The following is a 57,671-nucleotide window of genomic DNA, read 5'->3' on the forward strand; positions in this document are numbered from 1 at the left end:
CCGACTCCGAATGCTCCTCATCACCGGAGGCCTCGACGCCTCACCCCACACTCAACTCTGAAGAGCCCTATTACGTGCCCTACTACGCCCCCTCGCCGCTGGCCGCAGTGCGTGCGATCCGGGAGGCGGGCGGCGTCTCGATCGTCGCGCACCCGGGCTCGGTGACCCGAGATGATGATCTGCCGCTCGCGCTGCTCGACGCGATGATCGAGGCGGGGCTGGACGGCATCGAGGTCGACCACCGCGAGCACAGCGACGCGGAGACGGCGCGGCTGCGCGACTTCGCTCGACGACATGACCTGCTGATCACCGGCGGCAGCGACTTCCACGGCACCGGCAAACCCAACCTGCTGGGCGAGAACCTCACCGCCGCAGAGGTGCTCGAGTCGATCGCGGCGCGGGCCACCAGCGGCACCCGCATCATCAGGCCCTGAGCCTCCGAGCGTTGCGTGCGAACTTGCCCTGCGCGTGCCCGAGCGCCCCGAGTGAGCATGCGCTGCGCGTGACCAGGCGCTGAGCATGACGGTGGCCCATGATCTGCGTGATCATGGGCCACCGTGACTGCGGCGATGCCGGTGCGGGCTCAGCATCCCGGGGGAGCTGAGATCCTGCGGGTGTCAGCCCTCCTGCGGAGCAGCCCCGGAGCTGCTGCCACCGGAGCGGTTTCCGCCGGACCGGCCGCGGCCGCCACGGGACCGGCGACGGCGCTGACGGTCATCGCCCGAGCCCTCGCCCCTGCCCTCGCGGCTCGTGCTCTCGCCGGATGTGCTCTCGCCGCGCTGGTTCGCGCTGGTCGACTCTCCGGCCGACGTCGTGGTCGTCGACTTATCGACGACCTCGCCGTCGACGCGACGGGTGCGCGACCGACTGCGACGAGGACGCTCGGCAGCGGACTCGCTGCCGACGCCAGCGCTCGAGGGGCCCGAAGCGGGGGAACTGTCCTGGCTCTCGACACTCGCCGGGGCCTCGCCGTCCTGACGGGTGTTGTCGCTGCGCGCTCCGCGGGAGCGGTCGCGTCCACGCCCGCCATCACGGTTGCTCTCGCGACCGCTGTCGCGGCTGCTTTCGCGATCACTGTCGCGCCCACGGCCGCTCTCACGCCCACGGCCGCTTTCACGGCTGCGGCCGCTTTCACGGCCGCCCTCGCGGCTGCGGCCACGGTCGCGGTCTCGATCGCGACCCTCCCGCGTGCCGCGACCCGAATGATCGGTCCCGCCCAGATCCTCGAGCGTCTCCGCCTCAAGGCCCTCGCGGGTACGCGCGCCCTTGGGCAGCGTGCCCTTCACCCCTGCCGGGATGTCGAGATCAGCGAACAGGTGATCGGAGGTGGAGTAGGTCTCCACAGCCTCGGTGGACTCCAGGCCCAGCTGGCGGGCGATGAGAGCCCAGCGTGCCAGGTCCTCCCAGTCCACGAAGGTGATCGCGGTGCCCTTCTTGCCTGCACGTCCGGTCCGGCCGGTGCGGTGGAGGTAGGTCTTGTCGTCGTCCGGGCAGTTCCAGTTCACGACATGGGTGACGTCGGTGACGTCGATGCCGCGAGCGGCGACGTCGGTCGCGACCAGCACGTCGATCTTGCCGTTGCGGAAGGCGCGCAGCGCCTGCTCGCGGGCGCCCTGACCGAGGTCGCCATGCAGGGGCGCGGCGGCGAAGCCGCGATCGGCGAGATCGCCGGCCACCCGATCCGCCTGACGCTTGGTGCGCATGAAGATGATCGACAGCCCGCGGCCATTGGCCTGCAGGATGCGGGCCATCACCTCGATCTTGTCGAGCTGGTGGGCGCGGTAGACGACCTGCTTGATGTCTGCCTTGGTGCGGGCACCATCATTGGGATCCTGCGCCCGGATATGCGTGGGCTGCTTCATGAACCGGCGAGCCAGCGCCATGATCGGACCGGGCATGGTGGCGGAGAACAGCATCGTCTGCCGATCGCCGGGCACTGCCTGCAGCAGCTTCTCGATGTCCTCGAGGAAGCCCAGGTCGAGCATCTCGTCGGCCTCGTCCAGCACCGCGGTGCGCACCTGAGACAGGTCCAGGTACTTCTGACGCATCAGGTCGATCAGACGGCCGGGGGTGCCCACGACGACCTCGACGCCCTTCTCGAGCGCTTCGATCTGCGGCTCATAGGCGCGGCCGCCGTAGACCGTGAGAATCCGGATCGGGCGCTTCGCCGAGGCGGTCTGGAGATCCTGGGCGACCTGCACCGCGAGCTCACGGGTGGGCAGCACCACGAGCGCCTGCGGCTTGCCGATGACGCGGTTCTGGGGATTGGGCTCGCCCGGGGCCACAGAGTTCTGCAGCAGCGGGATGCCGAAGCCGAGCGTCTTGCCGGTACCGGTCTTGGCCTGGCCGATGATGTCGCGGCCGCGCAAGGCGACCGGGAGGGTCATCGACTGGATCGGGAACGGGGTCGTGATGCCCTTCGCGGCCAGTGCATCGACGATGTCCGTGCGAACATCGAAATCGGCGAAGGTCTGCTCCGGCTCCGCCGGGACAGGGGTGCCGGAGCTCAGCTCGACGGCAGGGGAGGCCGACACGGCCTCATCGGTGTGCGGGATGGTTTCAGGCACCGTTCAACTCTCTGATCATGGATATGCATCGCCATCGTAGCCCCCAAGCACGAATCGGCCCCGGGTTCAGGGTTAATCCCACTCGCTCAGCTCTGCTTGTTTGGCTGTGCTCCTGCCGTTCGTTCCTCACAGCACGTCGCTCAGCCCTGCTGGATCGGCTGTGCTCCTGCCGTTCGTTCCTCACAGCACGTCGCTCAGCCCTGGCCCCCGTCGCTGGGGTCGGGCAGCGGGCTCACCGGATCGGTCGGCGTGACGCGGTCCTCGTCGGGCAGTCCCTCGCCCGGCTCGACCTCCTGCTCGGGCGGGATCGTGCCCTCGGGGGTCTCGGCGCCCTCGGGGACTTCGAGCTCTGGAACCTCGTCGGGCATCTGGGAGCGCTGGATGGAGACCGACACCAGGCCGAGCCCACCCATCACGATGTCGTCATAGGCGACCAGGTGCCGGGTGTTCTTGTCGAAGTAGAGCATCCGGGCGGTGAGGTCCAGCGGATCGTCGCCCTGCAGCACGGGAGCGACTCCGCCGGAGGCGAGCGCACCGCCGGTCGAGCCGACGGTCAGCCAGTCGGTGCCGGACTGCTCACGGTCCAGTTCGACCTTCGAGGTGTGCATGTGTCCGGAGAGCACCAGCGGGGCCCGGCCCAGCAGTCCTTCGGGGTTGGTCGGGTCATGGAAGAGCGCGATGTCGACCGGCTCCTCAGGATGCGCTTCGTCATACGCCGTGACGGTGTCCCCGAGCTGGAAGGCGCTCGCGCTCACCGCTTCGTCGCCCTCTTTCCAGCCTCCCGCATCGGAATCATCGTCGGCCGCGAAGCGAGGGTCGCCGATGCCTGCGATGCGCAGGCCCGCCACCTCGACCACCTCGTTGTCGACCACGGTGGCGTTGGGCTGGGACGCGATCGTGGCCGCGGCGGCGGCGCCGTCGTGGTTGCCGCTGATGTAGACGTACGGAACATCGAGGGTGCCGATCGAGTGGAGGAGCTCGTTCTCCACCGGGGTCCCCCAGGACACGATGTCCCCGGTGTCGATCACGACATCGATCGCGAATTGCGTGTGCAGCTGTTCGATCACGTCGTAGGCCTGCGGGTTGTCGTGGATGTCCGAGACATGCAGGACGGTGATCAGGTCCTCTTGATCCAGCCCCACCGGCAGCGAATCTGCGGCGATGTACAGCGCGGAGACCTGGCCCACGAATTCGGCGAGCGTGTCGCGGTAGCTCTGGTAGTCGATGACCTTGCCCTGGCCGAGATCCGCGATATAGGCGGCCTGGGACAGGAGCCCCTCGAACTTCGGCTGGCTGAGGGACTCGGGGGAGAAGGTCACCGACGTTGCCGCCACGGACGCACCCACCACCGCGACTGCGCTGCCGCCGGCGACCAGGGCACGGCGGACCCGGCGGAAGGTCAGCCCCACAGCGAGCCCCGCCCCGGCGGCGGCGAACAGTGCGTTCAGCGCGGCGTTCTTCGCCGCGGCGGCCGTGATCGCTTCGGGGGCGGACTGCTGGAGCTCGGCGAAGCCGGAGTCCGCGTAGAACAGGGCCTCCGCCTTCTGGACGTCGACGCCCTTGACACGGGCCTCGATGCGCACCGGGGCGGTGTGGGTGTCGAAGGCGACCTCGCCCACCGGAGGCAGCAGGATCACCGTCTGCGAGGTGAGCGAGGGGCGCAGGTGGACGCTCGCAGTCAGCGGACCCACCTCGACCGTGGTGGCAGGGACCAGGAGCAGGCCGACGATCCCGCCGAGCACCGCCACCACTGCCGTCGTGGTGATGTGCAGGAGGCGGGCGCGGCGGCGCCGAAGTCGACGCCGACGGGTCGGCGACTCGGCCGCATCCGGCTGCTCGTCGGCGGGGAGGGCAGGGCCGTCCTCGCCGAGCGACGGCGGGAGGCGGGCCGGGTCCTCGTCGGAGGTCACGGGGACTCCGGGGCTATCGGGTCTCAGCCGAGGAAGCCGACGCGGCGGGGCTCCTCGGTGGAGACCTCGGCGTAGGAGACCTTGGACCCGGGGATCAGCACGGTGCGGCCCTTGTCGTCGACCAGGGTGACGGGGCTGCCGTCGGCGATGGCGGTGCTGAGCCGCTCGAGCAGGGCATCAGCCTTCTCCTCGGATTCGATCACGATCTCGCGCGGGGAGTGCTGGATGCCGATACGGATCTCCATGACCTGACCTTCCCTCCGCCACCAGGGCGGGGACGTTCGTTGCTGTGCCTCTCGAAGTCTACGCGTCAGGGGAGGGGACGCGATCCTTGTCCGCCCCCAGCACAACCTCGCCGGTCCGAGGGTTCTCGAGCGCTGCGAACCCCGTCAGCCCGTGCGCCACGGTGGTGGTCATCGTGTGGAGGATCGTCTCGCGCTCCGCGTCGTCCTCGGCGCTGTGGAGCAGCTGGGCGGTGGTCTGGGTGACGGCGATGAGTCCGCGGCCGAGGATTCGTGACTCCTCGACGCTGACCTGGCGGAAAGTCGTCAGCACGCCGGCCAGGGCGATCGCGAGCCGATCCAGGACGGCGGACACCCGCTCCTGCACCGCTTCGGAGATCACTTCATGACCGGTGAACAGCCGCAGAGCGTTGTTCAGTGCAACGAGCCGGTAGAAGCGCTGCAGGCCGCTGCGAACCCGGGCGGTGGTGTCGCCCTCGAACTCACCCAATGCCCGCACCTCCTCGAGCATCGACTCGGCGATGATGTCGAGAACCTCGATATAGAGAGACTCCTTGGAGTCGAAGTGCTGGTAGAGCACGGGTTTGGTGACCCCCGCTGCGGCAGCGATGTCATCCATCGAAGCGGCCTGGTAGCCCTTCTCGGTGAACACACGGGTCGCGAGCTCGAGCAGCTGGCTGCGTCGCTGCGCACGGGGCATCCTTGCCGTGGGGGACGTGGACATGGCACCGGCCTCCGTCTCGGACCCGCAGCGGCGGACGCATGCCGCGGGACAAATGTCTGATTCGTTGTGATCCCGGACACTCTACCGTCGTCCCGGCTCCGCGACGGCACGGACGATTGTCGGTCCCGTGAGGTCCAATGGAACGATGCGAACGATGGGCACGATCACCGGCGCGGGGATCCGACTGCTCGGACCCGATCTCGAGGCACTGCCTGCCGTGCATCCCGCGAGCGCTCTGGACCCCGCCCAGCGCCGGGCGCTGGAGAGCTTCCTCCGTGGGTCCGATGTGCTCGTCCACGGCGGCCCGGGCAGCGGACGCACGGCGCTCGCGCTGAGCGCTGCCGTGAACTCCGGGGACGGGACGCTGCTGCTGGCGCCGCGCCGCATCGCAGCCGGCCGGTTGCGGGACGCCCTGGCGGTGCACGGCAGCGGGCAGATCAGGGCGATGACTCCGCCAGCCCTCGGCCACGCGATCACTCGCGCTGATGCCCTGGGGCGGGGCCTGGGGGCGCCGACTCTGGTGACCGGCTCCGAGCAGGACGCGCTGCTGGCCGAGCTGATCGCGCAGCGCGAGAGCTGGCATCTCGACGTCGACTCCGCGGCCCGCACCCTGTCCGGATTCCGCACCGAGCTGCGCGACCTGATCACTCGAGCCACCGAGCTCGGGCTGACCCCGTCTGAGCTCGACTCCCTGGGCCGCGACCGCGGGCGACCCGCCTGGCAGGACGCCGCCGCCCTGCTCCGCGACTATCTCGGGGTGCTTGATCTCGAAGCCTCTGCCGCCCTCGACGCCGGCCCCCGCCTGGACTCCGGCGCCCTGGTGCGCCGTGCGGTGCGACTGCTCGCCGATCCGCAGACCGTCCTGCCCTTCCGTGCCGTGGTGGTGGACGATGCCCAGGACCTCACCGCCGCCGGGATAGACCTGGTCGCGGCGCTGGGGGCGGCGGGTGCGAAGGTGATGGTGTGCAGCAGCCCCGATGCTGCGGTCGACACCTTCCGAGGCGCTCTGCCCGATGCCGCGGACCGGCTGCGAGAGCTCCTGCCGCGACCGCTCACCGAGGTGCTCCTGGACGGCATGCATGCCCAGGCGGAGGGCGTGACCGCTGTGGTCGATGCGCTGCGGGGAAGGCTTCCGCTGGCCGGCGCGCCAGCAGACTCCCGGCGACCCCGCAGCACCCGGCGCGGGGGACTGGTGGCGCTGCGGGCACAGGACCCGCTCGACGAGGCACGACTGATCGGCTCCGCCCTCCGAGACCTCCACCATCGCGAGGACGTCCCCTACGACGAGATGGCGGTGGTGTGCCGTTCCGGCGCCGCCGTGGCCGACGTCGCAGATCTGCTCTCCCGCACCGGGCTGCCGGTGCGGGCACCGCGCCGGCCCCAGCCGCTGCGGGAAGTTCCCGCGGTCGCGGACCTGATGAGCATCCTGGAGATCGGCCTCGCCCCCGCGGATGCCCCGCTCGCGCCGAGGATCGCCGACGAACTCCTGCGCGGCCCCTTCGGTGATGCGGACACCCTGCGCCTGCGCCGCATCCGTCGGCTGCTGCTGAGCGCGCATCGAGCTGCGGAGCCGGACAGCACCGCCACCAGCGAGCAGCTGCTCGCGCTGGCCCTGATCGACCCCGAGCTCCCCGGACTCCCCGCGCCCGATGCCAAGGGCCGCGCCGCCGCTCCCGTGCACCGGGTGCGGGACATGATCCGCGCGGTGCGCGAGCATCGGGAGGCCGACGCCCAGCAGGTGCTCTGGCATGCCTGGAACGCTTCGGGCCTCGCCAGCGGGTGGCGGCGCGCCGCTCTGGGCGATGCGGGCGACGTGGATGGAGCGCGCTCGCGCATGGCATCCTCCCGGCTGGATGCCCTGCTGGAGCTGTTCGCCGCCGCGGAACGGCTCACCGACCGTCGACCCGGGGCCGGGGCACTTGATCTGGTCGAACAGATCCGCGGCCAGGCCGTGGTCGAGGACACCCTCGCGCCGGCGGCGACCGCCCGGGGTCGTATCGCTGTGCTCACTCCCGCCCAGCTCGCGGGGGAGCATCGGGACACCGTGGTGCTCGCCCGCCTGCAGGAAGGCGCCTGGCCCGACCTGCGCCTGCGCTCGACGCTGTTCGGCGCCGCCGAGCTGTCGCTGTGGTCCGGGACGCGGCACGGCCGGGAGCTCCCGCTCGAGCTCGAGGCGCTGCGGGCGCTGCAACGCGAACAGGTGGTGGCCGACGAGCTGCGCCTGGCCGTCAGCGCCCTGGCCAGGGCCCGGCGACGGGTGCTGGTCACTGCAGTGGAGGATGAGCAGAACGAGCCCTCCGCGCTCTTCGATGCTCTCGAGGCGCTGGTCGAAGCCCCGTGGATCGACGTGGAGACGCTGCGCCGGGATCCCGGCCCGGCCCCCGATGCGCGGCGTCTGGTGGCGGCTCTGCGGCGCCGGATGCAGGACGAGGATCCCGAGCAGGTCCGCGATACGGCCCTCGCGCTGACGGCCCTCGGGCGGGCCGGGGCCCCTGGCGCCGATCCCGACCGCTGGTACCACCAGGAGCCCAGCTCCACGGAGCCGCTGCACGAGGCTGGCACCGCGATCGGGCTCTCCCCTTCCGCGCTGGAACGCGCCGTGGACTGCCCGCAGTCCTGGCTGATGGAACGCGCCGGCGGCACCCGCTCGGGCGGGCCCGCCCAGCTCATCGGCACCGCCCTCCACTACCTCGCCCAGGTCCACCCCCGTGGTCCCGAGGGACCGGCCGCGGATCTGCTGGGCGAGCTGCACACCCTGCTGCGCTCCGTGCCCGGCACCGAGACCTGGTCCGGCCGGCGCCGGGTGCGCCGCGCCGAGGACGCCGCCCAGCTCCTCGCCGAGCATCTGCGCAGCGCCGGTGAGCCGCTCGCCGTCGAAGCCGCCTTCGAGGTGGAGCTCGGCAGGGTCCAGCTGCGCGGCAGCATCGATCGGATCGAGGGCGATGCGACCGGGCTGCGGGTCGTGGACCTCAAGTCCGGGCGCGCCGCGAAGAGCGCCGCCAAGGCGGAGGAGGATCTCCAGCTGGCCGCCTATCAGGCCGCGGTGCGCGAGGGCGCGCTGAACGACACGCTCGGCGAGGACGCGCCCGAACGGCTGAACGGCGCCCAGCTGGTCTACGTCGGCACAGGGGGGAAGAAGGCTGCGGTGCGCACCCAGATCGCCCTGCCCCGCGCCGAGGATCCCGCCTGGTTCGACGACCTCGTCCAGCAGGTCTCGCGCGACGTCTCCGGGGACCAGGTCACCGCCCGCGTGAACGCCCACTGCACCCACTGCGCGGTGCGCAGCAGCTGCCCGCTGCAGCCCGAAGGAGACCAGCTGTGACCTCACCGCACGCGCCCGACAGCGCACGCACCACCGACGCTTCCCCGAAGGTTCTCCACTCCGCAGCCTCCCTTGCAGCGCTGCTCGAGCAGCCCCCGCCCACCGCTGAGCAGACCTCGGTGATCGAGGCGCCGCTGGCCCCGATGTTGGTGGTCGCCGGTGCCGGCTCGGGCAAGACCGAGACCATGGCCTCGCGGGTGGTGTGGCTGATCGCCAACGGGATCGTCGAACCCCGCCAGGTGCTGGGCCTGACCTTCACCCGCAAGGCCGCCCACGAGCTGGCGGAGCGGATCGGTGCCCGCCTCGGCACCCTCGCCACCGCCCTGCGCGCCGAGGGCCTGGCGCTGCCGCGCGGCCTCGAGCGCGGGGGTGATGACCTGGTAGGCCAGCGTCCCGTGGTCCACACCTACAACGGCTTCGCGCTGGACCTGGTGCGCGAGCATGCGCTCGCCGTCGGCATCGATCCCGAGCTGACCATGATGTCCACCTCCGCCTCCTGGCAGCTCGCCCACGAGATCATCGAGGGCTGGGACGACTCCCTGGACCTCGAGGCGTCCCCGGCGACCCTCACCGCGGCGCTGCTCTCGCTGACCTCGTCGCTGGCCGATCATCTGGTCACCCCGGTCCAGCTCGCCACCCACCTGCGCGAGATCCACACCCACCTCTCCCAGATCCCGCTGCAGGTCGAGGGACGCCGCCGCACCACCCCGAAGGAGGTCGCCAAGGTGCTCGGGGCGCTCGAGTCCCGGCTCGCACTGATCCCGCTGCTCGAACGCTTCGCCGAGATCCGCGCCGAGGCCTCCGCCCTCGACTTCGCCGATCAGGTCTCCCTCGCCGCTCGGGTGGCCCGGGAGGTGCCGGCCGCGAGCTCTCTGGCCCGACGCATGCACAAGGTGGTGCTGCTGGACGAGTTCCAGGACACCTCGGTGGCGCAGCTGCAGATGCTCACCGATCTCTTCGGCCCCGGTCATGCCGCCTGCGCCGTCGGCGACCCGCAGCAGGCGATCTACGGCTGGCGCGGTGCCTCCGCCGCCTCGCTCGCCGGCTTCGCCGAAGCTTTCGCGACCCCTGAGCAGAGTGTTCTGCAGCGCACTCTGTCCACCTCCTGGCGCAACGACCAGGCGGTGCTCGCGGCCGCGAACCGGCTCGCGGCGCCGCTGCGACATGCCGACGCCGGGCTCACCATCCCCGAGCTGCAGCCTCGACCCGGGGCGGGGGAGGGCGCCTGCGAGATCATCGAGGCGGCTGACGAGCGCGCGGAGGCGCGGGCCATCGGCCGCTGGGTCCTGGAGCGCCGTGCGGAAGGCGCCGAGGAGGACGGACCGGCGTCGGCCGCCGTGCTGGTGCGCGCCCGCCGCCAGATCCCCGCCCTCGTCGAAGGGCTCGAGGAGCAGGGACTGGTCGTCGAGGTGGTGGGCCTCGGTGGTCTGCTGCACCGCCCCGAGGTCGCTGATGTGCGCGCTGTGCTGGAATGCGCCTACGACCCCGGCCGGGGAGATGCGCTGATGCGCCTGCTGACCGGGCCCCGTTTCCGGCTCGGAGCCCGGGACCTCGCGGTGCTGGGTCGCTGGCGGGACCGGATGGGCTCTCGCCTGCGCCGCACCGGGGAGACCCCGGGCGGTGAGGATGAGGCGGAATCCGTCTCGCTCATCGACGCGGTCGATGACCTCCCGCCCGCCGACTGGACCGACCCCTCCGGCCGTTCCCTCACCACCACCGGCCGGGGCCGGCTGCTCCAGGTCCAGCAGCTCCTGCGCGAGCTGCGACGCCTGCTCCCGCTGCCGCTTCCCGACCTGGTCACCGCCGCGACCCGGCTGCTGGACGTCGACCTCACGCTGCTGGAGTCCGACCCCGGCTCCCGGGCGCTCGCCGATCTCGAAGCGTTCCGTGACCACGCTGCCGCGTTCGATCGCACCGCTCGCCGCGGCGGGCTCGGCGCCTATCTCGACCTGCTCGAGATCAGCGAGGATGAGGAGGCAGGGCTCGCCGTCACCGCCGCCCCGGAGACCGCGCACGATCCGGCCGCGGTCACGATCGTCACCATGCACTCCGCCAAGGGGCTGGAATGGGACCTGGTCGCGGTCGCCGGGCTCACCGAGGGCACCGTCCCCTCCTACGACCTGCGCCGGGCGAAGACCGACGAGACGGGCCGCACCCGGGTGCCCGGCGATGGCTGGCTCGGCAAGCTCGCCTCCGCGTCGGTGCCCACCGCCCTGCGCGGCGACGCCGACACCCTCCCGGAGCTGGCCTGGGCTGAAGCAGACACGCAGGTCGATGCCGAGGGGCTGATCGAGGACTACCGCTTCGCGCAGGGCGAGGAATCACTGCGTGAGGACCGGAGGCTGATGTATGTCGCGGTGACCAGGGCCCGCCGTCGCCTGCTGCTGACCTCCGCCGCCTGGCGCAGCGGCCTCGCCTCCGCCCGGCCCCGCTCGCGCTATCTCACCGAGGTCGGGGATCTGGTGCCCGAGCAGTTCCGCACCGTCCACGAGGTCCCCGAGCAGAACCCGCTGGAGAGCGAACGCCCGCAGGCGCAGTGGCCACCAGCACCCGGGGAGCAGGAGCGTGCCCGGGCGCGCGCCGCCGCACTGCTCTCCGCTGCCGCAGAGTCAGACGACGCTCCGGCGGACCCACAGCTCGCCGAGCTGGTGCGCCGCGCCGTCGCGGACCTCGCCCAGCAGGCCGCCCCGCCGCTGGTCCACTCCCCACCCCGACTCTCAGCCTCCCAGGTGGTCCACCAGGCTCGGGACCCCAAGGCTGCGGCGATCGATCTGCTGCGACCACTGCCGCGCCAGCCCTCCCCGGCGGCCGCCCGCGGCACCGCCTTCCACGCCTGGCTGGAGTCCCGCTACGACAGTGCGACCCTGCTGGATCTCGAGGACCTGCTGGACCTGGAGGATGCGGAAGACCAGGAGGACGGTCCGGGTGCCGACGACCGCAGCCTGCGCGACGCCTTCACGGCGTCGGAGTGGGCCGACCGCTCACCGCTCGCGGTCGAGCATCCCGTCCATACCCGGATCGGGGAGATCGCGGTGCGAGGCATCATCGACGCCGTCTTCGCCGACCCGGAAGGGTCCGACGGCAGCCAGGGCGTGATGATCGTGGACTGGAAGACCGGCCGGGTCCCGCGCCCCGCCCTGCTCCGCGAGCGTGCCCTCCAGCTCTCGCTCTACCGCCTGGCCTGGCACGAGCAGACGGGACTGCCGCTCGCCAGGATCCGCACTGCCTTCCACTTCGTGGCCGACGGCGTCACCCACGAGGTGAGCCGCCACCCCTCCCGCGAGAAGATCGCGCAGATGCTCGCGGGGGAGTGACGCAGGGGATGCACCACGCAGATGCTCGCGGGCGAGCAGCCGGAGGCAAGGGCCGCCATCTCGTGGTCTCCATGCGCTACTGGGGTGCTGAAGTCACTCCGTGAGCTCTCACCTGGTGAGTGCGTCCGCCCTGTGAACGTGTCTCGCGGGCTGGATCGACTCGGCCCGTCGGCTCAGGACGAGCCGTCCTCCCGGGAGTTCATCTGCTCGTAGGCACGTTCAGCCTCATCTCGAGCGATCTGCGCGAGGTCGGCGTCGAGATCGGCGATCATCCCGCGGGCGTCGGCGACGATCTCCGGGTCCTTGATCTCCAGACCGTGCGCGAGCCATTCGGCGACGGCGAATTCGCCGAGCGCCTGAGCGCGCTCGATCAGCCGCGGATGGGTCGAGGTGGGAAGCTCTTCGCGATATGCGCTGTAGAGCTCATCGAACCGCTCCGGGTCCAGCGACGAGATCAGCCAGGCCAGATCCGAGGCGGGGTCGGCGACCTTCGAGGAGGACCAGTCGCGCAGCGCGCTGACACGGTGGCCGGACATGAACAGGCTCTCCTCCGAGAGGTCCCCGTGCACGAACTGCGGGGTGAAGTCCCACAGCTCGGCGTCATCGAGCAGCGCATCCCAGCGCTGGGCGACAGCGGCCGGAAGATGCCCACCGGCCTTGGCGGTGGCGATCCGTGCGCGATGCTCGGCGAGCAGCACCTCGGGGGTGAAGGACTCGACCCCAGCTGCTTCCGCGGCGTAGCGGGGAACGGTATGGATCCGGGCCAGCACCTGCCCCAGCGAGCGGGTGAGATCCGAGCTCTCGTGCAGGGCATCGAGCATCAGCGGCCGGCCAGCCGGGGCCTCGGAGACCACACAGCGCCCACCCTCGGAGAGCTTGACGAATCCGAGGACCGGCGGAATCACGCCGCGCAGCGGGGTGCCGACGAGAGCATCGGCCACCTTGAGATCGCGCTCGAGCCGGATTCCCGAGGCCGTCGACGCGGGGGACTGGATCATCACCCGTCGGCCGTCCTCGCCCACGATGCCGGCGACGTCGAGATTCTCGACCGGGGTGGCGATCGGCATGGTCCTCACCGGGATCAGCCCGGGGACCGCCGCCGCGGAGAGGGCAGCCAGGGAATAGGAGTTGCGATGCACGCGTCCACCGTACCCGGCTGAGGCGTCCGCTCCACGTAGGCTCGGAGCATGGCGAAAATCCGTGGCCCGCACCTGAACACCCCGCTTACCCTCCTCGGCTCCGACCGTGATGCGCTGCTGCGCAGCGATCCGGAGATCCTCTCCCCGGGGGAGGACGCGCGCTACCTGGTCAGCAGAGCCGGGGCGGTCGCCCTGCACGAGGACGAGGACGGCACCCTCCATGCACTGCTGGAGACCGCAGACCCGCGCGGCGGAACCCGGCAGCCGCTGGTGCTGTTGGGCCGACGTGACGGATACCGCGTGCTCGGAGTCGAAGTTCCTGAGCCCAGCGCCGAACTCGACGCCCCCGGCCGTGATCTGCGTGACCTCCGGCGCGTCGCCGACCGGCTCCACGAGCATGACGCCGACCTCGCCGCAGCGGCAGTCGCGATGGGCTTCTGGCACCGGTCCATGCGTCACTGCCCGCTGTGCGGAGCGACGCTGGTGGCGGAGATGGGCGGCTGGGTGCTGCGCTGCAGCGAGGACGGCACCGAGCAGTTCCCGCGTACCGACGCCGCCGTGATCATGGCCGTGCGCGACGGCCAGGACCGGCTGCTGCTGGCCCGCAACGCGCACTTCCCCAGCGGCTTCTATTCCGTGCTGGCGGGCTTCGTCGAGCCCGGTGAGAGCCTCGAGAATGCGGTGGCGCGCGAGGTGGACGAGGAGGTCGGGATCGATGTGGAAGAGGTCGAGTATGTGGGCAGCCAGCCCTGGCCCTTCCCGCGCTCGCTGATGCTCGGCTACCGTGCCTGGGCCCCCGGCTCCACCGAGCTCACCCTGCAGGACGAGGAGATCGCCGAGGCCCGCTGGTTCACCCGCGACGAGCTCGCCGCGGCGCTCGAGGCCGAGGAGATCGCCCTGCCGGGCGCAGCATCCATGGGCCGTGCCCTCATCGACGACTGGTACGGACGCTCCGCCGAGCGGTGAGGCGGCGTCGGCGGCGAGCGGGCGCGGGCGGGGCCGCTCGCCGGGTCGGAACGCGTCCGGTGGCGCGCCCCCGGGGTGGTGTGAGGCACCCGCCGTCCACAGCGGTCCGCGGACCGTCACCCGGTCCTGGCAGGATGAACGGTGATGACCGACCATTCCGCACCCGCCACCGCCGACTCCTCCGCACCCGCCGATGCCGAGGCACTGCTCGCCGCCCTCGATCCCGAGCAGCGGGAGGTGGCGAGCAGCTTCGGCAGTCCGATCTGTGTGCTCGCCGGCGCCGGCACCGGCAAGACCCGCGCGATCACCCACCGGATCGCCTATGGGGTCGCCACCGGCCAGCTGAACCCTCGCCATGTGCTCGCGGTGACCTTCACTGCCAAGGCCGCCGCCGAGATGCGCTCGCGACTGCGCGACCTCGGCGTCCCCGCGGTGCAGGCCCGCACCTTCCACGCCGCCGCGCTGCGACAGCTGCGCCACTTCTGGCCCCGCGTGGTGGGCGGGCCGATGCCGGAGCTGCTGCCGAACAAGTTCGCCGGCATCGGCGAGGCCTGCCAGCGCCTGCACCTGAGCGTGGACCGGGCCGCGCTGCGGGACATCGTCGCCGAGGTCGAATGGTCGCGAGTCTCGATGCTCACCCCGGAGTCCTATCCGGACGCGGCGCTGCAGACCCGCCGGCCGGGTGTCGCGGGATTCGACTCCCGCTCCATCTCACGCATCCTCACCCAGTACGAGGAGGTGAAGAAGGAGCGAGGGGTGATCGACTTCGAGGATGTCCTGCTGCACATGGTCGGCTTCCTCACCGAGCGGGCGGACGTCGCCCGCGAGGTGCGCAGCCAGTACAAGCACTTCGTGGTCGACGAGTACCAGGACGTCTCCGCCCTCCAGCACGCTCTGCTGCGGCTCTGGCTGGGCACCTCGGATGACCTCTGCGTGGTCGGCGACGCCGCCCAGACCATCTACACCTTCGCTGGCGCCCGCGCCTCGTACCTGCTGGACTTCCGCAAGGAGTTCAAGCGCTCCCGCACCATCCGGCTCGAGCGGAACTACCGCTCCACTCCCGAGATCGTGCGGATGGCCAACACCGTCCTGGACGGTGCGCAGGGACGCACCCGCGACACCCGGCTCACCCTGATCTCCCAGCGTGAGAGCGGGCCGCCGCCGATCGTGGAATCCTTCGCCGACGACCCCGCTGAAGCCGACGGCATCGCCGAACGGATCTCCGACCTCGTCGCCGAGGGGAAACCCGCGTCAGAGGTCGCGATCCTGTTCCGCACCAACAGCCAGTCCGAGGCCCTCGAACAGGCGCTGACCTTCCGCGGCATCGGCTACCTGGTGCGCGGAGGGGACCGCTTCTTCGAACGCCAGGAGGTGCGTCGCGCGATGGTCTCGCTGCGTGCTGCGGCCCGCGTCGAGCAGCTCGACCCGGCCCGCGCCGTGCGCGACATCCTCTCTCAGCAGGGCTGGGCGCCGGCCGCGCCGGAGACCACCGGTGCGATCCGTGACCGCTGGGACTCGCTGAACGCCCTGGTGGGTCTCACCGACACCATCACCGCCCGGCCCGGTACCACCATGCCCGACGTGGTCCGTGAGCTCGAGGAACGGGCGGAGTCCCAGGCGGCGCCGGTCGTGGACGGGGTGACCCTGGCTTCCGTGCACGCCGCGAAGGGCTTGGAATGGCCGGTGGTGTTCCTGGTCGGCGCGAGCGACGGACTGCTCCCGATCTCGATGGCGAAGACCCCTGCTGAGGTGGAGGAGGAGCGCCGGCTGCTCTATGTCGCCCTGACCCGCGCCCGGGACCTGCTCACCGTGAGCTGGTCCGCCGCCCGCACCCCGGGAGCGCGCGGCTCGCGCAAGGCCTCCCGCTTCCTCGACGGGGTCCTGGATCACCCCGATGCACCCAAGACCGCCCCTGGTGCGACCGCCCGCCGCACCGGGCGCCGCACCGCCACCGTCTATGCGGAATGCCGCGTCTGCGGACAGGGCCTGGTGACCCCGCAGGAGCAGCGGCGCGGGCGCCACGACGGCTGCCCCTCTCCCGCCGGGGAAGGACTGCTCACCGCACTGCGCAGCTGGCGCCGGGACCAGGCCCAACGCCGCGGTGCCCCGCCCTACGCGATCCTCACCGACGCCGCCCTCGAGGCGGTCGCCGAGCGGGCCCCGCGCACTGCACAGGAGCTGCTGGCCGTTCCCGGGATCGGGCCCGGGAAGGTCGCGAGCTTCGGCGAGGACCTGCTCGCCCTGCTCGCAGAACCTGCTGAGAAAGACTGAAACTGCAGGTCAAAAAATACTTTTGCGATCTCGACGTGAGGTGTAGAGTCATCTCTGTCAATCGTCCACGTCGTGGTCCGGGACACCGGGACGCGCGCTTACGAAAGGGGGTGGCCTCTGTGAACAGCACTTGGAATATTGCAGGAGCAGGTCTGCGCCCCACGGGCGCGCCTTCCCTTCTGCAGCGCGAACGGGGCAATGCCCCCGCGGTGCCCAGCCTGAGCTGACGAGGCCTTTCCTCGCTGCCGGTGCGGCGCCGCTGCCGCACCTCTGCCCCCTTGGGCACGTCCCTCCCGACGGACTTCTGAGCAGCGAGACGATGACTACACTTCTGACCACTTTCCTGAACCCCGCGGATGATTCCGCGCCCATGCTGCCGTGCCATGACACGGACGCCGCTGACCTCTTCTTCGCAGAGCGTCCCGCCGACCTCGAACAGGCTAAAGCTCTCTGCGCGGGGTGCCCGCTCATCGCAGAGTGCCGCCAGGGTGCCCTCGAACGGGCAGAGCCCTGGGGCGTCTGGGGCGGCGCAATCTTCGACGGGGGCAGCATCATCGCCGTCAAGCGCGGCCGCGGCCGGCCCCGGAAGAACCCGGTGCAGGACGCCGCGTGAACGGCACGGGGTGCGCTGTCTCCCGTCCGATCGACCTTGGCGCCTCGACCCCGGCGTCCGCCACACTGACTCCCTCCGGGCCCGTCGCGACCCCGGCGTCCGCCAGATCGACGTTCGGTACAGCTTCTGTCACAGAAGGTGCACCGAACGTCGATCTCGATGCGAAGCCGGAGCGGCACGGCAAGCGATCTCGATGCTCGGCCGCGGCGGGCCCCGGAAGAACCCGGTGCAGGACGCCGCATGAGTGGCCCGGGAGCGGCGCCGGAAGCCGCAGCGGAAGCGCATCGAAGAAGGCCCCGAACCGTGTGGTTCGGGGCCTTCTTCGATGCTGCAGGACGCGGTACGTCGATCAGGTGGGGCGTCGCCCGCCTGACCTCCCGCCGCTCGTCCCGCGCAGCACGTCGATCAAGGGTGCGTGTCAGGCCTTGCCGAGGATTCGGTTCAGCTTGGTGCTGCACACCGGGCACACGGCCTTGGCCATGCGACGACCGTTGGAGACGACGACGTTGCCCTCGGCCTCTCGCTTCTCGCGGCACTTGACGCAGTAGAACTCTCCGGCATAGGTCTCGTCGGCCATATCCGCTCCTCGTTGCTTGTCGATGATGAACATTCCCAGATGCGCAGCTCTCGCGACGAAGCCGGGACCGCTCCACTGTAATGGTGCGGGAAGGTCGTGCACGAATCAGGAGGCTGTGGAGTGTCGCCTGGCCCGATCGGGGCGGCCCGTCGCGCGCTTCGGGTATGGGGGCTCTGGAAAGAGCCGAGGAAGTGCGCGCAACGAGCCGACATCGGAGGCCCCGAGGCGGTATGAGGCCTGGAAGGGCCGTGGGACCTCGGGGGCGCTCAGTACCACGCGCACCTTCCCCGTGTGCGTCCTACTAGTTATCCCGGGGTCCCACGTGCAGGAGAACTTAGCGCCTGTGGACCGGGTCGGTCAAAGAGCGATCGGGGACCAATTGTGGACAACCTCGCTCCTGCTGTGGACAGAGTGTCCATTGCGGTGTCGCAGTTGTGGAGGAACAGTTGATCTCGCAGGTCGCGACGGCCTGACCGGCACTTTTACAATGCACAGCTGTGGATGAACTTTTCTTGCCTCACAGACGTGCCAGGCTGTGATCCATGAGTGATCTCGTCCTCCATGAGCAAGTCGCCGGCCCCCATGGGGAGCGGGTGCTGGTGCGGCGCAGCGCGCGCAGGCGCCGCACCGTCTCCATCACCCGTCGGGAAGGAGATCTGGTGATCGCCATCCCGGCGACGTTCAGCGCCCGGCAGGAGCGCCAATGGGTCACGAAGATGGTCGACCAGCTGGTCAGCAAAGAGGCCCGGCGGGCACCTGCGCGTCGCAGCGACACCTCGCTGCTCGCCATGGCCCGAGAGGTGAGTGAGGCGTATCTCGGAGGGCGCGCGCACCCCAGTTCCGTGACCTGGTCCACTCGGCAGAACCACCGGTGGGGTTCATGCACCCCGTCCGAGGGCACCATCCGTCTTTCGCATCAGCTCCAGGGGATGCCCGACTATGTGGTGCGCTCGGTGATGATGCACGAGCTGACACACCTGCTGGTACCCGGGCACGGGCCGGAGTTCAAAGCGCTGATGGAGAACTACCCGCAGGCTCAGAAGGCGCAGGGTTTCCTCGACGGCGTCTCCTGGGCGAAGAACCTCCCGCAGGATGGCGAAGACGACGGCGACGTGGAGGGCAGCGGTGGCGTCGCGCACGCAGGAGATCACGCAGGAGATGTGGAAGACAGCGCCGCCCGCGAGGGCACAGCGACCCCTCAGTCGCTCCAGCGCGCGAGATAGGGAGCCAGGCGCTCGAGGTTCTCCGCCAGATCGGGCACGGTGCCCTCAGGCAGCCCAGAGCTGTCACGAGCCGAGCCGGTGCCCAGCAGCGGCCACGGCACCCACCGCACCTCCCCAGATTCCTCGCTCACCGTGAGCGGGAGCTCGGAGGCAGGGGCCGACGCCCGGAACAGGTACTGCACGTCCCAGTGCTCGCGGCAGGCGCCGAAGGCCGCGTCGAGACCATGACGATTCAGCACGGCGGGACCGTGCCCCATGGTCTCGAGGTCATCGATCCCGATCTCCTCGGAGACCTCTCTGCGCGCGGCCGCCTCAAGGCTGGTCTCGCCCTCCTCGAGGTGCCCGCCCGGCTGTACCCAGAAGCGCCCCTTGAGATGCCAGACCAGTGCCAGATGCTCCATCGGACCGTCGACGACGATCGCGCTCGCCGTGAGATGCCGAGGCCCGCCCTCCCGATACAGCGTCCGCGAGTTCTTCCGCAGCAGCTCGAGATACTGATCAGCGAGAGCAGGGCCGTTGACCGCGAGACGGGCCTGGCTCAGCTCGGTACGCGCGGGAGCGGTGCCAGCGGATCCGCTGGAGCCTGAGGGGGCAGCGGCGGAGAGATCAGCGCCCATCGGCATCGGGGGTGTCGTCGCCTCCCTCGGGCCCAGCGGGATTCTGCGGATCAGCAGGCCCCTCCGGATCCGCAGGACCCGCAGGCCCCTCAGGGTCCTCGGGACCGTCGGCTACGGGCCCTCGCAGGCCGCCCTGCTCATCCTCGCGGGGGGCCTGCTCCTGGCCGTCGCCGGAGAGCAGCTTCGCGAGCTCGGCGTCGAAGTCCTCGGGGATCGTGACCTGCGCGAGCCCTTCGGTCTCTTCCTCGGAGGCCGCCTGCTGCGGGGCCTGGGGGCGCCCGGAGAGCACTTCGGCGGTGGGCAGCAGATCGGGATGGTCCCACTTCGCCTCGCGCCCGGCCTCGCCCTCGGTGGCCAGCACGCTGTCCCACCAGGAGAGGGCTTCGCGCACCCGGCGGGGTCGCAGCTCGATGCCCACGGTCTTGGAGAGCATCTGCTCGGCAGGCCCGCCAGCGGCGCGACGTCGCCGCAGCACCTCTCGCATGGCCTCGAGCTCGGGCAGCTTGCCCTCGAGCGCCTTGGTGGTCACGTGGTCCACCCAGGCCTCGATCAGGGCCAGGGTGGTGGCCAGCTCCTCGAGCGCACGCTCCTGCGAGGCGCGGCGGGTGAACACGAACATCTCCTCGGGGCGACGGGCCTGCATCGCGGCCGGGTCGGAGAGATCCAGATCTCGGACCATCTCATCGAGTGCATCGAGATCCAGCGTGATGCCGCGGGAGTAATCCTCGATCGCGGAGAAGAGCGCCTTGCCCAGCCACGGTGCGGCGCTGAACAGTGCGGTGTGCGCGATCTCTCGGGCGGCGAGGAAGATGCGTGCGGCAGCCGGGTCCAAGGAGTGGGCGGAGATCAGGTCCTCGACGTTCGCCGCGACGAGTGCCGGCTCTCCGTCCCGGCCCAGGGGCATGCCGAGATCCGTGGTGCCGGACGCCTCCCTGGCCAGCGCGCCGATCGCGTGGCCGAACTGGACGCCGAACATGGTCCCGCCGATCCGCTCCATCATCGCGGCCGGATCACCGCCGGGCATCTGCATCCCGGCACCCATGTCGCCCATCTGCCCCATCTGGGCGGCGATGGCCTCGCCGATCGCGCCGGCCATGTACTTCGCGACCGGCTCGACGATGGGCTTCCAATGAGGGAGGGTGCGGTGCAGCCAGGTGCCGCGGCTGTAGACGCCGAGCTCCGCGGTGGGCACGTCGATCGCGATCACCGGGTCCAACCACAGTCGTGCGATCTGCGCGGCCTGGCGCAGGTCAGCGATCGTGGAGTCGCCGGGCGAGGGATCTCCGGGCGTCCCCTCCGGCGCCTCAGCGCCGGGGATCCCGGCCTGACCGGCTGCGGTGCGCCGGGCGATGTCTTCCGCCATCTGCCAGTTCACTGGGTCATCGCCCTGTGCAGCGAACATGTGCTGCATCTGGGCGGCAGCCGCCCGCAGCTGCGCGGGATCCTGGGGGAGATTGGCCTGCTGCGCGAGCGCGGAGAGGTCCAATCCCTCCAGGGCTCCCTCGGGCAGGGCGTCTCCGAACGTCTCTTTCAGGAAGCGCTTCAGCGCCTCCTCGTCCATATCACCGGGTCCACCCGGGATCGGGGAATCACTCATGGCCACCTCCAGCTGTGCGTGGTGACCAGACTACCGACCGCGCCTGATCACCGCTCAGCGCCTCGCCCGAAGCGTTCAACGCTCCGCCAGGAGAATGCGGAGGGTGGGGCACAATGTCGGGGTGACAGAAGACCCCACCGACCCCCCACGCGCCCGCAGGGCAGAGACCGACCCCTCACCCGCCCGCAGGGTGCAGAACCTGCTCGCCCAGTCCCTCGACGACGCGCAGCTCGCACGCCCGGCGCTGGCAGTGGTCTCGTTGCTGCTGCTGTGCGTGATGATCCTGGTCGGCTCCTTCCTGCCAGTGCCCTATGTCATCGAGCGCCCGGGACCCGCGATCGATGTGCTCGGCGAGTGGGACGGCGAGGAGATCCTGGTGATCGACGGAGCGGAGACCCACCCGACCGAGGGGACTCTGATGATGACCACAGTCTCCGTCGATGGTGGGCCGGGATACCGGGTGACCCCGGTGGAGGTCGTCGCCGCCTGGTTCGACCGCTCCAAGCAGGTGCTGCCCAAGGAAGCGGTGTTCCCGGACGGCCAGACCCGCGAGCAGACTGCTCTGAACAACACCGCCGCCATGAGCACCTCCCAGCAGGGAGCGGTCGCCGTGGCGCTGGACGAGCTCGGGGTCGAGTACGAGTCGGTCGTGATGATCGCGGGGGTCGAGGAAGGAGCGCCGGCCGACGGCACCCTGGAAGGGGGAGACGTGATCGTCTCCGTCGGAGGAGAGACCGCGAGCTCGCTCGAGGGCTACCGCGAGCTGATCCGTGCCACGCCTGAGGGGGAGACGGTCCCGATGCAGGTGCGTCGGGGAGGCGAGGAGCTGACCCTCGAGGTCCCCTCGGAGATGGCCGACGGAGCGCCCCGGATGGGGGTGGTGCTCGCCGCCGGTTACGAATTCCCGATGGACGTCAAGATCGTCGTGGGAGACATCGGCGGACCCAGCGCAGGGATGATCTTCTCGCTGTCCGTCTATGACGAGCTCACTGCGGGCGCTCTGACCGGCGGCCACCAGATCGCCGGCACCGGAACCATCGCCGTGGACGGCGCCGTCGGCCCCATCGGAGGGATCCGCCAGAAGATGGTGGGCGCTGAAGAGTCCGAGGCCGAGTTCTTCCTCGCGCCGAGTGCGAACTGCGATGAGGTCGTCGGCTACGAGCCGGACGGACTCGAAGTCGTCGCCGTGACGAACTTCGAGGATGCGCTCACCGCCACCGAGACCATTGCTGAAACCGGCAGCGCCGAAGGCCTGCCCACCTGTGAGGACGTGAACAACGAATGAGCAAGCGCAACCGCAAACGCACTCCACCGAAGCCCACCGTGGTGTTCGACTACGGGGGAGTCCTGAGCGCCGGGCATGACCCGGTGGCGGACCTGCATGAGCTGCTCGGCGGCGAGCAGTCAGCGCTCGAAGAGGCGCTGTGGCGTGAACGCGGTGCCTACGACCGCGGGGAGACGACCGTCGCCGAGTACTGGGGGGCGGTGGCCGCCTCCGTCGGAGTCGAGGAGCTCTCCGAGGAGGAGATCGCAGAGCTGCAGAAGGCGGACAACCGTTACTTCCTGCGGATGGACCCCGAATCGAGGACGCTGATCCACGACCTCGCCCGCAACGAGGTGCGCCTGGCGCTGCTGTCCAACGCCTCAGTGGCTTTCGGGGAGGAGGTGCGCCGCGCGGACTGGTTCGAGGCGTTCACCCTCGCCGTGGTCTCCGGTGAGGAGCGGACGGTCAAGCCGGACCGCGAGATCTATGAGCTGATGCTGGACGTCCTCGCCCATGAGACCGGGGGAGTATCGATCCCCTCGGCAGTCATCTTCTTCGATGATCGCCAGGAGAACGTGGACGCCGCGAAGGCGCGCGGCATGGATGCCTATCTCTGGCCCCGCAACGGCGACGCACATCCCGAGGGAACCGAGCACGGTGCGGCGATGGCACGCCGGGTGCTCGCCGAACGAGGAGTCCCGCTGGACTGAGCATCCTCGTCGGAATCAGGCGCCGCCTTCTCGCGCACGAGAGTCGATCCGGAACCGGGCGGGCGATGCGGGTGGCACGCGTCAATCCCAGCCCCTTTCTCGGGGCCCTGGGGCTCGGTTGCGGGTAGAGTCGGGCACTGCGACACATCCCGTGCGGCACCGCTTCCCGGCGCGCCGGTGAGAATCCCCAGAACCCCTCTCCGAACAGGAACCCGAGTTGGCTGAATTTATCTACTCCATGTACAAGGCCCGCAAGGCCGTGGGCGAGAAGGTCATCCTCGATGACGTCTCCATGAGCTTCTATCCCGGAGCGAAGATCGGCATGGTCGGCCCCAACGGCGCCGGCAAGTCCACGATCCTGAAGATCATGGCCGGGCTCGATACGCCCAGCAACGGCGAGGCGAAGCTCTCCCCGGGCTACAGCGTCGGCATCCTGCTGCAGGAGCCGCCGCTGGATGAGACCAAGACCGTCCTGGAGAACGTCCAGGAAGGCATGGGTGAGCTGTTCCGGAAGGTGCAGCGCTTCAACGCCATCGGCGAGGAGATGGGCGAGCCCGACGCCGACTTCGATGCGCTGATGGAGGAGATGGGCAAGCTCCAGACCGACATCGATGCTGAGAATGGCTGGGACCTCGACTCCCAGCTCGAGCAGGCGATGGACGCTCTGCGCTGCCCGCCCGGCGACGAGATGGTCACCCACCTCTCCGGTGGCGAGCGCCGACGCGTGGCACTGTGCAAGCTGCTGCTGGAGAAGCCCGACCTGCTGCTGCTGGATGAGCCCACCAACCACCTCGACGCCGAGAGCGTGCTCTGGCTCGAGCAGCACCTCACGCAGTACGAGGGCGCAGTCATCGCCGTCACCCACGACCGGTACTTCCTGGACCATGTGGCCCAGTGGATCGCAGAGGTCGACCGCGGTCACCTGTACCCCTACGAGGGCAACTACTCCACCTACCTGGAGAAGAAGCAGGAGCGCCTCAACGTCCAGGGCAAGAAGGACCAGAAGCTCGCCAAGCGCCTCAAGGACGAGCTGGACTGGGTCCGCTCCAACGCCAAGGGCCGCCAGGCGAAGTCGAAGGCACGACTGGCCCGCTACGAGGAGATGGCCACGGAGGCCGAACGCACCCGCAAGCTCGACTTCGAGGAGATCACCATCCCGCCGGGCCCGCGGCTCGGCAACCAGGTCATCGACGCCAAGAACCTCAAGAAGGGCTTCGGCGAGCGCGTGCTCATCGACGGGCTCTCCTTCACCCTGCCGCCCAACGGCATCGTGGGCGTCATCGGCCCCAACGGCGTCGGCAAGACCACGCTGTTCAAGACGATGGTGGGCCTCGAGCCGATCGACGACGGCGAGCTGAAGATCGGCAAGTCCGTCCAGATCAGCTACGTCGACCAGAACCGCGAGAACATCGACCCGGAGAAGAACCTCTGGGAGGTCGTCTCCGACGGGCTGGACTACATCCAGGTCGGCAAGGTCGAAATCCCCTCGCGCGCCTACGTCAGCCAGTTCGGCTTCAAGGGCCCGGACCAGCAGAAGAAGGCCGGGATCCTCTCCGGCGGTGAGCGCAACCGCCTGAACCTCGCGCTGACCCTCAAGCAGGGCGGCAACGTGCTCCTGCTCGATGAGCCCACCAACGACCTGGACGTGCAGACCCTCGGATCGCTCGAGAATGCGCTGCTGGAGTTCCCGGGCTGCGTCGTGGTCGTCTCCCACGACCGCTGGTTCCTGGACCGGGTCGCGACCCACATCCTGGCCTATGAAGGCACCGAGGAGAACCCGGCGAACTGGCACTGGTTCGAGGGTAACTTCGAGTCCTACCAGGCCAACAAGGTCGATCGTCTCGGCGAGGATGCAGCCCGTCCCCACCGCGTGACCTACCGTCGCCTGACCCGCGACTGAGCCTGACGCCCCCTGGGCGCTCACGTTCCACCCGCCGCCCCGTTCGCCTTCGCGAGCGGGGCGGCGTCATGCCGGGCCCTGCCCGAACTGCTGTGCCTCTGCCATTCGGCTACTGCCGTTCGCGTGCTCACAGCACGTCACCCAGCCCTGTGCGCTCCCGGTCGGAGGTTCGAAGGCGGTGCTTCAGATCCCGGACGCCTCGGGATCCAGGCTCGCCACCACGCGCTCCGAAGGGGTGCCGGACTCGTTCCCCGGGGGCATCTCGCGGGTGACGAAGAGGAGCTCGTCGGTCTCGACAGTGGTGAACTCGATCGAGCCGTCGTCTGCGAGGTCGAGCACGCCGAGGCTGCGCTGCACCCCGTCAGTCACGCCCCAGAGCTCGAGGACCTCGCCCTCCCAGCCCGCCACCCCCTCGGCGCGCAGCGAGATGCCGTCCTCGGTGATCACCGCCTGCCAGGATCCGTTGTCGCTGACTCCGGGGACCAGCTGGGCACCGGCGGTCATGGTGTGACCCGCCCAGGCGGCGGCGAAGCGCTCGGACTCCTCGAGCTGATGGTGGGCATCCCAGAGCAGCCAGCCGAGCACCAGCGCCACGGTCGCAGCCAGAGCAGCGACGGTGCGTGAGAACCACGGGACACCGCGGCGACCTTGAGCGGCGCGCCGCTGCTCACGGCGGCGGTCTCGACGCGAACGCTGCTTCTCATCCGTGGCGCGGAAGGAGAAGGCGGGGGACTGGGACCCGTCTGGGGCGCCCGTCGGTGGAGCGGCCTCGGGGCCCGCATCCCTCGCAGCGCTGAGGGAGTCATCCGACGGTTCCGCGGCGCTCGAGAGACGCCCGCCTGCCATCGCGGGTGGGCCGACCATCCGTCGCTGGGAGTCGGTTCCGAGCACGGGAGTGGCATAGTCGCCCCGGTAGCTGGGCTCGGGCTCTGAGCCACCTGCAGCCCGGTCAGGCTGCAGGGGCGAGCGGGGAGCGTCGGGGTGCAGAGCGCCGAAGCCTTCGAGCACGGCGAGGCGCAGATCGCGAGAAGGCGGTACCGCAGTCAGCAGCGCCAGGCGAGCCGCAGCCTCGATCGCATGCCGGTGCACCCCTGCCGTCTCCGGATACCGGGTCAGCTCACGCAGCCTCAGGCGCTCTCCCTCCTCAGCCAGGGCGAGGCCGTCGAGGGCGGCCAGTGCTCGTGTCTCCACATCCTCAGGGCCCCCGAACGGGACCAGCCCGTCGAGCACCCGGGAGAGGATCACAGCATTCTGCTGACGTACCAGCCCCGTGTAGGCGAACCTGCCCTGGGCAGCGGACTCGACCAGGGCGCGATGCGTCGGAGGCAGTTCCAGCAGCACCCGCAGCACGTCCACCTCACGACGATCACGGGTGCGGTCGTTGACCAGATCTGGAGCAACCAGAGAGCGCACAGCCCCGCTCGGGTGGGTGGCCACTGCCGCCCGCCGGGCGCGGTCCAGCACCGCAGCTTCGCCGGGCAGTCCGCTCGCGGCGAGATCGCCGGCATCACGAAGACAGGAGCGCAGCACCGTCACAGCGAGCTTCTCCGCCCTCGCAGAGGAGCCCGTCACATGCACGGCGAGGCCGTGGATCCGAGGACCGAGCACATCCACCAGTGCGGCAGCGGCGCGCTGATCCCCCCGTGAGGCTCGACGCAGCAACGTCCTGGTCGGATCGAGACGCTCGCCGAGATCGACGGTGTCCTCCGGGATCGCGGGCATCTCCCCGGTCCGTATGTCGCTCCCCATCGGGCGCCTCCGTGCGTTCTGAATCATGTCGTGAGGCACCGTCCCCCACGGTGCCGCACCATTGTCGCAGGCAGTGGCGTCGGCTACGCGGAAATGCTGCGGGAGGCATGGGGAGAACCGGCCCCGCCGCCAAGAAATTTCTTGCAAGAATGTTGCGGGTCAGTGGGGAACTCGATGTCTGACGATCCGACAATTGGCCATCTCTCCTGGTCGAGGAGAGAAATTGCTTCCCGAGGCGCGGGCGTCCACGACGCAAGAAGCGTGCAAGATTTTTCAGTTACCTCGGGTACCGTGGAGCCATGAAGCCCCTCTCCACGATCACGGTCTCCTCCGACCTCCCGGATGTCCTCGCACCGTTGCGCGATCTGGCGATGAACCTGCGCTGGACCTGGCGCCGACAGACCGTCGACCTGTTCCGCTCCCTCGACCCCCGCGTGTTCGCCGCCAGCGGCGAGAACCCCATCGCGATGCTCTCCCGAGTTCCAGCGGGGCGCCTGGCCGAGGTGGCTCGCGACGAGTCGTTCCTCGCGCAGATGCGATCCGAAGCAGGTGACCTGCGCACCTACCTCGACTCCGGCCGCTGGTTCCAGCGCACCGTCCCCGGCGCCCAGGGCAATGGCGACGGCTCCGCGATCGCCTACTTCTCCATGGAGTTCGGGATCAGCCCTACGCTGCCGATCTACTCCGGCGGCCTCGGCATCCTCGCCGGCGACCACCTGAAGTCCGCGTCGGACCTCGGGGTGCCGCTGGTGGCCATCGGCCTGCTCTACCAGTGGGGCTACTTCTCCCAGTCGCTGGACCCCAGCGGCTGGCAGCAGGAGAACTACCGCCACAACGATCCCGAGCAGCTGCCCATCGACCCCGTGCTGGCCGCAGACGGCGAACAGCTCACCGTCGCAGTGCAGATGCCGGGCGACCGCGAGATCACCATCGCCGTCTGGAAGGCGCAGGTGGGCCGGGTTCCGCTGCTCCTGCTGGACACCAACGTCGAGTCCAACGACGAGGACGCACGCCAGATCACCGACCGTCTCTACGGCGGAGATCACGAGCACCGCATCGTCCAGGAGATCGTGCTGGGGATCGGCGGCGTGCGCGCGGTCGAGGCGTACGCCGAGGTGACCGGGGCGCCGGCGCCCTCCGTGTTCCATCTCAATGAGGGCCATGCCGGCTTCTCCGGGCTCGAGCGTGTGGGCCGCCGGATCGAGGCAGGCGCCAGCTTCTCCGAGGCCGTCTCCGAGGTGCGCGCGGGCACCGTCTTCACCACCCACACCCCGGTGCCCGCCGGCATCGACCGCTTCGATGCCGCACAGCTTCGCCGCTACCTCGACGCCGATCAGTCTGGTCTCGCCCGTCTGATCCCCTCCCTGCCCGTAGAGGCCGCGCTCGCGCTCGGCATCGAGGAGGGCGGGGACGTGTTCAACATGGCCCAGCTCGGCTTCCGTATCGCCCAGCGCGCCAACGGCGTCGCGAAGCTCCACGGCGCTGTCTCCCGCGGCATGTTCCAGGACCTCTACCCCGGCTTCGATGTGCCGGAGGTGCCGATCGGCTCGGTCACCAACGGCGTGCACCGCCGCACCTGGACCTCGGCGCATATGGACGACCTGTACAAGAAGGCGCTCGGCGACGTCGACATCTCCTCGCTCAGCGACTGGAGCGCCCTGGCGACCCTCACCGACCACGAGCTCACCGAGACCCGCAACGCACTGCGCGGGGACCTCGTGACCATGGCACGCAGCCACGTCAAGGAGTCGTGGCTGCGCCGCGGCGCCGACGAGGCGGAGCTCGCCTGGACCGACCACATCCTGGACCCGAACGCCCTGACCATCGGCTTCGCTCGGCGCGTCTCGACCTATAAGCGCCTCACCCTGATGCTCACGGATCCCGAGCGGCTCAAGAAGATCCTGCTGGACCAGGAGCGCCCGGTCCAGATCGTGGTCGCCGGCAAGTCGCACCCGGCTGATCGCCCGGGCAAGGAGTTCCTCCAGCAGCTGGTGCAGTTCGCCGACGACCACGGCGTGCGTCACCGCATCGCCTTCCTGCCCGATTACGACATCCGCATGGCCTCCGTGCTGATCGCCGGCTCGGATGTGTGGCTGAACAACCCGGTCCGGCCCGAAGAGGCCTCCGGCACCTCAGGCATGAAGGCCGTCCTCAACGGCGGGCTCACCTTCTCGGTCTCCGACGGCTGGTGGGACGAGATGAAGGACGACGAGGCCGGCTGGACGATCCCCACCGCCGAGATCGCCGACCAGTCCGAGCGCGACCGGATCGAGGCCGAGGCGCTCTACGAGATCCTCGAGCAGTCGGTCGTCCCGCTGTTCTACGAGCGTGACGCGCGCGGCATGCAGCGTGGATGGATGACCAAGGTCCGCTCCTCGCTGGTCAAGGTCGCCCCGCAGATCGTGGCTGCCCGGATGGTGCGCGACTATGTCACCGAGCTCTATCTGCCTGCCGCCCGTGCAGCCTCCGCCTTCGCCGCGGATCCGGCCCTGGCCGGCCAGTTCACCGAATGGAAGGCCGCGGTGCAGCAGGCCTGGTCGAAGATCGCCGTGCACGGTGTGACCCTCGAGGGGGCCGACGGTTCGGCGGTCTCCACCGGCGCGGAGGTCACCCTGGTGGCGGACGTCGAGCTGGGTGGTCTGCGCGACACGGACGTGCTGATCGAGGCGGTCCTCGGCGAGATCGGTGCGGAGGATGAGATCATCGATCCTCAGCTGATTCCTCTGCAGCGTGGGGACGACGGCCGTTGGGCCGCGCGCTTCGCGCTCGCCGCTCCCGGCGAGGTGGGCTACACCGTGCGGGTCACCCCGCAGCATCCGGTGCTGGCCTCCCGCGCCGAGCTCGGGCTGGTCACCACCGCCTGAGCGGCTCGCCGCACCACCGATGAAAGGCTCCGACCCCGTGCCTACCCGCCGCCAGCTCTTGTTCTCCACCGCTGCGATGGGCCTGGCCGGGGTCGGAGCGCTCAGCGGCTGCTCCTCGGAGCCGTCCGCCGAGCTCGACGATGGCGACACGCTCCGGATGCGAGTGTGGAGCGAGGCGGCAGCGGCGGCCTATGAGGATTCCCTCGCGGAGTTCACCGCCAGCACGAGCATCGAGGTCGAGGTGGAAGTGCTCGGCTGGGATGACTACTGGACCCAGCTGCCATTGGATGTTGCGGCGAAGAACCTGCCCGACGTGCTCTGGATGAACACCGCGAACCTCGCCCAGGCGCATGCCAGCGGTCAGCTGCTCGAGATCGGTGAGATCGTCGGCGACAGCTCCTCTCGATGGGAGAGTGTCGCGACCGACCTCTACCGGGTCGAGGAGGGGCTGTGGGGGGTGCCCCAGCTCTGGGAGCAGAGCATCCTGGTATCCCATGAGGGCCTGGTCGCCGCCGCGAAGGGTGACGCGACCGCGCTGAGCTTCGACCCGGGGGCGCCGACGGATCCGCTGCGGGATCTCTCCCACGCCCTCACCGTCGACGGGGAGGGCCGCCACCCCGGGGACGAGGGGTTCGACCCCGCTGCCCGAGCGACCTTCGGGTTCAGCGCCCATCCCGACCGCACCGCAGTGCTCGGGCCCTTCATCGCGTCACAGGGCGGCAGTTGGCAGGACGAGGAAGGAACGATGTCCTTCGCCTCCGAAGAGGGCATCACGGCGGTGCAGTATCTCGCCGATCTCGCGTTCTCCCACCTCGCACCGGCAGGGTCCAAGACCACGGCGGACCCGACACTGTGCCGCAGTCTGTTCCTCCAGGGCAAGCTCGGCCTGCTGCAGACGGGAACCTATGATCTGCACACGCTGGCCGAGGAGATCGGCGGGAACTTCGACTGGGGCATCCACCCTGTCATCGCCGGTCCCCAGGGCCCCCGCCCACTGGTCCACGCGATCGCCGCCGTCGGCGTCGAAGCGAAGAAGGATGACCGTTCCGCGGCGATCGCCGAGCTGCTGAACTGGCTCGGTGGCACGGAGGGCCAGCGCCCGCTGGCCGAGCACCGCCTGGGAATCCCCGCCCATCGCGACCTGCGCGGCGCATGGGAGGAGAGCTGGGCGGAGGCCGGCGTGGACGTCTCGGTGATCGAGGTGCCCGAGACTGCGGCCCGCCCCGAAACGGGAGATCGTTCCGCGATCGCCACCGGTACCGCTCTGCAGGGCATCGCGAAGATCTTCCGTGGCGACGCGACTGCCGCCGAAGCCCTCCCCGAGGCGCAGCAGGCCGCCCGCGAGGCGATGGGCTGAGGGCTGCGCCGAATCAGCGAGCCGGCGTGGCCCGGATCATGCCTTCCTGGGTGACGGTCGCGACCAGGTCGCCGCCGCGGTCGAAGAGCTGACCGTGGGTGAGCCCTCGCCCGCCTGCCGCGGAGGGGGAGCGCTGGACGTAGAGCAGCCAGTCGTTGGTGTCCACGTGCTTGTGCCACCAGATCGCATGGTTGATCGTCGCCATCTTCAGGCCGGGGGTCATCCAGCTCAGCCCTTGCCGGCGCAGAATCGGCTCGAAGGGCGTGTAGTCGCTCGCGAAGGCGAGGATCGCATCATGGGTGAGCGGATCCGCCTCGATCGGGGCGAGCATGCGCATCCACACCATCTGCGACTCGGCGCCTGCCGCATCGGGGCGCAGATAGATCGGATCGGTGACGTGACGGATGTCGATCGGGCGCTGGGTGGCCCAGAAGCGCGCCACCGGATGATCGATGCCGTCGAGCACCTCGGCGGTGGTGGGCAACCCTTCGGGATCCGGTGCCTCGGGGGCACGCTCCTGATGCTCCAGACCGTCCTGGTTCTCCTGGAACGATGCCGTCATGGCGAGGATCGTGCGCTCCTCCTCGTCGGCCTCTTTGCCGGGCTGGGTGGCCAGCACCCGGCGCACCGAGAAGGAGCCGCCGTCGCGCAGCGCATCGACCTGGAAGCGGATCGGGTGGGCGGGATCGCCCGGGGCTAGGAAGTAGGAGTACATCGAGTGGATGCGGCGATCGGGGGAGACCGTGCGGCCCACCGCAGTGACGGCCTGGCCCATCACCTGTCCGCCGAAGACGTGCCCGCCGGGATGCGGGGAGGAGTCACCCTGGTAGGCGGCGACGGTGGCCGTGGTCGAGAACTCGCCGAAGGGGGCGGTCTCGCGCAGATCCAGCAGATCCACGAGATCAGCGGCGATCTTCGAGGGGTCGGTGTGCGCAGAGGTCATGCGGCCGATCGTACTGGCGATGACGCCTACGATGAGAACCATGGCCTCTCATTCCCTCGCCGATGCTCCCGATCTCACGCCGAAGGAGCCGCATCCGCTGGATATCCCGGTTCCTGTCCGCTGGACCGACCTCGATGCCTATGGTCATGTGAACAACGCTGCGGTGGTGAGGCTGCTGGAAGAGGCGCGCATCGCCGCCTTCTGGCAGCCACCCGCCGAGCAGCTCGAGCTCGGTGCCCCGCAGCCACCGGCCGCGCTTCCGGTCAGCGGGGCCGGGTCGGCGCTCAGCACCGTCATCGCCTCGCAGCGGATCGAGTACGCGCGGCCGCTCGGCCACCGGCGCGATGGCGTGATCGTACGGCTGTGGCTCTCCCGGATCGGTGGAGCCAGCCTGAGCATCGACTATCTCGTGCTCACCCGTGATGATCCCGAGGGCACGGCGCCCTATGCACGGGCACGCACCGTGGTGGTGCTGATCGATGCCGAGTCCGGAGCGCCGGTCCGGCTGGACCAGGAGACCCGCGACCGGCTGCAGCAGTTCTCCGGAGAGCCGCAGCGCTTCCGCGACTGAGCCCGGGACGGCGGGATCTGTACTCGCCTCCGCCCCGGTGCGCCGGCGTCAGCTCAGCTGGTCCGGGATCGTCTGCCCCGCAGCCGGTGCCTCGCCGCCGTCGACCGTGTTGAGCATCGAATGTGCCGCCCGGTCGAGGTAGTCCCACAGCGTCTGCTCGTGCAGCGGTGCGAGTTCCAGGGTGTCGAGAGCATCGCGCATATGGCGCAGCCACGCATCGCGGGCCGAGGGGGAGACGGGGAAGACGGCGTGCCGCATCCGCAGCCGCGGATGGCCACGCTCCGCGCCGTAGGTCTTCGGCCCGCCCCAGTACTGCTCGAGGAAGGTGCACAGCCGGTGCTTCGCCCCGGTGAGATCCTCTTCCGGATACATCGGACGCAGCTCGGGGTCCTCGGCGACGCCGTCGTAGAACCGGTCCACGAGCCGTACGAACGTCTCATGGCCGCCGACGGCTTCGTAGAAGCTGATCTGCTCGGGCTGGGGGGACGGGGTGGTCATGGCTGGTGCTCTCCGATGCTGGGGTCACGACGCAGGTGGTCACGGTGCAGGGGTTCTTGATGCTGTGCATCCGCTGCGGGCTGTCATTTCTGGGTGGCCTCGACGAAACGCGGCATGGCGAAGGCGATGCTCGCGGAGGCGAAGCCGGCCCGGATCCGGGCCCGCAGCTCTCGCTCCACGCCCCACTGCTGACCGGGAGGGGTCTGGATCGTGACGCGGCGCTGATAGCGGTTCGCATCCACCGTGAGCATGCCGGTGATGCTCGCAGCGGCGAGGATCTGGTCCTCCCAGGCGGGATCCGCGGCCAGCTCGGCGGTGACCGACTCGAGCACGGCCGTCACCTGCTCGTCGTCGGCCGCGGCGTCTATGTCGAGCACCACCACGGCGTTGGAGAAGCCGCGCGCATAGTTGCCGACCCGGATGATCTCGCCGTTGCGCACCGTCCACAGCACGCCGTCGATGCCCCGCACCTGGGTGGCGCGCAGATTGATCGACTCGACGGTGCCCTCGGCGTACTCGATATCCACCCAGTCACCGACCGCGACGATGTCCTCGAGGAGCATCACCACTCCTGCGACCACATCCTTGATGATGGTCTGGGCACCGATGCCGGCCGCCAGGCCCACCACCCCGAGGCTCGCGATGACCGGAGCGATGTTTACCCCGATCTCGGAGAGGATCATCATCGTAGCGATCGCCCAGATCATCACGTGCGAGATATTGCGGGCGACGTTCGACAGGGTATGCGCGCGCTGCTCACGACGGGCCTGCGCGGCCTTCTGAGTCTTCGGGTCGCGGCGGATGACGGTGCCGGTCATCGTCGAGATCTTCGAACCGGACTGCACCATGGTGCGGAAGAAGCGGCGCAGCAACCAGCCGACGAGCACACTTGCCAATCCTGCGGCCACCGCGATGATCACGATCTTGATGCCGCTGGTGGCGAGCCAGCGCAGCAGCTGATCCATCAGGGTCAGCGCCTCATCGGTGGTGGGTGAGGACAGCAGCAGTCCGAGATCCAGGGGGTCATCCAACATGCTTTCGACGATATCGCCCGGAGCGCCAGAAGTCTGGAGGTGCCCAGGGCGAGGTAGGTCACCGACCCACCCCGCCCCGAGCTCACAGCACGTCGCTCAGCCGTGTTCGTTGGGCTGTGCTCCTGCCGTTCGCGGGCTCACAGCACGTCGCTCAGCCGAGATCAGCTGCGCGGACGCGCTCCTGCCGGGCGACGGTGTCGCGGCCCTCGATGATGATGCGGCGCAGCCCGAAGGGGGCGTCCTCGGAATCGGCGAGCCACTGATCGGCGGCATCGAGCACGGCCTGCCCACCGTAGGCGTGCGGGAAGTAGCCGCCCACGAGGCGGGTGGCGATCTCGTTCGAGCGCTCCTTCCAGACCTGATCGATCATGGTGAAGTAGCGCTGGCGGTAGGGGGCCAGCAGTGACTCATCGACCACCCGTCGGAATCCCTGGATCACCGCGGTGACCGACTCATTGGCCAGGGTGTCCTTCTCCACCGTGCGGCGCCAGGCCTTGGCCTTGGAGACCTCCGTGGGCAGCGCCGCCTTGGCGGTGAGCGCATGCTTCCGGCCGGACTGGGTGTCGTCGGCAGCCAGCTGCTCGTCGATCCCGGCGACGTCGATCCCGCCCAGCACCGCGAGCGAGATCACCAGCTTCCAGCGCAGATCGGTATCGATCTCGCGCCCCGGCAGGCTGACGGTCCCGCCGAGCAGCCCCTCGAGGGTGTGGCGGTGCTCCACGGTACGGGCCAGATGCGCGAAGCTCTCGACGAACTGCAGCTGGGCGTCGGAACCGGCCTCCGCTGCGAGGGCGAGCTCCCAGACGGCGCTCGCGGCGGACTCGGTGCGCTGTGCCCGCTGGTCGACCGCGGCATAGGGGCCGGCGACGCTCTCCAGTTGCTGGAGCAGGGTGCGCACCACCGAGGAGGAAGCCTCGCCGGTGAGGTTCGCGAGGACAAGCTGCTGGTAGCGGCGGCTGGGCAGCTCGCCGTCACGGACCATGTCCCAGGCGGCGGACCACAGCAGGGTCCGGGCCAGTGAGTCGTCGAGGTCGCGCAGGTGCTCCATCGCGACCGCGAGCGACTCCTCGTCCAGGCGCACCTTCGAGTAGGTGAGATCACCATCGTTGAGCAGCCACAGATCGGCGCGCTTCCCGGCCAGCGCCGGCACCTCGGTGAGTTCGCCGTCCACATCCAGCTCGACCGACTCGGTGCGCACCAGAATCCCGTTCTGGAGGGAGAAGCCGCCCACCTGCAGGCGGTGGGGGCGCAGCGTCTGGTGCTCCGCCGGCGCGGTCTGGGCGATCGCGAAACGGGTCACAGTGCCCTCGGCGTCACGCTCGATCACGGGGCGCAGCGTGTTCACGCCGGCGCGCTGGAGCCACAGCTGCGCCCAGCTGCTGAGGTCGCGGCCGCTGGTGGTCTCGAGCTCGACCAGCAGATCCGTGAGCTCGGTGTTGCCCCAGGCGTGCTTGGCGAAGTACGCGCGCACTCCGGCGAAGAACTCTTCGCGCCCCACATAGGCGACCAGCTGGCGCAGCACGGAGGCGCCCTTGGCGTAGGTGATCCCGTCGAAGTTGGTCTCGACCGCCTCGAAGTCGATCATGTCGGCGACGATCGGGTGGGTCGAGGGCAGCTGGTCCTGCTGATAGGCCCAGCCCTTCTCTGAGAGGGCGAAGGTGGTCCAGGAATCCGCCCAACGGGTGACCTCGGCGCTCGCGAGCGTGGAGGCGTACTCGGCGAAGGACTCGTTCAGCCACAGATCGTCCCACCAGCGCATGGTGACCAGGTCACCGAACCACATGTGCGCCAGCTCGTGGAGGATCGTGAGGTCGCGGCGCTCGCGGGTCGCGTCGGAGACCTCGGACCGGAAGACGTATGCCTCGACGTAGGTGATCGCACCGGGGTTCTCCATCGCGCCCATGTTGTATTCCGGCACGAAGATCTGGTCGTACTTGCGGAACGGGAAGTCCTGGTCGAAAGCCTCTTCGTAGAAGTCGATGCCGGCTTTGGTCACGTCGATGACGTTCTGGGCGTCGACGTGCTCGGCGAGCGAGGCGCGGGCGAAGACGCCCATCGGAATGGTCCGGCCGTCGCGCGTGGTGATCTCCCCGGTACCGCCCTGGTAGTTCCCGGCGATCAGGGCGAAGAGATAGGTGGAGATCCGCTCAGTGGGCTCGAAGACCCAGGTGGCGTTGTCTTTCCCGGCGGGGGTTGAATCAGGGGTGGGGGAGACGGAGATGACCCGCCAGTGGGAGGGTGCGGTGACCGTGAGCTGGTAGGTGGCCTTGAGGTCGGGCTGTTCGAAGCAGGCGAACATGCGGCGGGCGTCAGAGACCTCGAACTGCGAGTACAGATAGACCTCCTCGTCCACCGGGTCCACGAAGCGGTGCAGGCCCTCGCCGGTGTTCATGTAGCGGCCCGTCGCCAGGATCCGCACCGTGTTCTCGCCTTCGCGCAGCACAGGCAGGCGCACCCGTGCTCCGTCGAAGCACGCGGCGGGATCGGCCAGCAGCTCGCCGTTGAGCTCGATCTCCTCGACGGACTCTGCGATGAGGTCGACGAACGTCGCCTGGGCGGTGGTGGAGGAGAAGCGGATCGTGGTCTCGGTGAGGAATGTTCGCTCATCGGTGGTCAGATCAAGACGGATCTCGTAGGTATCGGTGCTGAGGAACGAGGCGCGGCTGCGGGCCTCGTCGCGAGTGAGGTTCTCGGATGACATGGGCTCCATCCTGCCACCGGCACCCTGGTGATCTGGTGCGAACGGATCTCGAGCAGGTCTCGACTCCTGGGCACCGCAAACACTGTGGCAACGTCTACGGCTGGCAGAGGTCACCGACGCGTGAGGTCGAGGTCCCAGCGGTAGTGCTCGGGCAGCTGGGGCAGTGGCCACTTCGGGTCCGGGAAGAAGTACTCGTAGCCGGCGGAGAACGGATAGGTCCAGTCGGCGATGTGCTGCTCGGCCCGTTGACCCGCGTCGCGGATCGCGTCGATCTCCTCGGCGGTGAAGTAGCCGGTGCGCTCGGCACCCTCGAGCTCGTCCTCGTCCTTGTAGTGCCAGTCCCGGCGCGGGAGCACGACGAGGTCGAGCACGAGGTCCCGGGTGCGGATGCCCTCGGCGGTGCGCTCATAGGGAGTCTCGAGGTTCACGTAGTAGCAGCCCAGTGAGCCATCGTCCTTGTAGAACAGCCAGATCGAGTAGGGGGAGTCCGGCAGGCCGATCATCAGGATGCCGTTGCCGGTCCACAGCTGCTTGGACTGGACACGCGGCGCGGTGAACATGCCTTCGTCACCAGCACGGCGCAATGCTGCGCCGGATTCCAGCACGGGCAGCAGCACCTCGGTGCCGGGCGCGATCCAGACCACCACGCCGCGGTCATCGTCCAGCACGACAGTGCCGGGGCGGACGGTGCGGGTGGGGTGCTGTGGGGTGTAGTAGGTCCAGGTCACCTGGTCGCCAGGCGACCAGCGCGGGGTGGAAGACATGGTGGTGATCCCGGCCGGATCGGCCTCCACGGACGCCCCGTACCATCCGGCCACCGAGCCGGGGCTGCACTGCCCGTGAAGGGGTAGGCGTATGGAACGACCATACCGCCTCCCTCTCCGCAGGAGGTGCGGCGCGCCGTCAGGAAGGCTGGGCTGCGCCGCGGAGCTGCGAAGAGGGCAGGGGTGCACCGCGCAGCTGCGAGGCGAGCGGGCAGTCGAACGGGTCCGCGTAGCCCAGGCCCACCTTGTTGAGGTAGCTGATGATGACCTTGTAGGAGGAGATCAGGTTCGTCTCGGTGTAGACGATGCCGCGCTCGGCGCAGAACTCCCTGACGATCGGTTGCACCTTGCGCAGGTTCGCCGAGGGCATCCGCGGGAAGAGGTGGTGCTCGATCTGCAGGTCCAGCCCGCCCATCGCGATGTTCATCAGGCGACCGCCGGTGATGTTGCGGCTGGTGAGCACCTGGCGGCGGAGGAAGTCGACGTCCATGCCCTGCGGGATCAGGGCCATGCCCTTGTGGTTCGGGGCGAAGGAGCCGCCCATGGTGATTCCGAAGACGGCGAGCTGCACGAAGAGGAACGCGGCACCCAGACCCGGCCCGAGCACAGAGATCACGATGGCGGGGAAGCCGAAGATCCGGATGAGGACCAGGACCAGCTCGAACGTGCGGTGCTTGACCTTCTTCTGACGCAGCAGCGAGGCGATCGCCTCGTAGTGCAGCACGAAGCCGAACAGGCTCAGCAGCGGGAGGAAGGCGTAGCCCTGGTGGCGCAGGAGCCAGCCCATGAACCCGGTGCGCTCCTGTGCATCACCGGGCACGAACACCAGCCAGCCGGGGGCGATGTCGCCGTCGCGGCCGATGGTGTTGGGGTGGGCATGGTGCTTGTTGTGCTTGCGGTTCCACCAGGCGATGCTGAGCCCCACCACGAGGTTCCCGACGATCCTGGAGAACCACTCGTTGCGGCGGCCGTTGGCGAACACCTGCTGGTGCGCGGCGTCGTGACCCAGGAAGGAGGCCTGGGTGAACAGGACACCGAAGAGGACGGCGACAGCCAGCTGCCACCAGGTGTTGCCGAGAGTCAGCAGCAGGGCGAAGGCCCCGGCGAACACGGCGGCGAGGATCACGGTGCGCACCATGTACGCGCGCACGTTGCGACCCATCAGGCCTGCGGCTTTGACGCGCTCGGAGAGCTCGAAGTAGTCGCGGGTGTGATCCGCGGCGCGGTACGGGGCGGCGCTGGGCTCGAGAGTGGTGGTCATGGTCCTGAGGCTATGAGCCCCTGCGATGCGGCGCGTCCCTCGGTGGAGCGAACTTCGACCCCCTACCCGGGTAGGGGGTCGGTCAGCGGGATCCGTGCTCGCAGCAGGAATCCGCCCTCCGGTGTCGGTCCGCATTCGACGGATCCGCCGAGGGCTCCGACGCGTTCCCGGGTGCCGGCCAGGCCGAGCCCGGCGCCGGGGAGCGGATCGTGCGGGGCGGTCGACTGCGGGGGTGCGTGGTTGTGGACGCTGATCTCCAGGTCGTCGCCGAGGTGGAGGATCCTCACCTCGATCGCGGCACCGCGGGCATGACGCAGGGCGTTGCTGAGCCCCTCCTGAACGGCGCGGTAGGAGGTGAGTCCGGTGGTCGGTGGGACGTCGACGTCGTCGAGCTCGGCGCTGATCTCAGCACCGGCGCTGCGGCTGGCCGCGACCAGTTCGTCGATCTGGGCGAGGCCGGGCATCGAGACCTCTGCGATCGCCTCGTCGGTGCGCAGGATCGTCAGCAGCGAGCGCATCTCCCCGAGTGCTTGGCGGGAGGAGGCGGCGATGTCCTCGAACTCGCTGACGGTCTCCGCATCGAGATGCTGCAGGCGGTACTTCGCGGTGCCCGCCTGCACCGTGATCACGGACATGGAATGCGCGACCACGTCGTGCAGCTCGCGGGCGATCCGGCCGCGATCCTCCAGCTCATGGCGCCGACGCATCTCTTCTGCGCTCACGCTCTGTGCTTCTTCGGCCTGCCCGCGGGCCAGGATCCACTGCCGTGCGGTGAGGCCCAGCAGGACCACTCCACCGCTGATGGCCACCAGCACCACCCCGTTGGTCGTCACCGTGCGCAGGGTCCCGCCCGGCAGCTCCGCCGGGTCGGTCACCAGCAGCACCAGCAGGGTCAGGATCGCACCGGCGGACCATGCCGACAGCGCCCAGTACCAGCGATGGAAGATCGCGAGAACGGCGAGGGTGAGGCAATGGGCCAGGAGGGAGGTCACCGGCCAGGGCCAGGGCGCGGTCCCGTGGCCGGGAGCGGTCACCAGCAGCACCGCGAGCGCGGCCACGGCGGAGAGCGAGAGGCCCGCCCAGGGCCAGCGAGCACCCATCAGCGCTGCCGCGCCGGCGGCGACGGAGACCACCATGGCGGGTGCCGGATGCACCTCGTAGACGATCGCGGTGACCGGCCAGCCGACGACCACCAGCACGAAGGCGAGGTAGGCGATCGTCATCCTGCTCCACGCGTTCTCGCGCAGGCGGTGATCGGAGGCGGCGAGCGGTGAAATCCTGGATGCTGCGGCAGGCGCGCCTCCGGGGAGGCGAGCACCCGGCGCGGCGCCGCCGAGCAGAGATGCGGTGACCACCGCATCGAGACGGGCCAGGAGATGCGCGCCGGCAGGCAGGGTCAGTGCCAGGACCAGCCCGGTGACGGCGGCCAGCGCCCACTGCCCAGGCAGCTCGCGGATCTCCGACGGCAGCAGTCGTCCCCATGCCCAATATGTGAGCCCGCTGAGCGATCCCAGGATCCAGAGCAGGGGGAGCGTGCCGGTGAGCACGCGCACCGGCAGGGCGATCAGCCCTTCGAAGCCGAGATCCAGCCAACGTCGCGGATCCGTGATGCGGCGCAGCGGACCGGCGGGTCCGGCTCCCGCGGGTCGGTACTGCGGGGAGGAGACCTCGAGCCCCCAGCGGAGGAGCCGCTCCCGGTCCCAGCGAGCGAGACCGGAGGCCAGGGTCAGCGTCAGAGGCAGCAGCACGACCCCGATCCAGAGGATCGCCAGGGTGGCGGAGACCGCGGTGAGCGGGACCAGCACCACCACGGCGAGCAGCGTCAGCCCCAGTCCGGAGAAGAGCAGCGCCAGATCTGGGCCCAGCTGGCGCAGGCTGCGCCGGTCAGGGACCAGGAACATGGCGCGGACCTGCCATCGAACGGGGATACGGTGTGCCCATGGAACCCGCTGCGCACGACACCCTCAGGGTGCTGGTCGTCGACGACCAGTCGATGATCCGTGGCGGTTTCGAGGCCCTGCTGAACGCCCAGGAGGGGATCGAGGTGGTCGGCACCGCGGAGGACGGTGCGGGGATCACGGAGGTGGTCGCGCGCACCCGCCCGGATGTGGTGCTGATGGATATCCGGATGCCGCACGTCGGAGGGCTCGAGGCGACCCGTGAGGTGCTCGGGATGCCGGGGACACCACCGAAGATCATCATGCTGACCACTTTCGATGCGGATGAGTACGTTTTCGCGGCGCTGCGGGCGGGCGCGAGTGGATTCCTGCTCAAGGATTCCACACCCCAGGAGCTGGTCCACGCCGTGAGGGTGGTCGCCGGGGGAGAGTCGCTGCTCGCCCCGCGGGTGACCCGAGCGCTGATCGCGGACTTCGTGTCGCGTCCGGAACGACCTGATGGCGCCGATGCGAGCCTGTCGGTGCTCACCGAGCGGGAGCTGGACGTGCTGCGACTGGTCGCCCGCGGGCTGGCCAATCGCGAGATCGCTGCGGAGCTGGTGATGGCGGAGCAGACGGTCAAGACGCACGTCTCCCGTGTGCTGAGCAAGCTGATGCTCCGCGACCGCACTCAGCTGGTCGTGGCCGCCTACGAGTCCGGACTGGTCCGCCGCGGCGAGTGAGCGGAGGAATCATCCGGCGAGCGACCCGGGGGAACCGGCGAGTGAACAGCCAGCCGGGCCCAGACGCCAGGCGGCCTCAACCGGCCGCTGACGCTAGCTGCTCCACGCCTCCCAGAGGCGCGCGTAGTCCCCGTCGAGGGCGACCAGCTCGTCATGGGTGCCTTGCTCGACGACGGCGCCATCGGCCATCACCAGGATGCGATCGGCGAGTCGTGCCTGGGAGAGCCGGTGCGCCACGATGACGGTGGTGCGGCCTCGAGCCACTTCGAGCGCTGCCCGTTCGAGCACCCGGGCCCCTGAGGAGCCCTCGTCGGCCGTGGCCTCGTCGAGGATCAGCACCGCGGGATCGCGCAGGGCGATCCGGGCGAGGGCCAGCTGCTGGGACTGCTCGGCGGTGAGCCGGGCACCCTTCTCGCCCACCTGGGTGTCCAGGCCCTGGGGGAGCCGGTCCACCCAGGTGAGTGCATCGACTCGGTCCAGCGCCTCGCGCAGTTCCTGATCGGAGGCGTCGGCGGCCGCGAGCTTCAGGTCTTCTCGCAGCGTCCCGCGGAACACGTGGACGTCCTGGCTGACGATCGAGGCATGGGACCTCATCGCTTCGAGGTCGGCACGCACGAGGTCCGCGCCGCCGTGGAGCACGCGGCCATGACGCGGCTCGAGGGTCCCGGCGAGGATCGCAGCCAGCGTGGATTTGCCGGCACCGGAGGCGCCCACCAGGGAGATCGTCTCCCCGTCGGCGATATTCAGGTCGAGCGGCTGCAGGATGATGCGTTCGATGCCCTCCTCGTCGGAGGTATAGGCATGGGAGACCTGCTCGAGCCGGATCGAAGCGTCGGCGGGACGTTCGGTGCCGGGGGAGGTGGCCGGGTCGATCGAGGTGATCACCCCGACCATCCGGGCCAGGCTCGCGAGCGCCGACTGCACTTCGTCGAGGTTGAAGATCACCGACATCATCGGCCAGAACAGGGTGACCAGGTAGATCGCGGCGGCGGTGACCAGACCCACCGGTGCCCCGCCGACCTGCACCATCACGAAGCCCAGCAGGAGCACCATCGCCAGCGCCAGGTTCTCGGGCACGTTCAGGCCCATCACCAGGCGGCTGACCAGGTACATCACCCTCATGTTCAGCACCGAGGCGGTCTCCGAGAGCACCGCCACGTGGCGGGTCTCGCGCCGTTCGATGCCGTAGGCGTGCAGGGTGGGGATCCCGTGGATCGCCGAGAGCAGGCCCTGGGCACGGGCCCCCATCGCGATCCGCTCGCGCCGATAGATGGGGGCGGTGCGGCGCAGATACCAGGTCGCGGCGAGCACATACATCGGGACGATGATGACCACCATCAGCAGCAGCCAGGGCGACAGGGTCGCCATGCCCACCAGTGTGATCACGACCAGGAAGCCGAGCTGGATCAGGTTCGGCACCAGATTGTTGACCGCGCGCGCGGCGACGTCGACGTCATCGGCCACTCGGGAGAGGGCGTCCCCGATGCCGGTGCGCTCCATGGTCTGCGCGGGCAGGTCCAGAGCGCGGTCGATGACGTCCTCGCGCATCCCGGCCAGGATCCGCTGGCCGAGCGCCGAGATCATCGCCCAGCCGACCGCCATGAGCACGGCCTGGATGATGCCGACGCCCAGGATCTGGCCACCCAGGATCCACACCTGGTCTTTCGTCCCGTCGTTGACGACCACATCCACGGCCGCACCGATCAGCCGCGGCAGGAATGCTGCGGCGACCGCACCACCGATCGTGATCAGGAGTGTGAGCAGCGTCGCGCCCCAGTGCTCCCGCAGACGGGCCGCGATGAACCGCAGGGAGGTGCGGGCATCGGCGATGGGCAGCAGCTGCGCATGCTCGGCGAGCTGCCGTCGGGCGGTGGCGTCGTCGCCCAACACCTCATCCAGCGGACGCTTCCAGTCGATGTCGCTCATCGCCGCACCACCTCCGCATATGCCTCGATCCCCATCAGATCCATGTGTGCGCCCTCTGCGGCGACCTCGCCGTCCTGCATGAACACCACCCTGTCCGCCTCGCGCAGCAGGGCCGGAGCGCGGGTGACCAGCAAGGTGGCCCGGTCTGTGCGGCGGCGGGCGGCGATCAGGGCCTCGGCGATGTTCTGCTCGGTGACGGCGTCGACCGCGGTGGTGGGGTCGTGCAGCACCAGCACCGGAGCATCCGCCGCCACCGCCCGGGCCAGGGCGATGCGCTGGCGCTGGCCGCCGGAGAGATTCGAGCCGCGGTCCAGGATGCGGGTGTCATAGCCCTCGGGCAGGATCCGCAGCAGGTCCTCGGCCCCCGCGGCACGGAGGGCATCGTCGGCCCAGGAGCTGGCAGCGCCCTCCGAGCCGTGGGCGTCGTCTGTGGTGCCGAGCGGCGCACGGGTGGCCAGCTGTTCACGCAGTGTGCCGTCGAAGAGGTCCACCGCATGCGGCTCGACCAGCAGCTCGGAGCGCAGCGTGAGCCGATCGGCGGGGGTGATCGGCGTGGTGCCGACCCGGGCCCCGGCGTCGACCCGGCCACTGACCGCATCGATGGCGGCGTCCGCATCCCGAGCATCCGCGCAGGCCAGCGCCACCACTTCGCCGTCGGCCACCGAGAGCTGTGGGAGCTGCAGACCACCCGCGGCGCCACGGCGCCCGGCAGCGGCACCGGCTGCTGAGCCGGCGCCGGAGCTGACGCCCGCGCCGGCAGCACCGGCAGGACCGGCAGCATCGCCGCGATCGTCGCGCTGGACGGTCAGCACGTCCAGGCTCAGCTCCGGATCGTCGACGGTGCGCCCCAGGTCCGTGTACAGATCGCGCACCCGTCGTGCCGAGGTGGACATGCTCGCCCACCACACCGGTGCGCCGGAGAGTCCCTGCAGCATTCCCATCACATAGCGGGCCACACCGACCACTGCGATCAGCACGCCGAGGGACAGGGCGCCGTCGAGGGTGCGGAGCGCGGCGAGCACCACCACGGCGGCGAGCATGGTGCCGGTGACCAGGGTGGTCAGGCCGGAGGAGATCCCGGAGTAGCGGGCATTGACCAGCGCCGCCTGCAGGGCGATCTGGGAGCGACTGCGATAGGTGGCCCGGGCCCGGCTCTGCACGCCCAGCCCTTGCAGCACCCGCAGCCCGTGGACCAGGTCGGTGGCGGTCGCGGCGGCCTCCGCGGCCTGGGACTGCTGGTCGTCATAGCGGGCGGACAGGGTCGGGGTGATCACGCGGATGACCACCACCATCACCACGATCCCGCCCAGCATCGCCAGTCCCAGCCAGAGATCTGACACCGCGAGATAGGCCGAGGCCGCGAGCACCGCGATCAGGGACGGGATCACCCAGGGGAGCATGTCCAGCAGATCGGAGGCCTTGTCGGCGTCCGCGGTGGCGATCGAGAGCACCTCTCCGGCAGGTCGCTGCACCGCGCGAGAACGAGGATCGAGCACAGCTCCCGTCAAGCCCACCCGCAGGCGATGGCGCTCGAACATGCACGCCTTCTGCGATTGCAGGAACGTCCAGACCCACAGCAGCACGCCGATGATCCGCATCACGATCAGCCCCACTGCACCGAGCACTGTCAGCCGCAGATCCCCGTCCAGGATGCCGTGGTCGATGACCAGGCCCAGCACGATCGGCATCAGCAGCTCGATGCCCTCGGAGAGCGTCGCCAGCGGCAGCACCACCGCCAGCATCCGGCGATGACTGCGGACGATCGAACGCATCACCCCGGGCGCGGAAGCACGGGGCAGAGCGGGGGCCGCGGTGGCGGGACGGGAATCGAGCACTGACTGATCAAACCCGTCCGCCCAGCGCAACGCAATGTTTTTTGGCATTCAGGGAGTGTCGTCCCGGTCACCCCTCGAGTCACCGCTCCGGTCACCTCTCTGCGTACCTCTCCAGCCACCGCCCGGGTCGTCACTCCGGTCACCTTTCGGCCGCATCCCCGCAGCCTCCCTGCCCACCTCACGGTCTCCTGCCCGCACAGAGCTCGTGAGTGACAGAATGGCGGCATCACCCCCGTACCGAGGAGACTCTGTGACTGCGCGCACCGTCGAGCTGTTCGTCGACCCCGTCTGCCCCTTCGCCTGGATGACCAGCCGCTGGCTGCTGCATGCAGCGGAAGTCCGCGAGATCACGCCGAAGTACTCGGTGATGTCCCTGTCCGTCCTCAATGAGGGCGCTGAGCTGGATTCCGGCTACCGCGCGATGCTCGACGACTCCTGGGGCCCGGCCCGGCTCGCGATCGCGATCGACGCGTCCGAGGGCAATGAGGCATTCTCCCGCTGGTACACCGCCTGGGGCGAGCGCTACCACGTCGGCGGCGAGAACAACGACCGACGGGCCGCGGCAGTCGCCGCGCTCGCCGATGCTGGCCTGCCCGACTCCCTGATCGAGGCCTACGACCCGGTCGCCGGCGACGAGACCGACACCGCGCTGCGCGCCTCTCACGAGCGCGGGATCTCGCAGGTGGGCAACGACGTGGGCACCCCCGTGATCTCCTTCGGCGAGGGCACCGCATACTTCGGCCCCGTCGTCTCTCCGGCGCCGAAGGGTGAGGACGCCGGGAAGCTGCTCGACGCCCTCGCGACACTGGCCTCGATCGACGGCTTCTACGAGCTCAAGCGCGCCCGCAGCGGCGGCATCGACTTCAGCTGATCCCCGCTGTCGTAAGAACACCCCCGTCGGCCCCGCCTGGCCGCCACGCCGGCGGGGCCAGCTGACTCTGCAGACCTCCCGAAAGCGAGACCCCGCCATGCGCGTGCACATCGGCACCGACCACGCCGGATTCGAACTGAAGAACCGCCTGGTGGCGGTGCTCCAGAACAAGGGCCACGAGGTCACCGACCATGGCGCCCACGAGTACGACGCCCTTGACGACTACCCGCCGTTCTGCACCGACGTCGGCCTGGCCGTGGTCGCGGATCCGGAGTCCCTCGGCATCGTGATCGGCGGCTCCGGCAACGGCGAGCAGATCGCTGCGAACAAGGTGCAGGGAGTGCGCGCCGCACTGGTGTGGAACGAGGACACCGCACGGCTGGCCCGCCAGCACAACAACGCGAACGTCATCTCCATCGGGGCCCGCCAGCACTCGGAGGAGGAGCTGGAGTCGCTGATCGACATCTTCCTCGCCGAGCCGTTCCCCGGCGAGGAGCGTCACCAGCGCCGGATCGACCTGCTGGGCCTCTACGAGCGCACCGGTGGGTACTCGGAGTCCGCTGTCTCCACTGACGGCGCTGTCTCCACTGACGACGCAGCGCCCGCCTCCACCGACTGATGCCCGAGGGTCATACCGTCCACCGGCTGGCCGCTGCCTTCGAACAGGCCTTCAGCGGCCAGCGGGTGCGCACCTCGAGCCCGCAGGGCAGATTCTCCGACGCCACGCAGCTGAACGGAATGGTGCTGCTGGGCGCGGAAGCGGTCGGCAAGCACCTCTTCCTGCCCTTCGCACCGGCGGAGGATGTGGAGCGCGATGCGCCGGTGGTGCGGCACGTCCACATCCATCTGGGGCTGTACGGCTCGTGGACCTTCGCCGGTGAGCCCGGTTTCTCCGACGCCCATGCGATCGGCGCGCCACGGCTGCGGATCGGAGAACGGGAAGAACGGCTGGACAGCGAGGAGCAGGATGGCGGTGGCGCCACCGACTGGCGGCGCCTGGTGCCGCGGCCGACGGTTCGCCTGCGCATCGCGGGACCGACGGGGCTCGCGGACCTCACCGGGCCCACGGCCTGCGAGATCATGGACGCGCACGAGCGGCAAGCCGTGCTGGACCGTCTGGGCCCGGATCCGTTGCGGGCCGACGCAGATCCCTCGCGCTTCGTCGATGCTGTGCGCCGCTCCCGCACCACCATCGGCGCGCTGCTGATGAACCAGAAGATCGTGGCGGGGATCGGGAACATCTACCGCGCCGAGCTGCTGTTCCGGGCCCGCCTGGATCCCTTCGTGCCCGGGAAGGATCTGAGCACCGGGATGCTCGAGGAGATGTGGGAGGACCTGGTCGCGTTGATGACCTACGGCGCCCGCACCGGGAGGATCGTCACCACGCAGCCCGAGCACCGCGATCTCGAGCCGCGCATCATCGAGCGCTCTCGCGGCACCCGTCAGAACGGAGATGAGGATCCGGACGTGGTCTCCCGCGAACGGTCCTTCTACGTCTACCACCGTCAGACCCTGCCCTGCCGGCTGTGCGGCACCACGGTGCGCTCGGCTGAACTCGCCGCGAGGACCGTGTTCTGGTGCTCCCGGTGCCAGAGCGTGCGCAGCCGTCGCGCGGGCTGGACTCGCGAGCACCCGGCGGCGCCCTGGGCGCTGGAAGCGGAGGGCGCCGATGTGCTCGCCGCAGGAGACGGGGCGGCGTGACCGGCCCACGTCTCTCGCCGCCTGACGGGGCCGTTGTGCCGTTCCCGCCGCCACCCGCGGTGACTGCCGAAGGGATGCTCCCCGTCAGTGACGGCCATAAGATCTTCTGGGAGGAGTCCGGCGCGGCCGACGGCGTCCCGACCCTCTACCTGCATGGCGGTCCGGGAGGCCGGCTCACCCCCGGCTACCGACGGAACTCTCCGGCAGACCGTGCCCGGATCATCGGCCTCTGCCAGCGCGGCTCCGGCCGCTCCACCCCCTCGCCCGGAGCTCCCGGCCCGGTGAACCTCACCGGTCACACCACCGAGAATCTGGTGGCTGACCTCGAGGCGCTGCGGGAGCATCTCGGGATCGAGGCCTGGATCGTGCAGGGCGTCTCCTGGGGGAGCACACTCGCCCTCGCGTACGCCCAGAAGCATCCTGAACGGGTGCTCGGCGTGGTGCTCTTCGCGGTCACCTCCACCTCCCGCCGCGAGATCGACTGGACCACCGAAGGGGTCGGCGCGCTCTACCCCGAGGCCTGGGACGCCGTCGCCTCCCTCGCCGAGAGCCACACCGGCTTCGACCGTCATGACCACGGCGCGGAGCGGTTGCGACTCATCGAGGCCTACCGGCAGATGCTCACCGGAACGGACCAGGCCCTGGTCGACACCGCGGCCCGTGCCTGGATGACCTGGGAGGACGTGCACATCGGGATCGGCGGGGGAGGACCTTCCACCGCGCATGCCGGGCAGGAGGATGCACCGATGACCGAGTACGAGCGCGGCTTCGCCCGACTGGTCGCTCACTACTGGGCGCTCGACGGGTTCGTCGCCGACTGGGCCCAGCAGTGGGGCGCAGTGCCCGGCAGCGGCCTCCTCGGCGGGATGGCTCGGCTGGCGGGCATTCCCGGGGTGCTGATCCACGGGCGCCGCGATGTGTCCGGCCCTGCCCTGACCGCTTGGGAGCTCCACCGCGCCTGGCCCGGCAGCGAATTGATCATCGTCGAGGACGAGGGCCACGGCGGACCGCTGATGGTGGAGCACTGGCGCACCGCCGTCACCCGGATGGTTGACGCACAGCAGGTGCCGCCGCAGTAACCTTTCTGCCATGCCAGTTCCCGACCCCTCAGGTGCCGTGCTGCGCCACGCCGCGCTCGCCGATATCGACCCCTGCACGCTGTATCTGCTCGTCAAGCTCCGCCAGGACGTCTTCACCCTCGAGCAGCACGCGACGGATGCTGATCTGGATGGTCGGGAGCTCGACCCCACCACGACGCTCATGTGGCTCGAGCGTGCGATCCCGCGTGCCCCGGCCGCAGAGGTTGCCGCAGAGGTGTTGGGAGCTCCGGGTGAACCGGTGGCGCACCTGCGGGTGCTCAGGGAGCCCGGCGGCACGGTGCGGATCGGCCGGGTGGCAGTGCGCGCCGATTACCGACGCGGTGGTTACGGCCGTCAGCTGATGGCCGGGGCGCTCGCGCATGCTCGGGAGGTCGCGCCGAGGGCCGAGGTGCACATCGACGCCCAGGCCTACCTCGAGCAGTGGTACGCCGCGATGGGCTTCGAGTCCCTCGGCGGGCTGTTCATGGAGGCTGGGATCGAGCATGTGGCGATGGTGCTGCGGCCGGATCGCGGCTGAGGCGTCGGGCGCGGCGTTCGGGCAAGCGTCCCGTCCCTGCCTACTTCCCGCGCGACTCAATCTTCTCCCGCGACTCAGTCTTCTCCCGCGGCTCGGCCTTCCCCCCGTGACTCGATCAGCGCCACGATCTCCTCGCGCTCGAAATATCTCGCGGTCTCCAGGGCGCTCGGGGTGCCCAGCCCCGGATCGGCGCCAGCGCCGAGCAGGACCTCCGCGACCGCGGTGAAGCCCTTGAAGGCGACGCCCGCAAGCGGTGACTGACCGCGATCATTGCTCAGGTCCACGTCCGCCCCGCGGACGGCCAGCTCACGCACCAGCTCGGCATGGCCGTGATAGGCAGCGAGCATCAGCGGAGAGTTTCCGGCGCCATCGCGGAGATCCACCGGGGCGCCCTGGTCGATGAGCGAGAGCAGGGTCACGGAGTCGCCGTTGCGGGCGGCATCGAGCAGGGAGTGGGCCAGCTCGATCACGGCGTCATCGGTGGCAGAGTCGTTGTCCGTCATTGCACGAGAGTACTGCGGGCCGCTCGAGGATGCTGCGGGCTACCATTCGCTCATGGAGGCAGAATCGAGTGAGCGTGCGGCGGGGACAGGGGCGCTGCGACCCCTCACGCCGGCTCTGGCGGAGCGCTACGGGGTGAAGCCCCGGAGGCGAGTTAGTACGTGGCTGATCGGGGTGGCGGCGGTGCTTGCTGCCGGGGTCGCCATAGTCGGCGAGGCAGGAGCAGCCGGTGTGCTGGCCGGGCTCTCCTGGGCGCTGCTGCTGGCCTGGGCGGATCGGCGCGCACGACGGCCGCTGGTGTTTCTCCTTGGAGCTCTGCTCGCGATGCTGGTGGCGCTGCTGCTTCCGCTGGGACGCCACCTGCCCGAATTCTTCGCCGACCCGCAATGGATCCCCTGGGCTGTCATTTACATCCTGTTCGCTTTCGGCGGCGTGATCCCTTGGATCGTGACGCCCGTGGTGACGTATCTGTGGTTCGCTCGCACGGGGCTAGTTCGATGACGCGGTCCCGACTCCCGATCCGCCATGAGCCCGAGGAGACCTGACCACTCGTCGCCCGGCAGCACTCACCCCACCAGCAGCTCCGCGAGCAGCGGCCACACCGCGAGCCCGAACGCGATCGCGATACCCACCAGGTCCGCGCGCCGCAGCGGGCTGGGCAGCGCCCAGGTGCGGGTGGTCGCGGTCGCGAAGCCTCGTGCATCCATCGCGAGTGCCTGCTGCTGGGCACTGCGCAGGGCATCGACCAGGAGGGCCAGGGTGGCGCTGGCCAGCAGCCGCGGGGAGGTGCGGGTGCCCAGCCCTCGCAGCACCCGGGCCTGGGTGATGATCTCCCACTGCTGGCCCAGGTGACCCGCACGGATGAGCCCGGTGACGGACGCTGCGATCATGCGGGCGGGCATCCGCAAGCGGCCGCCGAGCGCGTCACCGAGCGCGGTGGGATCCGCGCTGCCGAGCGCCAGCACCCCGGGTGCGACGAACACGGTGATGCGTGCGGCCTCCTTGGCGCCCAGCAGCCAGGCCTCGCCGGAAAGGGAGGGGGCGTCTCCCAGCAGGGCGGTGGTCCAGGCCAGGCCTGCGGCCGAGAGCAGGATCGGGGTCAGCCGCAGCAGACCTCCGCGCACGGACCGCACCGCGAGCGGCGCGAGCAGCACGATCGGGAGCAGGGCCAGCAGTCCTCCCTGCCAGCTCTGCACAGCGAAGGAGCCGATCGCGGCGAGGATCCCGATCAGACAGAGCACCAGGGGGTTCAGGGCGTCGGCCGGAATCGTGCGAGCACGGGGTACCGGGCCGATGGTGCGGTCGGGGCTCGTGCTGACTGTCTCACCGCTGCCGGTCACACTTTTGCCGTCTGCCCCGCCGTTCTCAGCGTCCGACCCGCGCAGGTGATGTTCGACATCGCCCTGCGCGATCAGCGCCGCGTCGTGAGTCGCGGCGACGACGGCGCAGCCCGCGGCTCGTGCGGCCTCCAGCAGCTCCAGCACCGCCCGGTGGCGCGCGGCATCCAGTCCCACGGTGGGCTCATCGAGCACCAGCAGGCGGGGCTGCTGGGCGAGGGCGGCGATGATCGCGAGGCGTCGCTGCTCCCCGCCGGAGAGGGTGTGGGGGTTCGCCTGCCCGAGATTGCTCAGGCCCGCACGTTCCAGGAGCTGGTCGGCGAGCTGCTCTTCGACTGCCCAGGGGGAGGCGAGCACCTCCTCGCGCACGCTGCCCGCGACGAAGGAATGCTCGGGGTTCTGGGGAACGAACGCGACCAGCTCGGGCGCGAGCCGCTCGACGCTCCCGGCCGAGGGGGAGGTCAGCCCGAGCAGTGTGCGCAGCAGGGTGGTCTTGCCGCTGCCGCTGGGTCCTGTGATCACGCTCAGCGCTCCGCTGCGGAGCTCGAGATCGAGGTCCTCGAGCACGGGCCGGCCGCCCCGCGTCGCGGAGATGCCTCGCAGGGCTGCGATCACCTCGCCGTCTCGCCGGCGGGGGAGTTCCGGGCGGGAGGGAACGGTGGGGGAGAGGTCCAGCGCGGCCGCGATCTCGTGGGGTGGGCCGTCGGCCACGATCTGGGCCTGCTCGCCGAGCACGATCAGGCGATCCACATGGTCCAGCCACGGCGCGAGCCGGTGCTCGGCGACCACCAGGGTGCGGTCCGCGGCGGTCTCCAGGATCGAGGCGCGCACGGCGGTGGCGGTGTCCGCGTCGAGCATCGACGTCGGCTCATCCAGCAGCAGCGCCGCAGGATCCAGCGCGAGCGAGCCCGCCAGAGCGAGGCGCTGCTGCTGCCCGCCGGACGCCTCCAGCGGTGCCCGATCGGAGGGGAGGTCCACCAGCGCCGCGTCGAGCGCGGCCGTCGTGCGTGCCTGGATCTCTTCACGCGGCAGTGCGGCGTTCTCCGGACCGAAAGCGGCTTCGCGGCCGACGGTCGCTGCGACCAGGGCATCCAGCGGATTCTGCAGCAGCAGGCCCCGCTCGCCGGGGCGGGCGGGGCCGGGCGCGCTGCCGCTCAGTTCTCCCGTCTCCTCATCCAGCAGACCGGCCAGGGCCCGCAGCACGGTGGACTTCCCGCTGCCGCTGGCCCCGGCCAGCAGCACGCGCTGTCCGGTAGGGATCTCCAGATCGAGGTCGAGGAGGGTGGGCTCGGCCCGTGCATAGGGATGCCAGGTGAGCCCCCGCAGGGACAGGTCCGTCACGCCCGGGCGTCGTCCCGGGCCGTGCGCTCAGCGTGTGAGCTGCCTGGGCCAGGTGGCCCAGCCGGTCCCGCGGCGGTCGCTGAGCCGGTCGTTGCGGCCCGTGCCCGCTGAGCGCGTTCCCTGCCCGCCGGCATCGCATCCAGCGCACCGGTCGCAGCCAGGGCACGGCTTGCCGCCCAGCCCAGCACACCGCACAGCAGCGCCCCGGAGAGCACGAAGAAGCCGAGCATGAGGAAGGAGTAGGTCCAGCTCATCTCCTGGTAGTAGGCGAACTTCTCCCAACCCCATTCCAGCAGGGCGGAGAGGACACCGCCCAGCATCGCGACCGGGAGGGTGAAGTGGCGGTAGCGGGTGAGCAGGAACGCGAGCTCCACTCCGCCGCCCTGCATCAGGCCGGAGATCGCGGTGCCCCAGCCCCACTGGCTGCCCAGCAGCATCGACAGCACGGCGGCGATCATCTCAGCCAGCAGCGCCGCACCGGGCTTGCGCACGATGAGCGCTGCGAGGATCGCCGGCAGGAACCAGATCCCGGCCAGCAGCCCTTCGGCGGGCTTGAATGCCGCGGTGAGCGGGCCGATCAGGGTGTACAGCTGCCCATACCCCAGGAATGCGACGCCGAAGGCGGCGCCGATCAGAACCGTGACCAGAAGATCTACGGTGCGGAAACGAATCATCACTTCTCCTTCCTCGACGGAAGGGGCGTTCAGCACCGAGGGTGCTGCACGGATATCCCGACTCCCTACGCCGGTGTGAGCCGGATCAGGTTCGAGGGTCTGCGCTCTGTGCGCACTCTCAGCACCGCTCGGTGCTCCCCTGTCAGTGGATGACAAGAAGCTACTCTACCCGGCCCGGCGCCATGGGAACGGCCCGCGGAGCCGCGCCCCGGAATCCCCCCGGGTATCGCGGCCCCGCGCAACTGTTCAGCGACGGGCGCGGATCGCCTGATCGACGGCCTCGGCCGTCGCCTGCGGATCGACCGGCGAGATGATGTAGTGAGTGGTGCCGCGGCCGATGATCTCCACCATCAGGCCAGGCCGAGTGGCCATCACCCGGTACGGGGCACGAGCTTCGTCCAGGGTGAAGATCTTCCGCTTCCCGACCGGGGTGAGCTCCGCCGCCTGGGGCGTGATCACGGTGCCGCGCCGCCACCCGTAGCCGCCGAGGGTGACCCCGGACCGGGACGAGGGAAGGTCACGCAGCTGCACCGTGCGGAAATCCTCGAGCGGCCAGGGCTTGCGCGGCAGGAATCCGCCGAGGCTCACGGTGAGGCCGTGCTCGTCGACGATGAAACGCGTCCACTGCCCCATCCAGGTCCACACCGCCAGGGCGAGGAAGAGCACGACCACCAGGAGGACGCCCGGCAGGCTGGAGCGCTGGGCCATCAGCACCGCGAGGATCACGCCGAACACGAGCGTGATCCCGATCCTGGTCCAGCCGATCCAGGAGGGCCGGGTGCGTCCGATATAGAACGGGGCCTCCGGCCTCACCAGATCGTCACCCGCTCTTCAGGTGCGCGGTACATCGCGTCCTTCTCGGTGACCGCGAAGGCGGTGTGGAACTCCTCGAGATGGCCCACCACCGTGTTGCAGCGGAACTCCATCGGAGAGTGGGGGTCCACGGCCAGGCGGCGGATCGCCTCCTGATCGCGGTTCTTCCCGCGCCACACCGTGGCCCAGGACCAGAACACGCGCTGCAGCCCGGTGAAGCCATCGAGCTCGGCATCGATCTCTGCGGCGTCGTGGCTGGCCAGGTAGGCCTTCACCGCGATCGACAGGCCGCCCAGATCGCCGATGTTCTCGCCGATGGTCAGCGCGCCGTTGACGCGGTGCGCATCGTCGAGCTCCCGGGGCGAGAGCTCGGAGTACTGGGCGATGAGCTGCGCGGCACGGGTGTCGAAGGCCTCGCGGTCCTCCGGGGTCCACCACGAGAGCAGGTTGCCGTCGCCGTCGTACTTGGAGCCCTGGTCATCGAAGCCGTGGCCCACTTCGTGCCCGATCACTGCGCCGATCCCGCCGAAGTTCACGGCGTCGTCGGCCTCCGCATCGAAGAAGGGCGGCTGCAGGATCGCGGCGGGGAAGACGATCTCGTTGGCCCCGGGGTTGTAGTAGGCGTTGACCGTCTGGGGCGTCATGTGCCATTCGGTCTCGTCGATCGGGCCGCCCACCTTGGCGTACTCGATGGCCGCTTCGAAGCGGCGGGAGGCGCGGGCGGTGGCCACCAGATCTCCGGGGACGATCTCGAAGCCGTCGTAGTCGCGCCACACCTCGGGGTAACCGATCTTCGGCGTGAACTTCTCGAGCTTGGCGAGCGCCTTCTGGCGGGTCGCCGGGGTCATCCACGGCAGCTGCTCGATGGAGTCGCGATAGGCATCCATCAGGGCATCGACCAGCTCGGTCATCCGCTCCTTGTGGGAGGCGGGGAAGTGGCGGGCGACGTATTCGCGGCCGACGGCGAAACCGACTGCGCCTTCGACGAAGGCGACGCCGCGCTTCCAGCGCTCACGCAGCTCCTCGGCGCCGGAGAGCACCTTCCCGGAGAAGGCGAAGTTCTCGTCGACCAGCGCGGCCGGACCGTAAGGCGCATAGGAGGAGATCGCGTGGACGGCGAGCCAGGTGCGGAGCACCGCGAGGTCCTCGCCCGCCAGCAGCTCGGCCGCGGCAGAGACGTACTCGGGCTGGCTCACGGAGACCACCTCGAAGGCCTTCGCCGGAGCGCCGGTGCCCTCGATGTACGCCTCCCAGGGGAAGGATGGGGCGAGCTCGCGGCGCGCAGCGGCGTCCATCGGGTTGTAGGACTTCTCCCGATCTCGCAGCCGGACCACGTCCATATGGCAGGCGGCCAGGCGGGTCTCGAAGTCCATCACGGCGCGGGCCAGGTCCTCGGCGCCGCCGGCGACCAGCCCGTCCCTGCCGGGCAGCGCGGCGAGCACGCTGAGGCGGGCGAGGTGACCCTCATAGGCCTCGCGGATCTCGGCGTAGCTGTCCTCACGGTAGTAGGACTCATCCGGCAGGCCGAGCCCACCCTGATGGATCTTGACCTGGTAGTTCGTGGAATCACGGTCGTCGGTCCAGACGTAGGACAGCAGCGCCGAAGCCCCTGAGTCGGGGGCCGCCATGGCAGTGGCGATGGCCTCGAGGTCGGCGGCGGAGGTGATCGTCGCGAGCAGCTCCTCGAACACCCCGAAGCCGGCCTGTTCGATCGCGTCAGTGTCCATGAACATCCGGTACAGCGCGCCCACGCGACCATGGTCGGTGGTGGGGATCTGACCGCTGGGTGCGTCACCGCTGGGCGCGTCGGCCGCCGCCTCCTCGATGATCTCCCGCACCCGCTCCTCAGAGAGGTCCCGCAGGGCGTGGAAGGCGCCGTCGCTCGAACGGTCCGCCGGCATCTCATGTTCGCGCAGCCACTTCCCGTTGACGTGACCGAAGAGGTCGTCCTGGATGCGGACGGACTCGTCGACCTGATCCAGGGCGAGGCCTGAGGGGCGAGCGGCGGAGGTGGGGGCAGTGGTCATCATCGGCTCCTGCGAGTGGTGAGGGTACGGGTGAGATACGGAGAGTGAAGCGTGGAGTGCGGCGGTCAGGCTGTGTTCTACAGGCTGTGTTCTACAGGCTGTGCACTACAGGGCGTGGCACGCGGGCAGACTGCGGCATGCAGGTCTCGGCGAGGAACGGCCGCTCAGAAAGCACCCATCCCGAGTGCAGCGAGCACCAGGGTCAGGAGGCCGAGGGCGAACGGCGCATAGGCCCACGGCGTGCGGGAGCGTTCTGCAGGTGCGCGGCGCTGGAGCACCAGGGTGGACAGACCGGTGCCGATGGAGAGCACCACGGTGCCGATCACCAGCACCGGCGAGAGGACCACCAGCACCGTCGCACCGACCTGGAACAGAACGGTGCCGAGCACATCGAGCAGTCGCATGATCACCGTGGAACGAGCGCCGACCCGCTCCGCCAGCAGAGTCGAGATCGCAGCCTTCGACCAGTCGCCAGGACGCGCGATCCGCTGCCGCGTGGTGACGGTCTGCACGGTGGCCAGGACCAGCCACACCAGCGCGCATCCAGCACCGATCCAGATGCCCAGCTCGGTGCGGATGGCCGCAGGCCACAGCAGCAGGGCCAGCAGCACCGTCGCGAGGCGCAACAGCTCATCGACCACGCTGCGCACGGCGAGCAGACCGGGATTGATGGCCAGCTGCTTGCGGGTGCGCGCCACGAACAGGCTCGTGGCGACCAGCGAGACCAGCTGGAGGGCACCGAGGGCGAAGCCGAGGAAGAGCGGGGCCGGGGTCACCGGAGCGAACGGCAGGATCGCGACCAGCAGGACGACGCCGAGGGCGGGGATCAGCAGCGCTTGGATCGACAGCCCCTTGACGAGATCACGCACCAGATCAGCGCCCGTGGGCGGATGGTCGTGACCGGTGTGGTCGTGGGGGTCGTCACAGTGCGGCGCGGGCGCTGCAGGCGAGTCGGTCATGAAGCTCCTTCTGGGTCCCCACCAGGGTAGCGGGGGGTGGACACCGGTGAAGTCGTCCAGCGCTGGTGTGGAACGATGGGGCGGTGGCGACGGATGCGATGAACTCCAATGAGGCGGGCCTGTCCGCCGCTCAGCGACAGCGGGCTATCGGCTCCGTCGTGGCGGCCGCGACGGGTGATGCGCTGGGCGCACCGTATGAGTTCCAGCCGCCGGTGCTCGACTCCGAAGAGATCGGCATGATCGGCGGCGGGGTGCTGGGGTGGCAGCCGGGGGAGTGGACCGACGACACCGCGATGGCCATCGTGGTGCTGGAGGCGTCCGTGGCGGCCTCAGATCGACATGACCTGCGCATCGACACAGCTCAAGACCACATCGCCCGCGAGTGGTACTCGTGGTCGCTCGGCACCCCGGACATCGGCACCCTCACCTCCCTGGTCGTGCGCACTGCAGCGGACCTCGCACGGGTGGACGGGCACTACGCCCCGCGGGCCAAGGACTTCCGTGCCGCCGCCGCTTCGGCCTACGAGGAGCTGCCGGCCTCAGCCGGGAACGGCTCGTTGATGCGCGCGCACGCCTCGGTGCTTCCTTACCTGCTCTCACCGGTCGAGGATGCAGTGGAAGCGATCGAGGCAGTGTGCTGCTTGACACACGTGCATCCGGACACGATCGAAGCCTGCATCCTGTGGGGCCTAGCCGTGCGGCACGCGATCCTCACCGGCGAGGTCGATGTGCGCGTGGGGCTGCCAGAGCT

At 69.8% G+C, this 57,671-nt stretch carries 45 protein-coding genes and 1 riboswitch (1 of these 46 running past the window's edge); of the genes, 21 read left to right on the plus strand and 24 right to left on the minus strand.

Going from position 1 to position 57,671, the window contains the following annotated elements:
* A partial coding sequence (locus ABD893_RS07595; protein WP_486599003.1) for a PHP domain-containing protein occupies window positions 1–434 on the plus strand: 434 nt, incomplete at its 5' end.
* A gap of 183 nt (window positions 435–617) precedes the next feature.
* Here ABD893_RS07595 and ABD893_RS07600 read toward each other — a convergent pair.
* From ABD893_RS07600 to ABD893_RS07615, 4 genes are all read right to left on the minus strand, one after another.
* A complete protein-coding gene (locus ABD893_RS07600) occupies window positions 618–2,567 on the minus strand; it encodes a DEAD/DEAH box helicase (RefSeq protein ID WP_425548360.1) in 1,950 nt (649 codons plus the stop codon).
* Window positions 2,568–2,761: 194 nt separating this feature from the next.
* Entirely contained in the window at window positions 2,762–4,477 is a 1,716-nt protein-coding gene (locus tag ABD893_RS07605) for a metallophosphoesterase family protein (protein WP_345077790.1), read from the minus strand.
* Between the two features lie 23 nt (window positions 4,478–4,500).
* Complete coding sequence (locus ABD893_RS07610; protein ID WP_345077793.1) at window positions 4,501–4,722, minus strand: DUF3107 domain-containing protein; 222 nt, start codon at window positions 4,720–4,722, stop codon at window positions 4,501–4,503.
* Between the two features lie 58 nt (window positions 4,723–4,780).
* Complete coding sequence (locus ABD893_RS07615; RefSeq protein WP_345077796.1) at window positions 4,781–5,443, minus strand: TetR/AcrR family transcriptional regulator; 663 nt, start codon at window positions 5,441–5,443, stop codon at window positions 4,781–4,783.
* Between the two features lie 154 nt (window positions 5,444–5,597).
* On the opposite strand from ABD893_RS07615, the gene ABD893_RS07620 reads away from it, so the two are divergent.
* Together ABD893_RS07620 and ABD893_RS07625 are read left to right on the plus strand one after the other, a co-directional pair.
* Window positions 5,598–8,765: a PD-(D/E)XK nuclease family protein gene (locus tag ABD893_RS07620; RefSeq protein WP_345077799.1), complete on the plus strand. Its 3,168-nt coding sequence runs from the start codon at window positions 5,598–5,600 to the stop codon at window positions 8,763–8,765.
* The gene (locus ABD893_RS07625) at window positions 8,762–12,079 is read left to right on the plus strand and encodes an ATP-dependent helicase (protein WP_345077803.1); all 3,318 of its coding nucleotides are present in this window, start codon (window positions 8,762–8,764) and stop codon (window positions 12,077–12,079) included. Before ABD893_RS07620 ends, ABD893_RS07625 begins: the two co-directional genes overlap by 4 nt.
* A 173-nt stretch (window positions 12,080–12,252) precedes the next feature.
* Here the strand turns inward: ABD893_RS07625 and ABD893_RS07630 are convergent, their stop codons facing one another.
* On the minus strand, window positions 12,253–13,218 hold the full coding sequence (locus ABD893_RS07630) for a phosphotransferase (protein WP_345077806.1): 966 nt from the start codon (window positions 13,216–13,218) through the stop codon (window positions 12,253–12,255).
* Window positions 13,219–13,266: 48 nt separating this feature from the next.
* Here ABD893_RS07630 and nudC point away from each other — a divergent pair, with 48 nt between their 5' ends.
* The 3 genes from nudC to ABD893_RS07645 all read left to right on the plus strand — a co-directional run bounded on the left by nudC (window position 13,267) and on the right by ABD893_RS07645 (window position 17,068).
* Window positions 13,267–14,184 (plus strand): NAD(+) diphosphatase, encoded by a 918-nt coding sequence (nudC, locus tag ABD893_RS07635; RefSeq protein WP_345077809.1) that lies wholly within the window; start codon window positions 13,267–13,269, stop codon window positions 14,182–14,184.
* A 144-nt stretch (window positions 14,185–14,328) separates the two neighbouring features.
* Window positions 14,329–16,455 carry an ATP-dependent DNA helicase UvrD2 gene (locus ABD893_RS07640; RefSeq protein ID WP_345077812.1) on the plus strand — a complete coding sequence of 709 codons (2,127 nt, stop codon included), beginning with the start codon at window positions 14,329–14,331 and terminating at the stop codon, window positions 16,453–16,455.
* A 319-nt stretch (window positions 16,456–16,774) separates the two neighbouring features.
* Complete coding sequence (locus ABD893_RS07645; RefSeq protein WP_425548361.1) at window positions 16,775–17,068, plus strand: WhiB family transcriptional regulator; 294 nt, start codon at window positions 16,775–16,777, stop codon at window positions 17,066–17,068.
* Window positions 17,069–17,486: 418 nt separating this feature from the next.
* Here ABD893_RS07645 and ABD893_RS07650 read toward each other — a convergent pair whose 3' ends face one another.
* Complete coding sequence (locus ABD893_RS07650) at window positions 17,487–17,645, minus strand: DUF5679 domain-containing protein (RefSeq protein ID WP_299299703.1); 159 nt, start codon at window positions 17,643–17,645, stop codon at window positions 17,487–17,489.
* Window positions 17,646–18,187: 542 nt separating this feature from the next.
* Here ABD893_RS07650 and ABD893_RS07655 point away from each other — a divergent pair.
* Window positions 18,188–18,868 carry a M48 metallopeptidase family protein gene (locus ABD893_RS07655; RefSeq protein ID WP_345077814.1) on the plus strand — a complete coding sequence of 227 codons (681 nt, stop codon included), beginning with the start codon at window positions 18,188–18,190 and terminating at the stop codon, window positions 18,866–18,868.
* Here ABD893_RS07655 and ABD893_RS07660 read toward each other — a convergent pair.
* The gene (locus tag ABD893_RS07660; RefSeq protein WP_345077816.1) at window positions 18,844–19,491 is read right to left on the minus strand and encodes an NUDIX hydrolase; all 648 of its coding nucleotides are present in this window, start codon (window positions 19,489–19,491) and stop codon (window positions 18,844–18,846) included. The two genes, ABD893_RS07655 and ABD893_RS07660, sit on opposite strands and share 25 nt — an antisense overlap.
* Window positions 19,475–21,082, minus strand: a complete 1,608-nt coding sequence (locus tag ABD893_RS07665; RefSeq protein ID WP_345077819.1) for a zinc-dependent metalloprotease — start codon at window positions 21,080–21,082, stop codon at window positions 19,475–19,477. The genes ABD893_RS07660 and ABD893_RS07665 overlap by 17 nt, the downstream gene beginning before the upstream one ends.
* A gap of 121 nt (window positions 21,083–21,203) precedes the next feature.
* On the opposite strand from ABD893_RS07665, the gene ABD893_RS07670 reads away from it, so the two are divergent.
* From ABD893_RS07670 to ettA, 3 genes are all read left to right on the plus strand, one after another.
* Window positions 21,204–22,367: a YlbL family protein gene (locus ABD893_RS07670; protein ID WP_345077822.1), complete on the plus strand. Its 1,164-nt coding sequence runs from the start codon at window positions 21,204–21,206 to the stop codon at window positions 22,365–22,367.
* The gene (locus tag ABD893_RS07675) at window positions 22,364–23,056 is read left to right on the plus strand and encodes an HAD-IA family hydrolase (RefSeq protein ID WP_345077826.1); all 693 of its coding nucleotides are present in this window, start codon (window positions 22,364–22,366) and stop codon (window positions 23,054–23,056) included. Before ABD893_RS07670 ends, ABD893_RS07675 begins: the two co-directional genes overlap by 4 nt.
* Before the next feature lie 217 nt (window positions 23,057–23,273).
* Entirely contained in the window at window positions 23,274–24,956 is a 1,683-nt protein-coding gene (gene ettA, locus ABD893_RS07680) for an energy-dependent translational throttle protein EttA (RefSeq protein ID WP_345077829.1), read from the plus strand.
* Between the two features lie 183 nt (window positions 24,957–25,139).
* On the opposite strand, the gene ABD893_RS07685 is transcribed toward ettA, so the two are convergent.
* The gene (locus tag ABD893_RS07685) at window positions 25,140–26,705 is read right to left on the minus strand and encodes a sigma-70 family RNA polymerase sigma factor (RefSeq protein ID WP_345077832.1); all 1,566 of its coding nucleotides are present in this window, start codon (window positions 26,703–26,705) and stop codon (window positions 25,140–25,142) included.
* A 299-nt stretch (window positions 26,706–27,004) separates the two neighbouring features.
* Here ABD893_RS07685 and glgP point away from each other — a divergent pair, with 299 nt between their 5' ends.
* Window positions 27,005–29,569: an alpha-glucan family phosphorylase gene (glgP, locus tag ABD893_RS07690; protein WP_345077835.1), complete on the plus strand. Its 2,565-nt coding sequence runs from the start codon at window positions 27,005–27,007 to the stop codon at window positions 29,567–29,569.
* Window positions 29,570–29,606: 37 nt separating this feature from the next.
* Entirely contained in the window at window positions 29,607–30,926 is a 1,320-nt protein-coding gene (locus ABD893_RS07695; RefSeq protein ID WP_345077838.1) for an extracellular solute-binding protein, read from the plus strand.
* Between the two features lie 13 nt (window positions 30,927–30,939).
* On the opposite strand, the gene ABD893_RS07700 is transcribed toward ABD893_RS07695, so the two are convergent.
* The gene (locus ABD893_RS07700; protein WP_345077841.1) at window positions 30,940–31,869 is read right to left on the minus strand and encodes an acyl-CoA thioesterase; all 930 of its coding nucleotides are present in this window, start codon (window positions 31,867–31,869) and stop codon (window positions 30,940–30,942) included.
* A gap of 40 nt (window positions 31,870–31,909) precedes the next feature.
* On the opposite strand from ABD893_RS07700, the gene ABD893_RS07705 reads away from it, so the two are divergent.
* A complete protein-coding gene (locus ABD893_RS07705) occupies window positions 31,910–32,440 on the plus strand; it encodes an acyl-CoA thioesterase (protein WP_345077844.1) in 531 nt (176 codons plus the stop codon).
* Between the two features lie 48 nt (window positions 32,441–32,488).
* Here ABD893_RS07705 and ABD893_RS07710 read toward each other — a convergent pair whose 3' ends face one another.
* The 6 genes from ABD893_RS07710 to ABD893_RS07735 form a co-directional block, all read right to left on the minus strand.
* Window positions 32,489–32,938 carry a globin gene (locus tag ABD893_RS07710; protein ID WP_345077847.1) on the minus strand — a complete coding sequence of 150 codons (450 nt, stop codon included), beginning with the start codon at window positions 32,936–32,938 and terminating at the stop codon, window positions 32,489–32,491.
* A gap of 83 nt (window positions 32,939–33,021) precedes the next feature.
* Window positions 33,022–33,972, minus strand: coding sequence for a mechanosensitive ion channel family protein (locus ABD893_RS07715; RefSeq protein ID WP_345077850.1), 951 nt, complete (start codon window positions 33,970–33,972; stop codon window positions 33,022–33,024).
* Window positions 33,973–34,123: 151 nt separating this feature from the next.
* On the minus strand, window positions 34,124–36,673 hold the full coding sequence (pepN, locus tag ABD893_RS07720) for an aminopeptidase N (RefSeq protein WP_345077853.1): 2,550 nt from the start codon (window positions 36,671–36,673) through the stop codon (window positions 34,124–34,126).
* Between the two features lie 110 nt (window positions 36,674–36,783).
* Window positions 36,784–37,437 carry a ribonuclease FAU-1 family protein gene (locus ABD893_RS07725; RefSeq protein ID WP_345077855.1) on the minus strand — a complete coding sequence of 218 codons (654 nt, stop codon included), beginning with the start codon at window positions 37,435–37,437 and terminating at the stop codon, window positions 36,784–36,786.
* Window positions 37,438–37,576: 139 nt separating this feature from the next.
* Window positions 37,577–38,698, minus strand: coding sequence for a fatty acid desaturase family protein (locus tag ABD893_RS07730; RefSeq protein WP_345077857.1), 1,122 nt, complete (start codon window positions 38,696–38,698; stop codon window positions 37,577–37,579).
* Between the two features lie 62 nt (window positions 38,699–38,760).
* The gene (locus ABD893_RS07735) at window positions 38,761–40,599 is read right to left on the minus strand and encodes a sensor histidine kinase (RefSeq protein ID WP_345077860.1); all 1,839 of its coding nucleotides are present in this window, start codon (window positions 40,597–40,599) and stop codon (window positions 38,761–38,763) included.
* Window positions 40,600–40,637: 38 nt separating this feature from the next.
* Here ABD893_RS07735 and ABD893_RS07740 point away from each other — a divergent pair, with 38 nt between their 5' ends.
* Window positions 40,638–41,318: a response regulator gene (locus ABD893_RS07740; protein WP_345077863.1), complete on the plus strand. Its 681-nt coding sequence runs from the start codon at window positions 40,638–40,640 to the stop codon at window positions 41,316–41,318.
* A gap of 93 nt (window positions 41,319–41,411) precedes the next feature.
* Here ABD893_RS07740 and ABD893_RS07745 read toward each other — a convergent pair whose 3' ends face one another.
* Together ABD893_RS07745 and ABD893_RS07750 are read right to left on the minus strand one after the other, a co-directional pair.
* Window positions 41,412–43,244, minus strand: a complete 1,833-nt coding sequence (locus ABD893_RS07745) for an ABC transporter ATP-binding protein (protein ID WP_345077866.1) — start codon at window positions 43,242–43,244, stop codon at window positions 41,412–41,414.
* Window positions 43,241–45,127 carry an ABC transporter transmembrane domain-containing protein gene (locus ABD893_RS07750; protein ID WP_345077869.1) on the minus strand — a complete coding sequence of 629 codons (1,887 nt, stop codon included), beginning with the start codon at window positions 45,125–45,127 and terminating at the stop codon, window positions 43,241–43,243. Before ABD893_RS07750 ends, ABD893_RS07745 begins: the two co-directional genes overlap by 4 nt.
* A 202-nt stretch (window positions 45,128–45,329) precedes the next feature.
* On the opposite strand from ABD893_RS07750, the gene ABD893_RS07755 reads away from it, so the two are divergent.
* The 5 genes from ABD893_RS07755 to ABD893_RS07775 all read left to right on the plus strand — a co-directional run bounded on the left by ABD893_RS07755 (window position 45,330) and on the right by ABD893_RS07775 (window position 49,268).
* A complete protein-coding gene (locus ABD893_RS07755) occupies window positions 45,330–45,950 on the plus strand; it encodes a mycothiol-dependent nitroreductase Rv2466c family protein (RefSeq protein WP_345077872.1) in 621 nt (206 codons plus the stop codon).
* A gap of 97 nt (window positions 45,951–46,047) precedes the next feature.
* The gene (locus tag ABD893_RS07760) at window positions 46,048–46,569 is read left to right on the plus strand and encodes a ribose-5-phosphate isomerase (protein WP_345077875.1); all 522 of its coding nucleotides are present in this window, start codon (window positions 46,048–46,050) and stop codon (window positions 46,567–46,569) included.
* Window positions 46,569–47,651, plus strand: a complete 1,083-nt coding sequence (locus tag ABD893_RS07765) for an Fpg/Nei family DNA glycosylase (RefSeq protein ID WP_345077878.1) — start codon at window positions 46,569–46,571, stop codon at window positions 47,649–47,651. The genes ABD893_RS07760 and ABD893_RS07765 overlap by 1 nt, the downstream gene beginning before the upstream one ends.
* Window positions 47,652–47,725: 74 nt before the next feature.
* On the plus strand, window positions 47,726–48,730 hold the full coding sequence (locus tag ABD893_RS07770) for an alpha/beta fold hydrolase (RefSeq protein ID WP_345077881.1): 1,005 nt from the start codon (window positions 47,726–47,728) through the stop codon (window positions 48,728–48,730).
* A 10-nt stretch (window positions 48,731–48,740) separates the two neighbouring features.
* The gene (locus ABD893_RS07775; protein WP_345077883.1) at window positions 48,741–49,268 is read left to right on the plus strand and encodes a GNAT family N-acetyltransferase; all 528 of its coding nucleotides are present in this window, start codon (window positions 48,741–48,743) and stop codon (window positions 49,266–49,268) included.
* Window positions 49,269–49,342: 74 nt separating this feature from the next.
* On the opposite strand, the gene ABD893_RS07780 is transcribed toward ABD893_RS07775, so the two are convergent.
* Entirely contained in the window at window positions 49,343–49,771 is a 429-nt protein-coding gene (locus tag ABD893_RS07780; RefSeq protein WP_345077886.1) for an ankyrin repeat domain-containing protein, read from the minus strand.
* 52 nt (window positions 49,772–49,823) lie between these two features.
* Here ABD893_RS07780 and ABD893_RS07785 point away from each other — a divergent pair, with 52 nt between their 5' ends.
* Window positions 49,824–50,270, plus strand: coding sequence for a hypothetical protein (locus ABD893_RS07785; protein WP_345077889.1), 447 nt, complete (start codon window positions 49,824–49,826; stop codon window positions 50,268–50,270).
* Window positions 50,271–50,335: 65 nt separating this feature from the next.
* Here the strand turns inward: ABD893_RS07785 and ABD893_RS07790 are convergent, their stop codons facing one another.
* From ABD893_RS07790 to ABD893_RS07810, 5 genes are all read right to left on the minus strand, one after another.
* A complete protein-coding gene (locus ABD893_RS07790; protein WP_345077892.1) occupies window positions 50,336–52,447 on the minus strand; it encodes an ATP-binding cassette domain-containing protein in 2,112 nt (703 codons plus the stop codon).
* Complete coding sequence (locus ABD893_RS07795; protein ID WP_345077895.1) at window positions 52,444–53,121, minus strand: ECF transporter S component; 678 nt, start codon at window positions 53,119–53,121, stop codon at window positions 52,444–52,446. Before ABD893_RS07795 ends, ABD893_RS07790 begins: the two co-directional genes overlap by 4 nt.
* A 45-nt stretch (window positions 53,122–53,166) precedes the next feature.
* A riboswitch (TPP riboswitch) is annotated at window positions 53,167–53,272 on the minus strand.
* Between the two features lie 95 nt (window positions 53,273–53,367).
* Window positions 53,368–53,934, minus strand: a complete 567-nt coding sequence (locus tag ABD893_RS07800; protein ID WP_345077898.1) for a hypothetical protein — start codon at window positions 53,932–53,934, stop codon at window positions 53,368–53,370.
* On the minus strand, window positions 53,931–55,961 hold the full coding sequence (locus ABD893_RS07805; RefSeq protein WP_345077900.1) for a M13 family metallopeptidase: 2,031 nt from the start codon (window positions 55,959–55,961) through the stop codon (window positions 53,931–53,933). Before ABD893_RS07805 ends, ABD893_RS07800 begins: the two co-directional genes overlap by 4 nt.
* A 164-nt stretch (window positions 55,962–56,125) precedes the next feature.
* Complete coding sequence (locus tag ABD893_RS07810) at window positions 56,126–56,920, minus strand: hypothetical protein (protein WP_345077902.1); 795 nt, start codon at window positions 56,918–56,920, stop codon at window positions 56,126–56,128.
* A 98-nt stretch (window positions 56,921–57,018) separates the two neighbouring features.
* Here ABD893_RS07810 and ABD893_RS07815 point away from each other — a divergent pair, with 98 nt between their 5' ends.
* A protein-coding gene (locus tag ABD893_RS07815; protein ID WP_345077904.1) for an ADP-ribosylglycohydrolase family protein crosses the window boundary here: on the plus strand, window positions 57,019–57,671 show its 5' portion. 391 nt of this gene lie beyond the right edge of the window; the window shows 653 of its 1,044 coding nt (coding positions 1–653); its start codon is at window positions 57,019–57,021; its stop codon lies beyond the right edge, outside the window.

This window comes from Brachybacterium paraconglomeratum (assembly GCF_039541415.1).
Classification (GTDB): domain Bacteria; phylum Actinomycetota; class Actinomycetes; order Actinomycetales; family Dermabacteraceae; genus Brachybacterium; species Brachybacterium paraconglomeratum_A.

Bases quoted from the DNA above. Each gene is read 5' to 3' on its own strand.
- ABD893_RS07610 (WP_345077793.1), bottom strand. From the start codon at position 4,722: ATGGAGATCCGTATCGGCATCCAGCACTCCCCGCGCGAGATCGTGATC.
- ABD893_RS07615 (WP_345077796.1), bottom strand. From the start codon at position 5,443: ATGTCCACGTCCCCCACGGCAAGGATGCCCCGTGCGCAGCGACGCAGC.
- ABD893_RS07620 (WP_345077799.1), top strand. From the start codon at position 5,598: ATGGGCACGATCACCGGCGCGGGGATCCGACTGCTCGGACCCGATCTC.
- nudC (WP_345077809.1), top strand. From the start codon at position 13,267: ATGGCGAAAATCCGTGGCCCGCACCTGAACACCCCGCTTACCCTCCTC.
- ABD893_RS07640 (WP_345077812.1), top strand. From the start codon at position 14,329: ATGACCGACCATTCCGCACCCGCCACCGCCGACTCCTCCGCACCCGCC.
- ABD893_RS07645 (WP_425548361.1), top strand. From the start codon at position 16,775: ATGACTACACTTCTGACCACTTTCCTGAACCCCGCGGATGATTCCGCG.
- ABD893_RS07650 (WP_299299703.1), bottom strand. From the start codon at position 17,645: ATGGCCGACGAGACCTATGCCGGAGAGTTCTACTGCGTCAAGTGCCGC.
- ABD893_RS07655 (WP_345077814.1), top strand. From the start codon at position 18,188: ATGAGTGATCTCGTCCTCCATGAGCAAGTCGCCGGCCCCCATGGGGAG.
- ABD893_RS07660 (WP_345077816.1), bottom strand. From the start codon at position 19,491: ATGCCGATGGGCGCTGATCTCTCCGCCGCTGCCCCCTCAGGCTCCAGC.
- ABD893_RS07665 (WP_345077819.1), bottom strand. From the start codon at position 21,082: ATGAGTGATTCCCCGATCCCGGGTGGACCCGGTGATATGGACGAGGAG.
- ABD893_RS07675 (WP_345077826.1), top strand. From the start codon at position 22,364: ATGAGCAAGCGCAACCGCAAACGCACTCCACCGAAGCCCACCGTGGTG.
- ABD893_RS07685 (WP_345077832.1), bottom strand. From the start codon at position 26,705: ATGGGGAGCGACATACGGACCGGGGAGATGCCCGCGATCCCGGAGGAC.
- glgP (WP_345077835.1), top strand. From the start codon at position 27,005: ATGAAGCCCCTCTCCACGATCACGGTCTCCTCCGACCTCCCGGATGTC.
- ABD893_RS07700 (WP_345077841.1), bottom strand. From the start codon at position 31,869: ATGACCTCTGCGCACACCGACCCCTCGAAGATCGCCGCTGATCTCGTG.
- ABD893_RS07705 (WP_345077844.1), top strand. From the start codon at position 31,910: ATGGCCTCTCATTCCCTCGCCGATGCTCCCGATCTCACGCCGAAGGAG.
- ABD893_RS07710 (WP_345077847.1), bottom strand. From the start codon at position 32,938: ATGACCACCCCGTCCCCCCAGCCCGAGCAGATCAGCTTCTACGAAGCC.
- ABD893_RS07715 (WP_345077850.1), bottom strand. From the start codon at position 33,972: ATGTTGGATGACCCCCTGGATCTCGGACTGCTGCTGTCCTCACCCACC.
- pepN (WP_345077853.1), bottom strand. From the start codon at position 36,673: ATGTCATCCGAGAACCTCACTCGCGACGAGGCCCGCAGCCGCGCCTCG.
- ABD893_RS07725 (WP_345077855.1), bottom strand. From the start codon at position 37,437: ATGTCTTCCACCCCGCGCTGGTCGCCTGGCGACCAGGTGACCTGGACC.
- ABD893_RS07730 (WP_345077857.1), bottom strand. From the start codon at position 38,698: ATGACCACCACTCTCGAGCCCAGCGCCGCCCCGTACCGCGCCGCGGAT.
- ABD893_RS07735 (WP_345077860.1), bottom strand. From the start codon at position 40,599: ATGTTCCTGGTCCCTGACCGGCGCAGCCTGCGCCAGCTGGGCCCAGAT.
- ABD893_RS07740 (WP_345077863.1), top strand. From the start codon at position 40,638: ATGGAACCCGCTGCGCACGACACCCTCAGGGTGCTGGTCGTCGACGAC.
- ABD893_RS07745 (WP_345077866.1), bottom strand. From the start codon at position 43,244: ATGAGCGACATCGACTGGAAGCGTCCGCTGGATGAGGTGTTGGGCGAC.
- ABD893_RS07750 (WP_345077869.1), bottom strand. From the start codon at position 45,127: ATGCCAAAAAACATTGCGTTGCGCTGGGCGGACGGGTTTGATCAGTCA.
- ABD893_RS07760 (WP_345077875.1), top strand. From the start codon at position 46,048: ATGCGCGTGCACATCGGCACCGACCACGCCGGATTCGAACTGAAGAAC.
- ABD893_RS07765 (WP_345077878.1), top strand. From the start codon at position 46,569: ATGCCCGAGGGTCATACCGTCCACCGGCTGGCCGCTGCCTTCGAACAG.
- ABD893_RS07770 (WP_345077881.1), top strand. From the start codon at position 47,726: ATGCTCCCCGTCAGTGACGGCCATAAGATCTTCTGGGAGGAGTCCGGC.
- ABD893_RS07775 (WP_345077883.1), top strand. From the start codon at position 48,741: ATGCCAGTTCCCGACCCCTCAGGTGCCGTGCTGCGCCACGCCGCGCTC.
- ABD893_RS07780 (WP_345077886.1), bottom strand. From the start codon at position 49,771: ATGACGGACAACGACTCTGCCACCGATGACGCCGTGATCGAGCTGGCC.
- ABD893_RS07785 (WP_345077889.1), top strand. From the start codon at position 49,824: ATGGAGGCAGAATCGAGTGAGCGTGCGGCGGGGACAGGGGCGCTGCGA.
- ABD893_RS07795 (WP_345077895.1), bottom strand. From the start codon at position 53,121: ATGATTCGTTTCCGCACCGTAGATCTTCTGGTCACGGTTCTGATCGGC.
- ABD893_RS07805 (WP_345077900.1), bottom strand. From the start codon at position 55,961: ATGACCACTGCCCCCACCTCCGCCGCTCGCCCCTCAGGCCTCGCCCTG.
- ABD893_RS07810 (WP_345077902.1), bottom strand. From the start codon at position 56,920: ATGACCGACTCGCCTGCAGCGCCCGCGCCGCACTGTGACGACCCCCAC.